Below are 51,882 nucleotides of genomic sequence, written 5' to 3'. Positions count from 1 at the left end.
GAATGCCACATTCATCGGAATCATCCAATACCCGTTATCATCCACTTTTGGTACTTGATAGATTTCAATAATTCGTTTGTCAGTGGAACGAGAATAATGCGGAAACTTAGGACGACCTGTGAAGGTTTCAGGTTTTTTCCTCCACTGTTCCAATGCTTTAAAAAAGCTCTTCACTTCTGCATATAAGGCTCTACGAATTGCTTGAACAGAATTTGATTGAATACCCCAATAGTTCATATCGGCTTGCATGGCAGTGTCCACTTCTTTTACAGTAGCCATCTTGCTATGATTCAAGTAACTTTGTTTCATCGTGTACAAGCCAACATTTCGCAACGCTTTTGAACTATGTGACATGCGCTGAAGTAAACGAAATTCTTTTGCAGTCAAGCATGCTCGCCCGATATTCTGTTTCTGCGTGAATCGTTGTATGGTTTCTCTTTTCTTTTGTTTATGTAATACTTTCACTGCTTTCTTTCTAGCCATTATTTTCACCACCTTTCTTAGGAAGTTCATTACAATTATTTATTTCACGAAACAAGAACCAACACTTTTGTAACTGTTAATCGCTTTTGACAAATCAATATTGGGAACTGCACGGAGAAAAATGTGAACATGATCTTCATCATAATTCCTTTTGGCTCAAATAACCGAATGATTATTATCCAATTTCGTTGTCTTACAATCTATTCCCCCCTTATCTAAGGGCAGATTATATCTGTAAGACAAAAAGAAACAAATATTCGCCCTCAAAAAGTTGTTATGAACGAAACAAAAGTGTTCAGTCTACCTGCTGACGGCAATTCATCTCCACCTGAATTGTTGGGGTTCACCCGTAACACAAATCAGATGGAGTCTTCTTGCCGAAAAGGATAAAAGTACATCCAAGCAAGATTATTGAGAGATTGTACGTCTCTAGATTCATGTACTGCTTGTTGAAACAGTTCCATCGCTTCCTCATATTTATTTTGTTCAAACATTTCAATTGCCTTCTCGTTAATGTTCAAGTAACTACCTCCGAAGTGAATAAATTCATCTATTCCATATCATTATTGTAAAATGTAAAAATTGTAATTTCCATAAAAAATTTTCTTTCTCCTGTCTATATTTCGATTGAAATAGAAGCTAAAACACACGATTTTGCAACAATAAGTAAACTTTTTAATCTCCCTTAAATTGGATATACACTCTGTTTTAATTTACATATTATGGTACAATTAACTAGAGTGCTAACTAAACATTTACGTACCTCACTAGCAGTCTAACAATGCCAAAATCAAAAATCACTTGAAATCGGGGGATGTTATGAAAAAGAAGTTAATTACTCTTCTATTCACTGGAATCATATTATCAGGATGTTCAACTATAGCAGAAAATTCTTTAGAAACCGGAAGCGGCAGTATGGAATTATTAACACCAACGATTACAACAAAAGATAATGAATTAGAAATTAAGACTGAAGGTATTGATGAAAATAAAATAACTTTTATTTATGTTGCCAATAAACAAGTATTGGAACAAAAAATAAAGAATGGTGAACCTTACAAACTTAACATTAAAGATATTGAGCATGCTCATAGGACAGATTACAAACCAAAAGTTCAACTTTTGCAAACGAAAAATGATGATAAGGATGGAGAAATGGTAACGTTTAAACAAGTTAGATATACAGTTAAAAACTAATTTTAAAGTTGTTTCATTATAAATATAACGAACGAAAATATACTTTTAACAAAGGGTAAATGTAAGGGGTGCTAATATGAAAAAACGATGGATTTCTTGGTGGATTGGTAACATATTTTGGATTATCCTTTTTGGAGTATGGGCCGCTATTATTTGGCTACGAGATGTTGATGGTGCTGGTGTTATTCAAACACCCGAAATTAAATCCATATCACTTATCGTTTTATTAATCGCGTTTATCATACCGATATTTATTCAAGTCGTATGGCTAATCATTAATTTGAGGATGAGTAAAAAAAATAATTATACGATTTAGTTTTTTAAATTAAAACATAAATACTTTTCATAAAAAAAGAGAGGAATCCACATCAAAATAGATTCCTCTCTTTTACATATGGGATTATGCCGTTCTTTTAAAACTGCACTATTCCCTTTTCTTTACGATGCATGTTCATCTTTCTTTTTCATTAACGCTCTTTTCTTCATCGCCTTCGTTAAATATCCGCCTTTAAATGAACGAATTTCATAAGAAGACATAAAGGCTTTCGGTGCAATTTCATTAATAATTTCTAACAGTTCTTTTTCTCTAGAACGCTTTGCAACGATATCTAAGCGATAACGTATCGAATTAATACCTTCGCCTTCAAATACTGTAACGCCAAATCCAGAGTGACGTAATTCATCTACTAATTCATTACAACGGTCTAGTAAACTAACTTGATACGTAATATAACCAATTGCTAATTTATTCTCTATATAACCGCCTAATAATAGTCCCGCACTAAAGCCAATGACATAGGCAACGATGTTCATCCAATTTGATAAATCTTGAAACACAATACCTAAACTGACAATGTAAATAGCTCCTTCTAACAATCCAACACCAGCAGCGGATCTTGTTTGATTCTTTACAAGCAAAATCGTACGGATTGTCAAAATGGGAACGTAAATAATTTGAAGCACAAAAATAAGTAACGCTTGTAACATTGGTATCCACCTCTTTCAAAAAGTCTTTTGTCATGATAACATACTTAAGCTTTAGAAATCGATGGGTTTTCAAATTTTTTTTTATTATTTTTCATACTATTGAAAAACGTAAAAAAGAAGCGTATTATATTTGTCGTTAATTTGATTACTTGTATCATATCGCTAAACTAAAAAAGGAACCCCATTAGGTCCCTTTCATCATAGCTCTATGTTTTTCGAAGCATTTTCTCTTTGCTTCTCTTCTTCTTTCATTAACTGTATATTTGCATAAGCTAAATTCGCAATCATTAAAAAGTGACCACCTAAAATGCCTGTACCAAATGCCCACATTTCCATTTCATGCTCAATTTCATACATGATGATAGCTCCTAAAATGGCAGCTGCAAATCGGTTTAGAACTCCTAATCCCGGAGCCTTTTCCTTCATTACAATACTTTTCCCAAGTTTCTCCACTCTGCGAGCTAATAACCAAAGGCAATATGCACTTACAGCTAATCCGATCCCAAACCCTGTTACTTGTTTCCCAAACGGAGTAATCGTCCACATAAGTAGTAAACCACTAAAGATTACATACAATTGTAATCGATATACACGTAAGGCTTCTTGAATCAAAATATCCGCTCCTAATCTCGCATTTTTTATACTTTAGAAGAAAAGCAGCAACTTACACAGTTGCTGCTTTCTCTTCTTCTTGCTCTTGTTCCATCTTACGAATTTCAACACGTTTAATTTGGTAAGCGTCTTTTTCTAACACTTTAAATTCATAACCTTCCGCCTCAACATGTTGTCCTTCTTCGATTTCATGATTTTGCATCATAATCCATCCACCGATTGTATCCACATCATCTTCTTCGATGTGTAATCCAAATAAATCTTTCACTTCTGAGATAAGCACTTTTCCATCAACAATGATATGTTGCTCGTTCACATGCTGAATTGGTGGTGCTTCATCTTCATCATATTCATCACGAATTTCGCCGACGATTTCCTCCAAGATATCTTCAAGCGTTACAATTCCGGCTGTTCCTCCGTACTCATCATATAAAACAGCCATCGGAATTCGCTTCTTCTGCATTTGAAGTAATAAATCGTGAATTGGAGTCGTTTCCATCACTTCAATAATCGGACGCATATACGAGCGAATAGATGATAAATCTTTTTGATCCTCGGTCATATATCGAATAAAGAAATCTTTTACGTTGACCATACCGATAATATCATCTTTATCTTCTCCAAAAATCGGATAACGTGTGTATCGCTCATTTTGGATTACTTTCATGTGTTCTTCTACTGAATCTTCCAAGTAGAAACCGACGATTTCTGTTCGCGGTACCATAATCTCTTTTGCAATACGATTATCAAATTCAAAAATGTTATTTACATACTTGTATTCAGCTTGATTAATTTCGCCACTTTCATAGCTATCTGAAAGGATAAGGCGTAATTCTTCTTCTGTATGAGCTACTTCATGTTCTGAAGCTGGCTTTAAACCGAATAAACCAGTTATCACACGAGCTGAACCGTTCAATACCCAAATAAATGGATACATTACTTTATAGAACATCATTAATGGACCTGCCAATAATAACGTTACCCTTTCAGCCTTTTGAATTGCCATTGTTTTCGGAGCTAATTCCCCTACTACAACGTGTAAATACGTCATAATCATAAAAGCAAGACCAAATGTTAATACTGATGAAATAGAAGGATTTAAGTTCCATTTCTCAAATAACGGGTGTAATAACTTTTCGATTGTCGGTTCACCTAACCAACCTAATCCCATAGCTGTAACTGTAATACCTAATTGACAAGCAGATAAATATTCATCTAAATTTGTTGTTACCTTTTTCGCTGCTAAAGCACCGCGTTTTCCTTCCGCAACAAGCTGATCGATACGGCTTGAACGTATCTTTACAATCGCAAACTCTGCTGCTACGAAAAATCCAGTAAATGCGATTAAAATCGCAACCATGACTAAATTAAATATTTCCAATGAATCCCCTTAGTTAAAAAAACTAAGGTGTCCACCTCCTGTATACTATAATGTTTTCTTATTTGTTTCTTAGAAAACATAGCCCGATACAAAAATTAAAGAGGTCGGATTACACTTTTTTCTATAATAATAGAACAAGTGTCTGTATTAAAGCTGTCGTTTGACCAGATAAAGATTTCGATATTTTTTCACGTTGTGAATCAGTCAATCCATCTAAAAGCGGCTTTAACTCCGTTAACTCTGCTTCTAATCGATGAATATGGTCTGTCACTTCATTCACTTGTTTCGAAACGTGTTCATTGATACCGAGCAGCTTCTTCTTCTCCTCGATTTTCTCTTTAATCTCACAAAGCGGCATATGCATTTCTTTGCACTTCTCAATAAATTGTAATGTCTCAAATGCTGTTTCGTCGTAATAGCGATAATTAGATTGAGATCGCTCCGCTTTTAAGATACCTAGATTCGTATAATAATCAATCGTTCGTTTCGACACGTGAGCCATGAGAGCCAACTGTCCGATTCGATACACCTTCCCAACGATCTTCCCCCCTTGTTTATATTACTACCATCATACAATACATAAACTGTACAGTCAAACGTGACGGTTTATTGTTCATAATTTATACAAACTTACAAGATCCACCCTATTATTATTCAATACAAGTAATCTACACTTATACAATAAAATTACTAAACTATTACTTAATCACTACATTGTCTGCACCTTTTAACCTTTCTTATTAAAAAACATATCCTACTAATAATGATTGCTTGTATAGGAGATGATTAACATGAGAAAGACACTCATTTCTCATTTTTATAATGAAGAATACCTACTTCCATGGTGGCTTATGCATCACACAAAAATATTCGATCACGGTATTTTAATTAATAGAGGTTCTACAGATCGTTCAGTTGAAATTTGCAAATTATTTGCTCCCCACTGGGAAGTACGAAATTCAAGATTTCTTGAGTTTGATCCAACTAATACTGATATTGAAGTGATGGAAATTGAAAGAGAAGTTTCAGGTTGGAAAATCGTTTTAAATACTACTGAATTCTTTTGTTGTAATAATACTGAAGAATTTTTTTCATCTCTTCATACACTAGGCCAAAACATGTATGCGATTAGAATGATTTTAATGATAGATAATCATAATTATAATTATTCAAAGCCTAGATATTCTATCCCCTTAGTAGAACAGCGATACCACGGTGTCTTCCCTTATAACCCAAATCTCGGATGTGCTTGGAGATTTATTCACAATCATCTAGACGGTGCATATTTACCTGGTAGACATCATTCGCGGCACGGATATATAATTTATGACTATCCTTCATTTATTTTAAAATTTTATTTTAGCCCTTGGAATGAACAATCAAAGGCAAGAAAATTACAAATTACGCCTACCCTTTCAAAAAGGGGTGTTCAAATGGGGCTTCAAACACATTACGGTCAATCTCCTGAAGTACTGGACATACGTTTTTTAGAGCTTAGTAACCTAACACAAGACCTCCGTCATAACCCTGAATATCAAGAATTATTTCCAAAATTCAAACCGTAATATTTTCTGTATTGTCATCACCTCAAACAATTTCATTCACTTAATCAAAAACAATCTCATTTGCATAAAACATGAATACTGTATAAATAATAAATTTTTATTTTAGGAGGAAAAAATGAAAGCTGTTATTCTTGCTGGTGGGTACGGTACAAGAATTGGGGAAGAAACACATTTAAAACCGAAACCTATGATTGAAATTGGAACAAAACCCATTCTATGGCACATTATGAGTTTGTATAGTCATTACGGGATTACTGAGTTTATTATTTGCTTAGGCTATAAAGGATATGCAATTAAAGAGTTCTTTCTAAATTACAACTTACACATGTCTGATTTCACAATACAGTTAAACGATAATACAATTACTAGCCATTCTCATCGTGTAGAACCATGGAAAGTTACACTAATCGATACTGGTGTAAATACCGAAACGGGTGGCCGAGTGAAAAAGATTCAAAATTATGTCGGAGACGAACCTTTCTGCCTCACTTATGGTGATGGATTAAGTAATGTAAATATAAAAGAACTTATTACATTCCATAAAAAACATGGGAAAATGGCTACTGTTACTACCGTACAACCTCCTGGTAGATTTGGTTCTCTCCTATTAGATAAACAGTCTGTAACATCTTTTCAAGAAAAACCATTAGGTGATGGTGGATGGGTTAACGGTGGATTTTTCGTTTTAAATCCTGAAGTTTTCAATTACATTAGTGGAGATAAATCTGTTTTTGAAACAGACACTTTAGTTCAGTTAGTAAACAAAAATGAATTGGCCGCATATCAACATTCTGGTTTTTGGCATCCGATGGATACATTGCGCGATAAAAATAAATTAGTCGAGCTATGGGAAAGTAATAACGCTCCGTGGAAGGTTTGGTAATATGGCTTCATCATCTTTTTGGAATAAGAAAAAAGTATTTATTACGGGACATACTGGATTTAAAGGCTCCTGGCTCACCCTTTTCTTAAGTTCTTTAGGTGCAGAAGTAGTAGGCTTTTCTTCTCATCCCCCATCCATTCCTAACATTTTTGAACAAGGTAACGTAGCAAAAGAGTGCACGACAATGAGAGGCGATATTACAGATTACCATTCTTTATTTCATGCCATGAAGCAGCATAAACCTGACATAATATTTCATTTAGCAGCTCAGCCAATCGTAACCGCTTCATACAAAAATCCTATCGATACATTCAAAACGAATGTTTTAGGTACTGTCCACGTGCTAGAAGCAGCAAAGTCCGTCGAAAGCGTACGTGCCATTATTAATGTGACAAGCGATAAATGTTATGAGAATGACGGTAGTGGCGACCGAGCGTTCGTGGAAAATGACCGACTAGGAGGTTTCGACCCTTATAGCGCTAGTAAAGCTTGTGCTGAATTAGTTGCAACATCTTATCACAAATCTTTTTTTCACACGAATACTACTTCGCTTGCTTCTGTAAGAGCAGGTAACGTTATTGGTGGTGGTGATTGGGCAGAAGATCGATTATTCCCTGATATCATTCGGGCATATTTGCACAATCATACTTTGTGTATTCGAAACAAATATGCCGTTCGTCCGTGGCAACATGTTTTAGATCCTCTACATGGCTATATCCTTTTAGCTGAGAAACTTTGGAATAATGCTAAATATGCAGAAGCATGGAATTTCGGACCGATTAATGAATCTAGCAGAACCGTAAATGATGTCATTCAATCCGTAACGAACTTATGGAATAAACGACTCACAATCCATTCTCCCTCTATAAAAACTCCTTATGAATCACAAATTTTAACACTCAACAGTACAAAAGCAGTAAACAAACTCGGCTGGACTCCTAAGTTATCAACAGATGATTCTATCGCTTGGACTGTTGATTGGTACAAAAAATATGCATCTGGTGAAAATATAGAATCTTTCACACGACAACAAATCGATGCATTCAAAAATTTATAAGGGGGCTATAAAATGGAACAGAAAAAATGCCGTTTTTGCCACTCATTACTAACCAACACTTTTTTAGATTTGGGCGTTTCCCCTCTTGCTAATTCATTTGTAGCTCCTGAAAGCTCATATAAAATGGAACCTTTTTATCCGCTGCACACATTTGTTTGTAACTCTTGTTTACTCGTACAGCTAGATGAATTTGAATCCCCACAAAATATTTTTCATAACTATTTATACTTCAGCTCTTACTCCTCAAGTTGGCTACTACACGCTAAACAATACGTAGAAATGGCGATTAAGCGTTTCAACTTAACGAAACATTCAAAAGTGATTGAAATCGCAAGTAACGATGGGTACTTATTACAATACTTTAAAAAAGAAAATATCGAGACATTGGGAATTGAACCCGCGAAAAACGTAGCAGAAATTGCTATCAAAAAAGGAATTCCTACTCATGTGAATTTTTTCAGTAATGACTTAGCAAAAAAATTGCCACAAGCTGATTTAATCGTCGCAAATAACGTATTAGCACATGTTCCAAACTTGCATGATTTTGTTGCCGGTTTAAAAACGTTATTAAAACAAGATGGCACGATAACAATTGAATTCCCGCACTTATTAAATCTCATATCCTTTAAACAGTTTGATACGATCTACCATGAGCACTTCTCCTATTTCTCACTTATAAGCCTTCAAAAAATTTTAGCTCATCATCATTTACAAATTGTCGATGTAGAAGAACTTTCAACGCACGGTGGTTCCTTACGTATTTTTGTAAACCATCTAAGTGACCAATCCACTATCCATTCCAATGTTACAAAATTACTCCAAAAAGAAGTCGATCACGGGCTAGATACATTAGATTGCTATCTTCTTTTTTCTAAACGCATCGAACAATTGAAAATAAGTATTTTACAGTTTTTTATCGAAGCGAAAGCTTTAAACAAACAAATTGTCGGTTACGGTGCTCCAGCTAAAGGAAACACCCTTTTAAATTATTGCGGGATAGGAAAAGAGTTTCTAGCTTATACAGTAGATAAAAACCCTCACAAACAAAATCTCCTTCTACCAGGAACCCGCATTCCAATAAAATCTCCTGAAGAAATTAAACGTACAAAACCTGATTACATTCTCATACTTCCTTGGAATTTGAAAGACGAAATTATGAAGGAATGCTCTTTCATTCGTGAATGGGGCGGCAAATTTTTAGTAACAATACCAGAAGTTGAGGTAATTGAGCCATGAAAAAAATCCTTGTAACAGGCGGTAGTGGATGGATTGGTAAATATGTTGTACATTCTCTTATTCAAAAGGGCTATGAAGTGCACGCCACTTACAATACAAATAAGCCTTCCCATCTTTCTTGCCATTGGCATAAAGTAAACTTACTTTGCGATGAAGAAGTAAAAAAACTCATTTACGCCATGAAACCTAGTCATCTCATTCATTTAGCTTGGGAAGCAGTGCCGCCAGCATGCTATGTATCCATTCATAATTACTATTGGCTGACATCCAGCATCTCATTGATTCAACACTTCACAACATGCGGTGGAAAGCGTGTCGTCGTCGCAGGTACTGGCGCAGAGTATGAATGGTTTAACGGCGTATTGTTTGAAGATTCACCGCTTCTTTCCTATAAAACCCCGTATTCATTATGTAAAAATGTACTACACTCCTGGCTACAATCATACGCACGACAAACAAGCCTCAGCATGTGTTGGGGCCGCATTTTTCATATGTATGGCCCTCAAGAACAAGGGAATCGACTCGTTTCTAACATTATCACTTCCTTATTAAAAAATGAGGAAGCACTATGTACACACGGAAAACAATCAAGAGATTTCCTCCATGTGGGTGACGTCGCTGACGCTCTCGTAACAGTACTAGAACGCGACGTTACAGGCACAATCAATATCGCCTCCGGTCAATCTGTACAAATTAAAGAATTAGCTTCTATCATCGCTAGGAAGATAGGAAAAGAACATTTAATAAAATTAGGTGCTATCCCTTTCTCTAAAGATGAACCTTTATTTGTCGGAGTTAATATAGACCGTTTAAAAACTGAAGTAAACTGGAAACCAACATACGATCTAAATACTGGAATCGAAGAAACAATTTTATGGTGGGAATCATTTATAAAAAAGCATAACGATACGCAACACTAAAACGTAAATCCCTCGCCCCTCTTGCTAAATCCTTATACCATTCTTCTAATTTTTCAGGCGTAATAATATGGTGCGTTCCCATTCCCCCATGCTTACTAGCTTCAGAAAGAGTCGGACCAATTTGTAATTTTCTCTTTCTCATCGCATCGTTCCATGGACTGAAACCAAACCATGCAATACACGCAAGTGGCGGATAAATCATAGATTCATGTGCAGATAAATGTCTTCCAACCGTATAACTTCCGTGTTCATGATTATGAATAAATCTACCTCTTCTCCATAACGGCCAATCTTCTGGTAAATAACCGTGAAATCGTTGTTTCATTAAAGGTATTCCAAAGTTAAGGTCCGGATAATTATAGTTAAGATCATCGACCATAATAAGCCCTTCCAGCCAATACATCCTCCCTCCCAATTCATTCAGTGATTTCCAAAACTGATTTTTATCTTGCACGCAAAGAAACTCAGTCGTATTTAAAATCATTTTCCATCCTTTTACTTCTTGTTCCACCCTCATCACTTCATGATCTGTCGCAAATGCATCAAACTCCGGATTTACAGAATCTCGCACTTCCCAATGCGGTGCGAATTTTTTACAAATTTCAACCGAACGATCTGTTGAACCTTTATTAATTAAAATACCATGATCAAACAGTTTCGTATGATGCTTAAGCCACCATGGTAATAAATACTCTTCATTATAAAAATGAGAGATAACGGTTGCAGTAATGTAAATCTCCTCCTCTTTATCTATTAATCTACTTTTTCATCCTACTCCTAATATACTTATCAGTTATGTAATTTGTTTCTTTTATTTTAAAAATATGTGTTTCTACCATATACTATGCGTTCTTACACAACCTCCATTTCTATTTTCTAAAGAATCAACTCGATACAATAAACATCCCAATAAACTGAAAATTAAGTTATAATATCATTATAAAATATGAAGGAGGAATGCACGCATGTACTACAACACTTCATTCGAAAACGATCAACCTGTAGGCCGTCTATAAACTAAGACGGGCATTCATTTAACACATACACTATGCCTCGTCTTAGGGAACTAATATTACCCTAAAAATAGACGGAGGTACTTCAAATGAAACAAACAATTTTAGGCGCTATATGCTTATCACTAGCAGCAAGTATATGGGGTGGTATGTATGTTGTTAGTAAATACGTACTCGATTTCATCCCACCACTAACACTCGGTTGGCTACGTTTTATTATCGCTTTTGTTGTTTTATATAGTATTTTGAAAATAGCTGAGAAAAAGCAAAAGAAAAAAGTAACCATTCGTAAAAAAGATTGGCTATTATTCGCTTGGATTGGATTTATCGGATATTTCATTTCGATCACTTGTCAATTTATCGGAACAAAATTATCCGACGCTCATACAGGCTCGTTAGTAACATCAGCTACACCTGCATTTATGGTTATATTTGCAGCGATTATTTTAAAAGAAAAACTAACCGCTCGTAGACTGCTATCTACTATAATAGCGACAATCGGTGTCATTATCGTAATCGGATGGGATATTGAAATTGGCTCCTATTTTATCGGAACAATCATATTAGTTGGGGCCGCTATTACGTGGGCTTTACTATCTATTTATGTGAAGATTGCTGCAGCCAAATTTTCATCTTTAGTTATTACAACATACGCTATATTCTTTTCACTCTTTTTTATTACACCTTTTATGGTATGGGAATTTCAAACAAACCCGATTGAAGATTTGAACATGTATGTAGTATTAGGCGTACTTTATTTAGGAATCGTCTCAACAGCAGGTGCCTTTTTCCTTTGGAATAAAGGATTAGAATTAATGGATGCAAGCATCGGTTCCTTATTTTTCTTCTTCCAACCTATCGTTGGATCATTGCTCGGTTGGCTACTCTTAAATGAGACATTAAATAGTAACTTTTTTATTGGTGGTATTCTTATTATATGTAGCGTTTTAATTACTACTTTTGAAAAGAAATGAAAAACAGGCAGAGATTCTTAGTCTCTGCCTGTTCGTATAATTTCACTCCATACTCTTTACGCACTCCAATGCGATGGACGGGACAACAATTTCGGCAATTTCGTATATTTATCCCCTCTCGCCGCATTAACTTGAACTTGCGTAAGAAAAATACTATTTGTAAAGTCTGCTCCCCGAATATCTGCATCTCTTAAATCTGCTCCGATGAGATCCGCCCCGCGTAAATCTGCACCATTTAAGTTCGCCGCAATTAAATAAGCACCCCTTAAATTCGCGCCTTGTAAATTTTTCTTTTTCAGGTTTGCTCCCATAAGATCTGCTCCGCGGTGAATAATCCGTTTCTTACGTGTAGCATTCATTTCCTTCCAAACTAACTCACTCGTTTCTAAAAGTAAAACATTTACTTCTGCACGATGTAATGGAACATTTATTTTCATTAACTCATCTGGACTTAAATTTGATAGACGCTCAGTCTCTTCAATTGCTTCCTTCAGATCTTTATGAATTGGCTGCGTCGCCTTTAATAGAATAGCCTCATTCAAATACCAAAGCATTTCATGAAGCTGATGCATAACTGGAAAAGCATCGTACATTTTTCTCGCATGCTTAGTATCTTTCCGCCAATCAATCCCGTTAAATGTAACCTGAGAAATTTTCTGTCCAGCGCCAAAACATTCAAATACTGTACAACCTTTATAACCTTTTCCTCTAAGATCTTTATGTATGCTACATTTATAATCTGACTGTAAATTAGAACATGGTTTACCACCATCTTTATTCACCGCAAAATCTACCGATGCTGCGAACGGCAACGCCACGCAACATAGACCGAAGCATTTTTCACAGTTTGCTTTTAAATGATCGTTATGATTAGTCAAAATGTATACCCCCTGTTGTCTTTTGACTATTTCATAATATTCTAACTGCATGAAATAATCAATTTAAAAATAAACGAGCATCTTTCATTTCAAATCACAACTTTATCATCCGATTTCCTTTCAATTGAAAAAGACAGTTTCTACCCAATGAATTATAATTAAATTATAAAAATTCAAACTAAAAGGAGAATTACTATGGCACTACAAATGAAAACAAACTGTCAAATTTGCGACCAATCGCTCGAGCAAGATTCTGAAGCTTACATTTGCGTGTATGAATGTACATTTTGCGCACCGTGTACAGAAGAAAGACATAACGTTTGTCCAAACTGCGGCGGCGAGTTAGTACGCAGACCGAAAAAGAAACAGTAAAAAGCAAAGCGATATCGCTTTGCTTTTTTTAGACAGCTGAAATTATATCAACGATTTTTCAAATATATCGAACACAACTTCAAATATATCAACGATTTTTTCAATATATCGACGTTTCGCCAAAGGATATCGACTTACCGACAAATAACGACATCTCTATACCCATTCAGCTTCAACACAACTTAAATATTTAAAAATTTAACACAAACAGGCTCTGGTACAACAACATCAGATTGTAATAGTGTTAACTTCCCTGTCGTTTCATTTCTTGAAAATAGTACAAGATTATGTGACTTTTCATTTGTAGCAACAAGGAACTTTTCAGTAGGATCTAATACAAAGTCTCTTGGCCAATTTCCTTCTGTAGATGTATGTTCAACAAATGTAAGCTCACCTGAGTTTTGATCCACACTGAAAACAGCAATACTATTATGACCACGATTACCTGCATATACAAAACTACCGTCAGAAGAAATATGAATCGCACTTCCTTGATTATTTTCATCAAATGCTTCAGGAATGGTAGAAATATACTGTAATTCTGTAAAGGCCCCTTCTGACGGATTATATGTTAACACAATAACCTCTGAACTAAGCTCAGTCATCACATACGCATACTTTCCATTTGGATGAAAAGTAATATGTCTCGGACCACTTCCTGGATTTACAGACAAGCTATTCACTTCTGTTAATGTACTATCTTTTATTTCATACGTAATTAATTTATCTATCCCTAAATCAACGCCCACTACATATTTTTCATCAGGAGTATATCCCGCGTAATGTGCATGTGGTTTTTCTTGTCTTTCTTTATTCGGACCTGAACCTTCATGTGCCATAATAGATGCGGCAGGATTTACAGTTCCATCTTCTTCATTTACTTCAAAAGACTCAATCGTTCCTTTATGGTAATTTGCTGTAACTACTGTATGATTTCCACTATCAACACTCACATGACAAGGGGAAGCCCCTTCTACTACTTGTCTATGTTCTTCCTTTAGCTCCCCAGTTTTACTATCAATCGAATAAGCAGCTACACCACCAGATTCGCCTTCCTTAACAACAGAATAGAGATATTCATTATTTCGGTTAATCGTTACATATGTAGGGTTATCCAGCTTTGCCGCAAGTGTTACATTACTAATTTTTTTGGCTTCCGTATCTAAAGTAAACTTATATATTCCTTCACTATTTTCTTTCGTGTATGTTCCAACATATCCAATAAACTCTTTGTTTCCCTTCATTTTCATAACCCTCTCTCCCTATATTTTTCGTTCATCATACTTCTTAAAATATTTTATGTTGAAAGAGTATCCTAAAAAAATTGGAGTACCTCTTTATACGTTACCATATTTCTCTGCTAAATAGCCTTTAAACCCACTTTTTTTGATACGCTGCTATACTTTCATATTCTTCTTCCAATTGACGTGACAGACGAATATAGATTGGTGTTAAATCTTTATATTTTTCTACACTTTCCATGTTTGGTTCATGATAAAAATTTGCCCCAACCATTTCAGAAACTACATGTAACGTATCTACTTCACCTAAACTATATAAACCGAGGATTGCAGCTCCTAAGCAAGAGCTTTCGAAACTTTCGGGAACATATACGTCTTGATGGAAGATATCCGCCATCATCTGTCTCCAAAGTTCCGATCTTGCAAAACCGCCTGTCGCTTGAATTTTTTTCGGTTCGCCAATTAGCTCTTTTAAAGCAAGTAGAACCGTATATAAGTTATAAATTACCCCTTCTAAAACAGCACGAATCAGATGTTCTTTCTTATGGTGCAATCCAAGTCCAAAGAAAGATCCTCGCGCATTTGCATTCCATAAAGGAGCTCTTTCCCCCGCTAAATACGGGTGAAATAATAAACCGTCAGATCCCGGATTCACTTTTGCTGCTATTTCAGTAAGCACTTCATATGGATCTTTTCCTAAACGCTTCGCAAGTTCAATCTCTGAAGTGCCTAATTGATCACGAGCCCACCTAAAAATCATACCGCCGTTATTAACTGGTCCACCGATTACCCAATGGTCTTCAGTTAGAGCGTAACAAAAGATTCTACCTTTTGGATCTGTTACAGGACGATTTGTTACAGCACGTATCGCGCCGCTTGTACCAATTGTAACAGCCACAACCCCAGGATCTATTGCATTTACACCTAAGTTTGATAGTACTCCATCACTCGCTCCTACTACAAAAGGCGTAGAAACAAGTACATTCATCTCTTTTGCAAGTTCTTCATCTAGTCCTATTAAGCTGTGCGTCGTTGGAACAAGTTTAGAAAGCTTTTCATCAGAAATCCCTGCAACACGAAGAGCTTCCTCATCCCATTTTAAAGATTTCAAATTGAACATTCCTGTTGCTGATGCTATTGAATAATCAATTACATATTCCTTATATAACTTATAAAAAACATATTCTTTGATCGAAATAAATTTATAACTTTTTGCGAACAATTCTGCCTGCTCATTCTGTAACCAAACTAATTTCGAAAGTGGTGACATCGGATGGATTGGTGTCCCAGTACGTAAATAAATTTCATGACCATTCATATCATTCTTTATTTTTTCTGCCCAGCTTGCACTTCTATTATCTGCCCATGTAATACATCTCGTTAATGGATTCCCCTTTTCATCTACAGCAATGATACTATGCATTGCCGAACTAAAAGAGACACAAAGAATATCATTCGGCTGTACACTACTTACTCGTACAGTTTCTTTAATCGTATTTATTACTGCATGAAAAATTTCTTCTGGGTCTTGTTCTGCTGTTTCTGGCGTGGGAGAATATAAAGGATATTCAATTCCATGACTTGCAATAACAGATCCATCAGTAGAAAATAGAACTGATTTTGTACTAGTTGTCCCAATATCTACACCAATCATATATTTTGAACTCACCATTTCTTCCTCCTAACAAAAAAATCGCTACAGCTATCTTTCTAAATTCATATAAAAGTATCCTTATTTTAAACAAACATATCGAGTAATAAAACGCCTCCAAAAGCGATAAATGAAAGTAATGTTTCTAATACTGTCCATGTTTTAAATGTTTCTTTCACTGTTAACCCTAGGTATTCTTTTACCATCCAGAACCCAGCATCGTTTACGTGAGAAAACATTAATGCTCCTGCACCTGTTGCAATGACGAGTAATTCTAAATTCACACCTGTCGTATTTTCAACGATTGGTGAAACGATACCCGCTGCTGTTGTTAAGGCGACTGTCGCTGATCCTGTCGCAATTCGAATTAATCCAGCTACCATAAATGCTAATACAATTGGGGATAGAGCTAAATGCTCAGACATTTGAGCAATAGCATTCCCTACGCCACTATCGATAAGAATTTGCTTAAATCCGCCGCCAGCACCAATAATCGCAACAATAGAACCGATTGGTAATAAGCTATCTTCTGTTACCTTCTTAATCGCCTTTTTATCGATACCTTGACGAAATCCAAGAAAATAGAACGCTGCAAAACATGCAATCAATAGCGCAATTATAGGACTACCGATTAATGTGACAATCTTCATCAAAGTAGTAGAAAGAGGCACATAAGGAGCTGCTGCAGCTAAAACCATTAACATAACAGGTAACAAAATAACTAAAAATGAAACTCCTATTCCTGGTAATTTCGTTGATTTTGTATTTACACGAATCAATTCTGGCTCATTTTCAGGAATTACACGTTTGTGAATCCATTTAGCGAATATAGGACCTGCAATAATCGCTGCAAAAAATGTAATAATGAGTGAATACAATAGTACCTTCCCAAGATTCGCTTTATAAATACCAATTGCAACGATTGCCCCTGGATGCGGAGGAACAAGGCCGTGTACGACAGATAGCCCAGCAATTGCTGGTAATGTTATCAATAAAATATTTTGTTTCGTTGTTTTATGAATAGAAATTACTAACGGCAATAATATTAAAATGCCTACTTCAAAAAACACCGGAATTCCAATAATAAAACCTGCAATTAACATCGCCCATGGTAAGTTTTTTATTCCAAAGGATTTAATAAAGAACTCTGCCACTTGCATTCCTGCACCTGATTCTGCCATCATTTTCCCTAAAATTGTACCTAAAACTAAAATACCTACTAAATGCCCGAGAACACTTCCGACTCCCGTTTCATAAGCACTCACTATTTTATCCATTGGCATTCCAGACATAATTGCTAAAAACAAACTTGCAATCGTTAAACTAATAAATGCATGCCATCTCCACCACGACACCCCTAAAATAACAATTACAATCGATAATAATGTAATAATTAAAAGATACATATTCATACTCAATTCCACCTAACCCTTTATGTAAACCCTTTCAAAATTACTTTATAATTAAGAGAACCTATATAGTTCTTTCTTGAGTAAAAGATACATTTACATATTGATATACACTTAAAAAGCAGATTCACATCATAATGATTTATATAAAAAGAATCTCCCTTATCAGAGATACACTTTAACCCATCTCTCTAATAAGGGGATTTCTCTTTAATAATTATAACGTTATTGTGATAAACGCTTCACGTGAGCAACTTTTCCTTCTTCAAAAGTGAATGACACTTTCTTCTCTTGCTGTTTTCACGTAGTAAGACTCCAAACTCGGGATCCAAGTTAAACGATGAAGTTACCTAGGAATCTGTCCTCTCATGAAAAGCAATTTTCGGAAAGCCTCCTTCACTTTCATATATTATAATTTAGGTGCTTTTGCCCAATCTGCAGCGAACTTTTCAATACCTTGATCTGTTAATGGATGCATAGCAAGTTGTTCAATTACTTTATAAGGGATTGTTGCAATGTGAGCACCTGCCATCGCTACACGAGTTACATGATCTGGGTGTCTGACAGAAGCTGCAATAATTTGTGTATCTAATTGATGAATATCGAATAGCTCAGCAATTTTCGCAACTAAGAGCACACCATCTTCAGAAATATCATCTAAACGTCCTAAAAATGGAGAAACGTACGTTGCACCTGCTCGGGCAGCTAAAAGTGCTTGGTTCACCGTGAAGATAAGTGTAACGTTCGTTTTAACACCTTTTTCAGTAAGGTAGCGACAAGCTTCTAATCCTGCTAGTGTCATCGGAAGTTTAATTGTAACTTTTTCATCGCCACCGTTAATTTTAATCAGTTCTTCTGCTTGGGCGATCATCTCTTCAGCTGTAACAGCATCTGGCGTTACTTCTGCCGAAACAGATTCAACTTTAGGTACTGCCTGACAAATTTCTGCAATTCGGTCTTCAAACTTAATGCCCTCTTTCGCTACTAAAGACGGATTTGTTGTAACACCAGCTAAAACTCCAAGTTTATATGCTTTTTTTATGTCCTCAAGATTTGCAGTATCAATAAAAAACTTCATGATCTATTCCCTCCATTTTTTAAACGTCAATGAGTTAAATTTTTAAGATGTTTATTTCTTTTCTACAGCATGTCCGCCAAATTCATTGCGCAGAGCTGCTACTACTTTTCCTGTAAATGTATCATTGTCTAATGAGCGATAGCGCATTAATAACGACATTGCGATGACAGGAGTTGCTGTTTGAAGATCTAATGCTGTTTCTACTGTCCATTTTCCTTCACCAGAAGAATGCATAACACCCTTAATTTCATCCAGTTTTGCATCTTTAGAAAATGCATTTTCTGTTAATTCCATTAACCATGAACGGATTACTGAACCGTTGTTCCATACTTTTGATACTTTTTCATAATCGTAGTCAAATTCACTTTTCTCTAGAATCTCAAATCCTTCACCAATAGCAGCCATCATACCGTATTCAATTCCGTTGTGAACCATTTTTAAGAAGTGACCACTACCAGCTTTTCCAGCATATAAGAATCCATTTTCTACAGCAGTATCGCGGAAGATAGGTTCAACAATGTCCCAAGCTTCTTGATCTCCTCCGATCATGTAACAAGCACCATTACGAGCGCCTTCCATTCCGCCAGAAGTTCCTGCATCCATAAAGTGAATGCCATCTTTCTTTAATTGCTCATATCGGCGAATAGACTCTTTATAATGTGAATTACCCGCTTCAATTAAAATATCTCCTTTTGAAAGCAATGGTGTAACCTCATCAATAACAGAATCAACAACAGCGTGTGGTACCATTACCCAAAGAATTCTTGGTGATTGTAATGACTGAACAAGTTCACTTAAACTAGATGTACCTGTAGCCCCATACTCTTTCATTTCTTCTACTGCGCTCGTATTTAAATCAAATGCTGCTACCTCGTGTTTATGATCCATTAAATTTTTCCCTAAATTTAATCCCATTTTACCTAAACCAATTAATCCTACTTGCATAATATAATTCCTCCTCAAATCATCTTTTATTAAAAATCCATATCACTACGATTTTGAATACCTTTCAGCACTGATAAGTTGATCTGTCCAGAAAGGTATTCACAGTCATAGCTTAAGAATTCAATACATTTTTTGTAATTTGAACAACATTTTCTGTCGTAAATCCAAATAGATTCATGACTTCAGCCCCAGTTCCTGAAGCTCCAAATGTTTCAATTGATAATATTTTTCCTTCTTGTCCTACATAACGTTCCCAACCGAGAGATACACCCATCTCAAGAGATACTCGTTTCGTTACAGAAGACGGAAGAACGGATTCTTTATATTCTTTCGATTGGTGATCGAATAGCTCCCAGCTTGGCATTGCAACGATACGAACAGAGACATTGTCTTCTTCTAGTTTCGCTTTTGCACTAGCAGCTAAGGATACTTCAGAACCTGTTGCAATTAAAATTACATCCGGATTTTCATTCGTTTGTGCTAATACGTAAGCGCCTTTAGAAAGATTCTCTATGTTCGCTTTCGTTTCATGAAACACCGGTAAATTTTGACGGCTGAGTACTAAAACGACTGGACCATCCGTTTGCTGTAAAGCATAAGCCCACGCACTTGCTGTTTCATTTGCATCTGATGGGCGGATAACTGTTAAACCAGGAATTGCCCGAAGAGCTGCCAATTGTTCAATTGGTTCATGCGTTGGACCATCTTCTCCTACAGCGATCGAATCATGTGTGAATACGTAAGTAACAGGTAACTTTTGCAATGCAGCCAGTCGAATAGACGGACGAAGGTAATCATTAAATACAAAGAATGTACTTACGAACGGTTTTACTCCTCCATGAAGAGCCAGTCCATTCGCTGCCGCGCCCATTGCATGTTCACGTACACCGAAGTATATATTTCGGCCAGCATACGATTCTACTGCATACACTGCTTCACCTTTTATATCTGTCATCGTGGAATGAGAAAGATCCGCACTTCCACCGAAAATAGAAGGAATCGATTTCACATAATGATTAATAGCTTCCCCACTTGCAACACGAGTTGAAATCGTTTTTTCAGTATCGAAGGATAAAATGTCTTTCGCTTCAATTAAAACCTCACCTGTAATCGCTTTTTCTAATTCATCTGCTAGTGCAGGGTTCGACTCTCTGTATAAGTTGAACTGCTCATTCCATTCGTTCTCTTTTTCAATACCTTTTTGTTTCAGTTCATTAAAATGAGCTGTTACTTCTTCCGGTACAAAGAAGTCTTCCTCATAATGCCAACCATACACTTGTTTTGTCGCTGTTGCCTCTTCTACTCCAAGCGGGTTGCCATGTGCTTTGTTCGTTCCAGCAACTTTTGGACTTCCGTAACCTATAATGGTTCTAATTTCTATAAGAGTAGGTTGGTCCGTATTGTCTTTCGCTAATTGAATAGCTTTTGTAATAGCATCAACATCGTTTCCATCCTCAACTCTTACATATTGCCAATGGGCAGATTCTACCCTTTTCTGAATATCTTCAGAGAAAGCAATGTTTAATTCACCATCAAGTGAAATTTCATTTGAATCATACAGCACAATTAACTTGCCAAGTTTCATATGCCCCGCCATTGACATCGCTTCATAAGCGACACCCTCCATTAAATCACCGTCTCCAACTAAAGCGTACGTATTATGATCTATAATAGAGTGACCATCCTTATTAAACTTCGCTGCTAAATGCGCTTCTGCCATTGCCATTCCGACAGCATTGGCAATTCCTTGTCCTAACGGGCCTGTAGTCGCTTCAACTCCGGAAGTATGACCAAACTCAGGATGTCCTGGTGTTTTACTATTTAACTTTCTGAAGCTTTTCAAGTCATCAATTGAAACGTCATATCCAGCTAAATGAAGTAAGCTATATAGTAGGCTCGATCCATGTCCCGCCGATAAAACGAATCGATCACGGTTAAACCATTTTGGATGATTAGGATTGTGATTTAAATGATTCGCCCATAGTGCATAAGCCATTGGTGCTGCTCCCATCGGAAGACCCGGATGACCTGAATTTGCCGCATTAATAGCATCAATTGATAACGTACGAAGTGTATTCACTGCTAATTGATTTATATTTTGTGTCATAGTAATCGTCCCCCTAAATGCTTTCATTAAAGAAAGTACTTATTTTTCCGTTTTTTGATCTAACCACCATTTAAATTCACTTTCTTGCAATAGTTCATTAGACGCATCTGGACCATATGAACCCGACTCATATTCATGAAGTGGCAATAAGTTTTCCTCAAATGCTTCAAGAATTGGTTGTACCCATTCCCATGACAATTCAACTTCTCTCCAATGTGCAAAGAATGTAGCGTCTCCACTCACAGCATCATGAATGAGTCTTTCATACGCTTCAGGTACTCCCACATCCGCTTGCTCACAAGTAAAGTTAATACGGATCGGTTCAATTTCTCCATTTTTCAATGGATTTTTACTATTTAACTGTAATGAAACATTCTCACCTGGGCTAATTTCAATTATTAATAAGTTAGGTGCTGCATTTGGATTATTATCTTGATATTGTTGTTTTAACGTATTTTTAAATTCGATTACAATACGAGTAGACTTTTCTTTCATTCGTTTTCCTGTTCGGATATAGAAAGGAACGCCTGTCCAAAATGGATTATCGATCCACAAGCGAGCAGCAACAAATGTGTCTATGTTAGAAGAAGGATTTACTCCTGGCTCCTCTTTATATGATACAACTTGTTGACCATTTATCTCTCCTGAAGAGTACTGTCCGCGAATGATATGGTTGTGAACGTCTTCTTTTTTCACTTTACGAAGCGTTTCCATTACCTTTCGCTTTTCCTCTCGAATTTCACATGCGTTAATTTTTTCCGGCAGATTCATAGCAGTCATCATTAATATTTGTAACATATGATTTTGAACCATATCACGAATGGCTCCTGCCTGATCATAATATCCTGCTCTTTCTTCAACCCCAACTGTTTCACTCGCTGTGATTTGTACATTCGCTATATGTTCTTTATTCCAAATCGATTGAAGAACAGGATTTGCAAATTCAAGTGCTTCAAGGTTTTGAATCATCGGCTTACCTAAATAATGATCAATACGGTATATCTCGTCTTCTTCAAACGTTCGACTAAGCTTATCGTTAAGCTCACGCGCAGATTTAAGATCGTGCCCAAACGGTTTCTCGATCATCAGACGTTTCCATCCATCCGTTTTATCGAGTCCGCTTTCCTTAATATTTAAAGCAATTGTCTCGAAAAATTCAGGTGCAACTGAAAGATAGAACATTCTATTACCTTGTATATGTAGTTCTTCTTCCCTTTCACGAACAACTTGTAATAATCTCTCATAGTCTTCCGGCTTACTCACATCTAATGGGCAATAACGAAAATTATCTAAAAAACTTTCGAGTTCTGGAGTACCTTCTTCTCTATGACGGGAAAACGTCTCTATTGATTCTTTTATTCTTTTTTGAAAATCTTCATGAGATACTTGACGTCTCCCAAGCCCGATAACGGATATTTGCTTTGGAAGCTTTTGATCTCTATATAAGTTATATAGTGCGGGGTAAATTTTGCGTTTCGCTAAGTCCCCTGTCGCTCCAAATAAAACAAAGGTCATTGATTCCAATTTTAGTCCCCCTCTTGTTGTATAATACTGGTCAATATATTCAAAATGAATTGTACAGAAGCTCATGTTTTTATAAAAAACAAAGAGTTATCAAATTCCAATTCTTTTTATACCTTTCGCTTTCTAATTGTCCCCAATATTAATAGTGGCAATTCAAAGCATTTTCCCCACATCCTACTTACTCAGTTAAGCTTATATAAAATAACTTAATTATTAAAAGTAATTAAGTTATTTTATGTATATCATATTAACTACATAGATTATAATCGTCAAGTAAAGTGTCTCGAATTAAAGATTTATCATTCCGTAACATCTTTTCGGGCTTGTCTATTTGTTAGGAAAGATTAGAAATATGTTCATTACATAAAATGAATAATAAAAAGGCAAAACCTAACATATTCTTGTTTGGTTTTGCCTTTTTATTATTGCTTCAAATGATTTTTAACTGCCCTTATAACCAACTCATGATCTTCTTCTGGTGGTAATCCTGAAACTGTTATCATTCCAATAACTCCTACGTCTTTTATTTGGACAGGAACGCAACCACCAAACGCAGCATATTCCGAGCTATCTAAAAGATATTTTTCATTATATGGAATTCCAGTTATTTCACTTTGTATTTGCATATAATACGAGCTATGATTGTGCAGGGAAACGACTCGTTTTTTACGCTCAATCCATTTCGTATTTTCCTCAGTTGTCCCCGTCATCTTGAAATGAAATAGTTGCACACCATTTTTTGCTATATCAACAGCAATCAATTTCCCCTCTTGCCTCGCTGTTTCAACGATAAATAAACCTATTTGCAAAGCATCTTCATTTGTAAAAGAAGAAAATTGAAGTGTTTCCTCTTCTATTAAAATTTGTTTACTTATTTCATTTAGATTTGAAGTACTCATATCTTTATCCCCCTTAATCACTTTATGCCACATTGATATTTTTGAATTTATGTGACTCTATCGTACGAACTTTCTACCGTAAAGCGTATTCTTTTCTTCTTGGTGCTATTATGAATTATATTTAACACATTAAAAATGTATGTCCTTTCGTACTAAACATTTCGTATAGAAGTTTTTTACTTCCGTGATCCGGATGGTACAAAATACATAGACAACGACAACATTACAAGCATAAAAAAACCAGTTGATCGAGCAACTGGTTCGCTAACAATTTCATATGGGATATTCATTCAACCAAATGAATGCTTGTTCATAATCATCAAAAAATTTTACAGATTCTTTTGTATTAGATTGTTGTAAATAATTCATTATCTCCCCTTCTTCATGGAGAAAAGCAATTGCCTTACTGTGATTCAAAATCGTTTCATTGAAAAACTTCTCTTTCCATGCTTTTTGAACAGAAAAATGATCTGGCGTGTATCCTTTTCTATCTACCAACAATCTGTATTTCCGCCCCTCGGAAATGAACTGCTGACAAACCTGCTCGAAACCATTAAACCATTCATAAACATCATCTGTTTTAATCTTGCCGATAAGACGGGTAACAATTTATATCTCCTGAAACCGTTGTGCTTATATTCGAATTACTCAACTTGGAATCATCTCCCTTAGTTACAATTATGCGTAAAAATCTCATAAAATCAATACGGATAAAAGTGTTACGCATTAAAGCAACCTTATGTACAAATAGCACCTATGTGAAAGATAATCTTTTGTCGTTAATTTAAAAAGGGACAGACTCTCCAAACGGAGAAGCCTGTCCCAAAATCGTTCTATTTTATTTTGCATTAGAACTAACAATCGTGAATTAGAATAATGACTTAATACTTGCTAAAACAGTAAGGACACCTACAATAATAACAAATACGTTGCTCATTTTCCCTTTGTATTTAGCTAGTACCGCTACTTTATTGATTGCATACATCGGTAATAGACATAAGATAGCAGCAACTAATGGACCGCTAAGTGAATCAATAATTCCAAGAATACTTGGATTTGCATAAGCAACATACCAGCATGTTAATACGACAAAAGTAAGGATTATTGTCTTAATTGTTTTTTCTTCTATATCTTTTCCACGTGTTTTACCAAACTTCATAATCACGTCACGCATTACCTCATATGCTCCGATATAGTGGCCAAGGAAAGACTTTGTAATAGCCACAAAAGCAATGATAGGAGCTGCAATAGTGATTACAGGCGAATTAAGCTCATTAGCAAGATATGAAAGGATTGATAAGTTCTGCTCTTTTGCCATTTTAATATCATCTGGAGTCAAACTCAATGTACTGCTCCAGACGAAGAACATAACAACCGCAAATGTCATGATATAACAAACCTTTTGTATTTGCGCACATTTAGCATCAGTGGCTTCGATCCCATACGTAGCTCTCTGTTTCACAACAAATGATGAAATCATAGGTGAATGATTAAATGAGAATACGATGATTGGTAGAATCATTAATATCGTTCCAAAATATCCTGTTCCTGTTGAAGCAGTAGAAACAGCTGAAAAACTAAGCATTGACGTATTCCACTGTGGAATTAAAGATATTGCGATAAAAAGTAGAGAAGCTATGAAAGGATACACTAGCATACTCATTACCTTTACAGTAATATCTTGACCAAAATTCAGTATAGCGATAAGACCAAGAACTAATACAAGTGATAAAATAGCCCTTGGAGGTTCTGGCATGTGCAATTGATGCACGATAAAACTACTTGCAGTATTTGTAAGCGCAACCGAATACATTAGTACGATTGTATAAATTGAACCGAAATATACGATGTTAAAAATGATACTCGCTTTATTTCCGAAATACTCTCTAATTGTACCTGTGATCCCCTCATCAGCAGAATTAGAAGCGTATATCATTTTAGCAAGTGCCCTATGTGAGTAGTACATAACTGGATATGCAAGTAATGTAATTAGTAGTAAAGATAATAAACCACCTGAACCTGCATTAATCGGTAAAAAGAGCACCCCTGCTCCAATTGCAGTTCCAAATAGACTCAATGCCCATGTAGTATCCTGCTTATGCCACTTTTTCGGATCTGCATATTGCTCATTTTTTAGTGCGGTATTTTCAGCTTGAACTTCTATTTTCTTTGCAGTATTCCCGTTCATATAATAACTCCCCCTTGTATCTATTCCTGCATCTCCCTTTTTAGCTAACGAATATTTTCCTTTTTTGGAAAATGAATTCCTTACAAGTTGCCCCACATTGCATGTCCTTCATCATAATAAATCCAAATTGAAACATTCGCTAGTTAGCGTCCTAATATAATTGTTAGCGTTCACAAAAAAGTTTACTCGTAATATCCGCTCTTTATATAAAGACCCTTAAGAGAACAATATAGAATAGACTTCATAAATACGTTGCAACATTTCTAATAACAGTGTATTACTTTAATGGTTTCTCTTTTTTACTTTTAACAGTAAATTTAGCTAAACCGGCCTCTCTTAATTTGCGAGTCATTTCTTTCTCAATTCTATACATCACTTTAATAACTTCGGCAGCATTTATGGTATTGATTACACAAGCCACTGAAGCACTTTACATACATTTCGCCTCTAATCACACACCTTTCTTACTAATAATCGCATTTTTTATATTTTCTCCAGAGATAATAAAATTTCTCTCGACGCCCTCATTATAACGTGTATATTTATAAAATTAATATTTTTATATTTTCAGAAATATTTAATGGGTATAATTTTATATGGATAATAATTTACAGTTAGCACGCAACCCTTGTTCCTATCACTTAAAATTGAATTAATTAGCATAAAATACACTAATATATTACTTATTCAAGTTACTCATCATAAAAATATTTATATCATTATTTGTCAAAAAATTTTATTTCAAACTAGAAAAGATATTCTAATAAACAATTAATGTGGTTAAAAACAAATATCGTTTTGAATGTATAAACCATTTTTCAGGATATAGATTATCGCTATTGCATTCATATACATTTTTAGGAAGATACGTTTTTTACTTTATGGCAATAAGAGACCACTAACATTTTACAAAAACCTACGCTAAACGAAAAAAAATAAAATAAGCTACCCATATCGGGCAGCTTATTTACATAATAATCATTATCAGGAGTGTGCAAACACCTCAATACAATGTCATCTTAATTCTAGTTTTTTTAACTCTTCTTCAGGAATATCTCTATGTCAAAGTTTACGTTTATATTGTTTTCCTTTTTTACAATTGCCTGAACAGAAATACAGGGTAATATAAAACTAAGAAAACACATAATGCTAACCATTGTTAGTCTTATTTCCATAACATCAATCCTCTCTTTTATTAAGATGCAACAAAAGAGAGGATTTTATTGATTATTGCACAACCTAACAAATTAAAACCCCTCATTAACTAACTCTTTGATCGAGTTTAATTTTGAAGAAAGCTCGATAAACCATTCTTCGTCTCCTGTTAATAATGCAAGGTCTATAAGATAAAGGATTTGCTCCTTATTTATTACCTTTGATTCAGGGAGTTTGTTAACATGTTTACTAAAGAGTAAAATCGCTTCGTTTATTGTGTACTTGTCGTCATGTTTCACTATACTAACTGTAACTACATCTTCCGCTTCATCAAGTGATACAATGTAACCAACTATGAATTCACCCTCATTTGATACTCCTCGAACCCAATCTCCTACTTTTAAAACATGATTATTATTTGACATCATACTTTTTCACCTTCTTAAAATTATTTTTAATGACGATAAACAAGAAATAAAAAACAAAATTAAACTGTAATATTTTCTATTACATTTAATTTTTAAAAACTTACGACTATATAACATTTAAGCCGTTTAACGTTCTTGATTGATAAGATCAACAATTTCTTGCATTGTATAGTTCTTTAAGTATTCACCTAGATGTTCTTCCGCACCTAAAAAAATAGTGAAGAGAACTTTTTGCATATTCAAACCTACAATACACTGATCATTTGATTCCGGACACTTAGGTTGCAACGCACCTTCAGAGGTTATTTGATAAATATGCCAGAGGTTAACTTCACTTAAATCCCGAGCGAAAATAAAACCTCCACCAGTCCCCTCTTTTGATTGAATAAACTTATGTTTTTTTAACAAACTTAGCACTTTACGAATGCGTACTGGGTGAACACCTGCACTTTCTGAAATAGTATTACTTGTTGACATTCGGTCTGGCTGTAGAGCTAAATAAGTTAAACTGTGAATGGCCAAGGTAAAGTCGCTGCTCATGGTTTTCCTCCTACGATAAAGAATAATGTTTCTGGCATGTTAACTTACTGTAGCCATAAATATTACAGATACGTTAGTCGAACATTAAAATATATAAAATTCATTCTAATCATGAAGAAATAAATTCTTTTATATTCTATCCGAACTCACCTATATCCCATAACTCCATTTAGCTTTTTAAATTAAAAATACATTTAAAGACTCCATTGTTTCTTCACTTGCTCTTCTGCCAACTGTTTGATTTTTGTCCATATCGTATCTTTATTCACAATAACATTTGTTTGATAATTTCTATCGTTATAATTAACTGTAACGCATACTTCTATCATTTTTTGCTTCCTCCTTTCAAAAAATTTTTTTATATTTAATCGCTGACAAATCTTGGGTTTAGTTATAGTCTCTAACCTATAACTTCAATTTTTAAATAATCCAAATTAAAAGCCCCACTGTTTTTTGACTTGTTCTTCTGCCAACTGTTTGATTTTTGTCCATATCGTATCTTTATTCACAATAACATTTGTTTGATAATTTCTATCGTTATAATTGACTGTAACACATACTTCTATCATCTCCGGTTTCCTCCTTTCAAAAAACTTTTCTTGAAAAATATTACTTATTAATTAGCCAACTTTTGCAGTTCAATATTTAAGAACGTTCGAACGCTACGTGGTAAAAATTTACGAATTTCTTCTTCATTAAAACCAATCTGTAATCTTTTCTCGTCCAGCATAATTGGGCGACGCAACATTAGCGGATGCTCAATTATTAATTTATAAAATTCATTCAGCGAAAGCTCATCTATATTTATATTTAAGTCTTGAAAAGTTTTGGATCTAGTTGAAATAATTTCAGTAGCACCCTCTTCAGTTAAACGAAGAATGGATTTAAGTTCATCCACTGTCATAGAATTGGATACGATATTTTTTTCAGTATAATCAATTTGATTCTCCTCCAGCCATGCTTTCGCTTTTCGGCATGAACCACAGCTTGCTGTTGTATATAAAACCACCATATTTCACTCACTCCTTTAATGTTCTTTATGAAACGTACATTTTAAATATCGGTTATTGAAATGTATTAAAAAAAATTACAGTTTAGAATCAAATACACGTAATATTATTTATTCGGCAATGTTTCGTTTATTTCTACTATTCGTTTCTTTTCATGCTTCTTTTATAAAATGATTGAAATTACATTTACAGATGATGACAACTCACTTCTTAAATCTATACTGTAATTTTAAACCTTACAGTTCTATTAATCAAATGTTAAGTCTTGGATTAATTAATCATTTTTTTGTGTGGATGGTTCCCATAGTATTATGCTAACCAATTTCCAATGCACTTCAAAGTGCATTTTATTCATTTCTTACTTACATGTGTTATTATGGACGATATTTAACATAATAACAAGTACGCACTTTAAAGTGTTATAGGTACTAAAAAGTAACGTATAAACTTTCTAGTGTAGTTCTGCTTACTTCTCTCTTACATCGGTTATTATGAACGATATTTAGCACAATAAATAGTAAGCACTTTAAAGTGTTATAGGCACTAAAAAGAAATAATTTTAGCATTACAACGTATTTAGGTCCAAAACTGTAATCTAAATTCATCAAAGGAGTTTTTTTATGAAAACATATAATATTCCTGTAGAAGCGACTTTAGAAGTTATTGGCGGAAAATGGAAAGTTGTTATCCTTTGCCATTTAAAGAAAGGAACAAAAAGAACGAGCGAATTAAAACGTTTAATGCCTGGTATTACACAAAAAATGTTAACACAGCAATTACGTGAACTAGAAGAAGACGATGTAATCCAAAGAAAAGTGTATGACCAAGTGCCACCAAAAGTAGAGTACTCTTTAACGGATTACGGTTCTTCTTTAGGAGCCATACTCGATTCCCTCTGCACTTGGGGAGAAGTTCATCTTGAAAAAAACGGGAATACGTCCATGCTTATTACAGCTGATGAATAGTAACTGTTCCTACTATATTGAAAACAAAAAATAGGTCGAGGCAATACTTGCCCCAACCTATTTTTTATGCCTCTCTATAACTTTTTGCGGTAATGACTGTTTCGAATTCAAAGGTTTCCGGCAGGTGATCAGCATAAGAGTACTCAAAAGTGCGCCCGTCCGTTAAATAGGCTACTTGTTCAACTCTCATTAAGAAATCTTGAATTGTTAAGTTCATAAATTGCTTTTCCCTATCATCTGGGCGAACCCCTTTGACCCTAACAACGGATGTTCCTACTTCAAGTCCAAGTTTATTTTGAATGTGCGAGTAGATCGATTCCTCTAAAACCGAAGCTTCAACACCTGGGATGACCGAAATAGGCATCCATGTATGCTCCATAATCGTTGGAATACTGTGAATGATGCGGAGACGGATGATTTTATATACAAAATCCCCCACTGAAATGCCCAATTTTTCAGCAATGATTTCATCGGCACCGACAATCGTAAACTCGATAATTTCACTTTCTACCTCACTGCCATAAACGGCTTTCGTACCTGTTAAAGTTTGAATCATTCGTGCCTTTTCCTGCTGACGCCAATCTTGAACGACTGTTCCACTTCCGCGGCGGCGGATGATGTATCCGTCTCTCACTAACAGATCCAGCGCTTTTTTAATAGTAAGAGCTGAAACACCAAATTCTTCAGCAAGGACGGGGCTACTTGGAATTTTTTCATTAATTTTATATTCGCCGTCTAAAATTTGCTGTTTAATTTTTTGGTAAATGCCGAGGTATTTTACTTGTGTTGATCCGCTTGCCATTTCCATACCTCCTTTATGCTGTATCCCCTCTTCTATTCATTCAAGTTTAAAGCCTCAAGTTTGTAAACTGAAGGTGATGGAGCAACAAATCCGTTTTCCAAGATTTCAATATTCGTTACCGCTTCTTCGTCTTTCACAAGTTTTGGTGCACCATTTACAATTGTGTCATACGCTGCATCATAGAAACGACCGTAATCACCAAGCGGCGTTTTAATTTGTTTTTCAATCCAGTCACCATTTGCATTACGATATTTAGCAACTCCATAGTACATCGGTGAATCTTCACCAAATCCTGCACTCTCAGGCATAATACCCGCTTTCAAATCATTTTCCTGCTGATCTTCACCGTATTTAATAAACGATCCATTTGTTCCATGAACGATAAAGCGTGGATAATCTTTCGCTACAACATGGTTCGTTTTCAGATTAATTTTCAACTGATTTCCGTAATGTAGACCAACATCGAAATAATTATCAACCGCACCTTCCACTTCATTATTACGAATATCGTATGTAACAGTATCTGGACGGCCAAATAATGAAATCATACGGTCCATCGTATGAATACCTAAACTGTAGAATGAACCTTCTTCTTTTGGAGCTTCATGAGAGATGGAGCCAGGACGGAAGTAATCAATGTGTGATTCAACCTCAACAATATCACCAAGGAATCCTTGTTCCACAACTTGCTTAACAGCTAAGAAATCACCATCAAAACGACGGTTTTGATAAGGCATAACTACTACACCTTTCTCTCGTCCTAAAGCTAATAATTCTTTCGCATGTTCTACTGTATCGCAAAATGGTTTTTCAACGATAACCGATTTCCCAGCAAGTATAACTTTTTTCGCTAATTCGTAATGCGTATGTGCTGGCGTACAGATTGTCACTACTTGGATTTCTTTGTCATTCAACAATTCGTCCAAATCAGTAGTGAAATAAACACCTTTACTCTTATATGGAGCCGCTAATTCTTCACTAATTTGGCGGCCAAAAATCGTTTTTACTTTTATATTTTTACGTGTATTTACATACGGTAAATGATAGCGTTTAGCTGATTTTCCAAATCCAATAAAGCCCATTGTTAATGTCATATTCTTCAACTTCCTTGCTTATAAAATTTTGTTTCTATTTTTATTATATATTTTTATTATTAAAAGTATATAGTTTTGATTTTAAATATATATAATAAATAAAAAAAGTCGGGATACAAATCATTTCGATTTTCATCCCGACTTTTTTACTTTAAGTTATGAACCTATAAATTTAAACATTGCTTAAGAGCTATTAGATCACACTCTTATTGATACATATAAGAACGTGTCATCGGAATTGTATCGTTAATACCTTTTGTAAATACAAATTGATGTAAATCAATATTACCTGTAAAGAACGAAGCTGCACATGCATTTAAATATAAACGCCACATACGAATGAATCGCTCATCTTTCGTTTTGCGAACTTCCTCCAGTACGTTTTCAAAATTTTGAGCCCAATGTTGTAATGTTTTCCCGTAATGTCTACGTAAGCTTTCCACATCAACAATGAAAAATTGTTCATTTGTCATGTTCGTGATTAATTCATTAACAGCAGGAACATATCCACCTGGGAATATATATTTTTCAATCCAACCATTCGTAGCACCACCATTAGCCGGAGAAGTAATACAATGAAGAAGAGAAATCCCACCATCGTTTAGCAGTTCATTCACTGTCTCAAATTATTGCGTAATGTTGTCTTTTCCTACATGTTCAATCATACCTACACTAACAATTTTATCAAATTTAAGATTCTTAATATCACGGTAATCAAGTAAGGATACTTCAACTAAATCTGTAAGTCCCTCTTGTTTAATTCGCTCGGAAGTTTTTGCATATTGTTCCTCACTTAACGTTACTCCCATCGCTTTTACACCGTACTGCTTAGCGGCAGCTGTAATGAGCTCACCCCAACCACAACCAATGTCTAATAACGTATCACCTTTTTGAAGGTTCAACTTTTTCAAAATATGATTCACTTTATTATGCTGAGCTGTCGTTAAAGAATCTTGCTCATTTTGGAAATACGCACAAGAATACGTCATCGTTTCATCAAGCCACAATTTATAGAAATCGTTCCCAATATCATAATGATGAGCAATATCATCTTTATTTTTTTGTTTTGAGAAATTCCATTTACTTTTGGAATATTGCAACTTACTATCACCTAAAAAGCTATCCTGCCTTTTATAAATAGATTGAATTGCTTTTTCAAGGTTACCCTTTATTTCAAGGTCCCCATTCATATATGCTTCACCGAATGCAATAGAAGGACCCTTTGCAAGCTCTTTTTTTGAAAGCGGCTTATGGAATGTTACATGAAATTGAGGTTCCCCTTCTCCATATTGGATTGTTTCTCCATTCCAAAGTGTAATTTGAACTGGATCTGAAAAAAGATTTTTAAGTATTTTTTTATAAAAAAGTTCTTCAACCATATAAACATCTCCTACTAAAAAAATTGAACAAAAAACTATTCTAGTTAATAAGTCTTTTTGAACATAGCTTAAAACCGTTATGGCTTCTTGCTACGAGTGTCATTATAAAACGGTTATATTATGAAGCATAGTACGTACTTTAAAGTGATGAAGGCACTTTTAAGTACCTATGATGAATGATAAATTAAACATTCACCCTACTAAAACAGCTGCTGATATGGTATAGACCCTTACTTTTCACCATAGTAACTTTCTAACGTTTTATACTGAAAAAACACCACCTCTTCATGGGGTGGTGTTTTCAATATTACATATATAGATTTCACTTAACTTTACCATTTTTTCTATCTATGCATCGTTCTCCCCATACTGTTAATTGGTTTAATACATTTTGTAAAGACCAACCATAATCAGTTAAGGAGTATTCTACCCGAGGTGGAATTTCTGTATAGATTTTACGTGTAATCACACCATCTTCTTCTAACTCACGTAATTGCTGAGTCAACATTCTAACAGAAATTTCAGGAATCAAACGTTGCAACTCACTCGTTCTCTTTGTCCCTTTCGTTAAGTGACATAAAATAACGACCTTCCACTTTCCCCCGATAATTTCTAAAGTTGCTTCTATCGGTATATTATATTGTTTCACCCGTGCTCCTCTCCTTTTTTCTAAATTTCTTCTCTATTGTTGCGTAAAAACAAATAATTTTCTATACGGCACATTTTAGTTCCTACAGCACAAAAAAGTACCTATATTACCAAAAAGTAATTATGCTGCTTAAAAAATCTCCCTATATATACATGACAAAACAACAAGAAAAAAACGAACATATTTTTGTTCGTTTTTTCCTTGTTTATTCAGCTGCTGTTATGAGCATAGATGTGTTCCTATTCTTGTCGAGATGATTTTCTCCCCAGTGACAAAGAGAATCGAGTATAGAATCTAAAGAATGACCGTAATCAGTTAAAGAATACTCTACTTTTGGCGGCACTTGATTATACACTTTTCTCTCGATTACACCATCTTCTTCTAATTCACGTAATTGTTGTGTTAACATCTTTTGTGTAATACCAGACATTAATTGTTTTAATTCGCACGTTCTCTTTTTGTCTTTCTTCAAATGACAAAGGATAACTACTTTCCACTTCCCACCGATAACCTCTAAAGTCGCCTCTACAGGAATATTGTATGTTTTCATATAAAAATCTCCTTTAATAATGTTATAAGGCAAGTAAGCTAAAGATTTAAATATTACTTTTAAGTATCTATAGCACCTTAAAGTACGTACTTTTTATTGTGTTAAACATGTTTCATAATAGCATACGTAAACAGTAACTGAGTAGTACGGCACTAAAAAGTACCTGTATTACTTTTTAGTATCTATATCACTTTAAAGTACGTACTTTTCATTATGTAAAATACATTTCATAATAGCATTTGTAAGAGTTGAGTGAGTCATGCAGTATTAGAAATTACATTTTAGTACCGTACTTTAAAGTGCGTACTTTTTTAGCTGTTTCAATACTTTTATCATGCATTTTGTCAGACGATGAAATGACATGTTTTCATTTTCACATCCATTCACAATGATTTATTAATTTTTAAATACATTTTAGGAGGATATCTATAATGAGTAAATTACTAAAAGAAAAAATTGGTTTTGGTACAGCACCACTAGGAAATATGTACCGTAATATCCCAGAAGAAGAGGCAATCGCTACAGTGGATGCTGCTTGGGAGAATGGCGTTCGTTACTTTGATACAGCTCCACTTTATGGATCTGGTTTAGCAGAAATTCGTCTTGGTGAAGCACTATCAAAAAGAAATCGTGATGATTACTTTTTAAGTACAAAAGTAGGTCGAACGATTTCAGATGAACTAGAAGATCCATCTGCACGTGATTTAGGTGAAAAAGGCGGACTGTTCGAATTTGGTCGTAAAAATAAAATGATCAATGACTACAGCGCAGATGCAACACTTCGCTCTATCGAGCAAAGTTTGAAACGTTTAAAAACAGATCGACTAGACTTTGTTTTCATTCATGATTTAGCACAAGACTTTTATGGTGATGAGTGGATTTCACAATTTGAAATTGCTCGAACAGGAGCATTCCGTGCGCTAACACGCTTACGTGAAGAAGGCGTCATTAAAGGCTGGGGACTTGGAGTAAACAAAGTAGAATCGATTGAACTTATGCTTGATTTAGAAGAAGCGAAGCCAAATATCTCCTTACTAGCTGGTCGTTATTCATTACTAGACCACGAGCGTGCATTGCAACGAGTAATGCCAGCAGCTGTAAAGCATAATATGGATATTGTCGTTGGTGGCCCATATAGCTCAGGTATTCTTGCTGGAGGTGCTCACTTTGAATACCAAAAAGCATCACCAGAAATTATTGCAAAAGTTGAGAAAATCAAAGCTCTTGCAGATCGTCACGAAATCAGCATCAAGGCTGCTGCATTACAATTTTCATTAGCAAATCCAGCAGTTGCTGCCGTTGTTCCTGGTGCAAGTAAACCGGAACGTATTGCAGAAGACCAAACTGCATTAAGCACAGTAATTCCAGCAGCATTCTGGGAAGAAATGCGCGAACAAAAACTAGTAGCACCTAATGCACCACTACCAATCAACGTAAAATAATTTGAAACCTTAATCAGTAGGGTCATCCCCCACTGATTATTTGCTCGCAAATATCGAGATAAAAAGGAGCGTAATGAACATGGCACATACTACTACATCTATGGAAATTTTCGGTTCACCTGAACAAGTATGGCAATTAATCGGAGGTTTCAACTCCCTTCCAGACTGGTTACCTTATATACCTAGCAGTAAATTAACTGAAGGCGGTCGTGTACGTCATCTAGCTAATCCAGATGGTGATACGATTATAGAGCGCTTAGAAGTATTCAATGATAAGGAACGCTACTACACGTATTCAATCATGAATGCACCATTCCCAGTCACTAATTATCTATCTACAATCAAAGTTAAAGAAGGTACCGAAAGTAACACATCGTTAGTAGAATGGTCTGGTACTTTCACTCCTGTAGAGGTTAGTGATGAAGAGGCAATTAATCTGTTTCATAGCATCTACAGCGATGGACTGAAGGCATTGCAACAAGCATTTTTAGATTGATCTACTAAAAACAATGAAAAGCAGAGCGATATCGCTTTGCTTTTCATTGTTTTTAGGTATATGAAATTATATCGACGATTTTTCAATTATATCGATCACAATTTGAAATATATCAACGATTTTTTCAATATATTGACGTTTCGACAAAGGATATCGACTTACCGACAAATAACGACGTTTCAGCACTATAAAAACAGCAAAGCATCCAGTGCTTTGCCGCTTATCAAATTACTTTTTACGTATGAAACAACTTTCCTTCTACCGCCTTAATATATCTTTCAGCAGAACGTTCAACTGCCTCATTTGCATTTTCTTTTACTACTCGATGAAAAGCGTTGTATAAACGATTAAACTGTAACGGCTTCACTCGATTCACCATTTCTTCCACTTTTTTCGCTGGTAATGGAATCAAGTTTGGATAGCTGTACATGAAGCTTACCCATCGTTCATCCGCTACAACTTGAATAATATCACCTGTTAACAAAATTCCTTTTCCATCATTACCTTCTTCCCAATGTAATACAGATCCTCCTTTGAAATGGCCTCCTAAACGATGGATGACCAATCCATCAGCTAATTGTAAAGACTCACCAGACCAATAAATAATACGACTACTCGGGCGCATTACCCATTCTTTATCATCTTCGTGTATATAAATTGGTACATCGAACGTCTCCGCCCATTCTACTTGTGTTGAATAATAATGAGGATGAGACAATGCAATCGCATCTAATCCGCCAAGCTCTTTTATCTTCTCAATTGTCGTTTCATCTAAATAAGTAATACAGTCCCATAGTAAACGATATGATTCTGTTTTCACTACAAATGCCGTTTGCCCGATTGCAAACTCTGGTTTTGTCGTAATACTATAAAGCCCATTTTCTTCTTCAATTATTTCATTTTTGTATGTATCATCTGTTTGCAAGTTTTCTAAAGTCGTCCAAGACTGCCCTTTCGGATTAACATATTGCCTCTCTTCATCACAAATATGACAACTCACCGGTTCTTCTACACTCGCTGCATACTGCACACCACACGTTGTACAAACGAAATTTTTCATCATAATTCCCCCTATCCCTATTTCTTTATTAAGCTGATTTTTGTTGGTAATGATCTGCTTTTTTATTTTCAATTAACAAACTTATAAAAGTAAGGAAATAGACAACTGTAACCGATAATGGAATTACAGTAAATCCTTTTTCTGCAAAAAGAATCCCGCAAACTGACGTTACAAATACAGTCCCTACTGACAATAAACCATAACTTTTACTTTCATAAATCCATACGTACGGGATAAAATGAACACCTATTAACATTGCTACTACAAAAGGTAACCATTCTGGAAATTGAAAATAGGCAAGTAATACAAGCGGAATATTCAATACATTTATCCCACCAATTAATCCTGCCAAAACCCCTAACGGATTTCCTTTCGCAAACATATCAATTTTCAATATAGCACCTATCATTAAGCCAAAAGGAAATACACAACCCATACCGATTAAATATACCCATACCACTTGTTTTTCAGAAAGAACAAAACCCGTTATACTCATAACTATCCAAAATAAAACGCCAGCTAATATAATTGGCAAGCCCCTCTTCGTTTTTATTGCTAAATCCTTTTTCGCTTCTGAAACATTCATCTCACCATCTCCCCCAAAATATTTGTATTATAAAGTCACCTCAACCTCGTCCATCCAATACCGCCAAGCTACTAAATAATCTTCTAAATCTTTCGGGTGGTGCCTTAAACACGTATCTATACGCAAATATAAGCAAATAACTATTTCTTCATATAACTCACTGTCTTTTTTATGAAATACACATTGTTTCATCACATAATCAATCGTTTCTTTCGTTAAATCTTCCGGAGTTGAACAGAACGCATAAATTAAATCGTATATAGGATCTCCTAACACTGGTAAAGGATCAATTACACCGTGCAGCTTATTTCCTTGAAATATACAATTATGGAATCCAAGATCACCATGCAATAAAAATGGCTGATTTATTTCAGCGTCCCTCTTTGCTAATTTAAGAACAATTCTATACTCTTCTTTACTTATGTAACGTCTTACATTTTCATAAGCTTCCATCACATTTTTCGTTAAAAATTCATTCCAAGATTGAACCGGACTTTCTTTCCATCCCCAACCATCTATATCTGAAACTATTTCATACTTATTAATAACTTCATTTACAAGAGTACTAAGCGTAATTCGTTTATGTCCCTGTTTGCACGAAGTACTACCTTCAAGGAAAGAATACACAATATATGTATGTAAAGGTTCCTTATACAAAAGATTTGAAAATATAGCGTTTCCCTCATAAAAAGAAAGAAAATTAGCTTCTTCACGTATTACTTCCGCTTTATTCAGCTTTACAACGTATTTTCCATCCAACAAATATACAGTACTTGTCGTTCCTCCATTCAACACTTTTATGCTATTTGGATAACGTGAAATAACTTCCTCCTTAACTAGTTGTGTAGCGATTACTGAAATGTCCATTCCCTCACCCTTTAATTCCGAAGATTCCTTCAATTCAAAAGACAACTTTACTATTATTTGACAAACGAATAGGAAACCCCTTCCAAAATCATAATATAACAAAAATTCATTCACTTTTACATTTCAAAAATAAGGAAATACTAACAACAACGTTACATACATATAGGAGGACACTATGAAACCTGAATTTTTAAAAGCTGTACATGATGCCATCGGAAATGTCGAACACATTCATATAGAGGAAAGTGGTGCCGACAGCTTACTTATCCATCATGATGATGCACAGCAGTTAAAACAAGTCGCTGAAACGTTAGAAAACAACAATTTCCGCTCTGCTTTAAGAACAACTGGAGATGCTTCGTATATTGAAGTATTGAACAGATAATGAAAGTCCGGACGTATTCCGGGCTTTCTTTTTATATTGAAACTTCAAACTCTTTCACATACACCGCTGTTCCCGCAATATCAATTTGTAAATTCTCATTTTCTACATCTTTCGTTACATATACCGTTACACGACCATCTTTATTCATTTCCTGTCCTTGTTCAACGATTAACTCCATTTCATGATTAAAATCTTTCTCCAAATACGTCGCATAATACGCTCCCATTACACCTGAAGCTGTTCCTGTCACTGGATCTTCAATCGTTCCAGCATAAGCTGATGAGAAATGACGCCCATGCATTTGCACCTGTTCATCATAAGTTTCTAAACAAACTGGATGAATAGAAGCATTAGGTATTTCTTTTAATACGGATGGGAATGCATCATTATGAGGTCTCATTCTCTCACATGCATCTAGATTTTTAATCGGTACAATTACAGTCCAGTTCCCCGTACTTCCATATACAATTGGTAAACTTACATCTAAATCATTTTCTTCTAAACCAATACTATGAGCTAATGCTTCTGTTGAACCTGCAAAATCTTTAAACTGAGGTGCTGCCTGCCCCATTTTAATAAAGGTTTCTTCATTTTCATTTACAACTATTTGTATCGGTAAAATCCCGGCCTTCGTTTCAATCGTAAGGTTTGCTTTCTCTTCTAATAAACCTCTTTCACGCAAGGCATATATAGTCCCAACTGTCCCGTGTCCACATAAATCCATTTCATAACCAGGTGTAAAATAACGCATTCTTATATCTGCTACTTCTGAAGAAAGAACGAAAGATGTTTCGTTAAATCCAACTTTTTCAGCAGTACGCTGCATCTCCCCTTCTGTTAATCCATCCGCCTCTAATACAACACCTGCTGGATTCCCCATATTTGGTTTATTCGTAAATGCATCGTAATGAAATACCTTTATAGTCTTCATTTTCTTTTCTCCTAATCTTCTTTAAAAATTTTATAATAAAGCTCTATCTCCGTTTTCAACGAACAATTATTCCTCCAAAATATCCTCTGCATCTTTTCATTTGAAGTATGTGTACTTCCGATATAATAAGTAGCCCCCATTTTCTTTAACATATGCAACGATTGAAGATGCATATGGGAAGCAATTCCTTTCTCGCGATAATAAGGCATTACCCCAAAATAAAATAATCGTCCTTCACTTTCTGTTCCAGTTTCTATATGCGGTATGGACATACCAATCGGCTCATTTTTATCATAAAAAACAATACATGACTTTTCCCAGCCCTTACCTAACTCTGTTTGCACTGAATAAAAATGCTCATCGATAGTTAAAATTGAAGTTTGATTCCCTGAACCCGACATACATTGTTCCCAAATATATTTAAATTCTTTTTCCGATAACGTTCCTTCTGCTATTGATCGATATGTATATTGTCTTTCAGGCTCTTCTACATTGTTCAATTCTCTACATACTTCTATCTTTGCGGCATACAAAGAAAAACCGGCATCAAGTAACACTCTCACACTTGAGTTATAACTACTAAACCTTTTGTTTAATACAATACTTGCTCTTTTTAACTCCAAATTAAAACAAACCTCTTCAAATCTACTTATCTTTTCTTTATATATTTGTACGTTATACAAAACATCTTCTTCTATTTCTTCAATCGTTACTGCATTTGGTAAGCCATTTAATACTTTTTTAGAAGGGCCAAATAGATTCTGAATGATTGCAAGAGCGTATATCACCACTTCAATTCCCCCACACCAGGCTCAATAAACTTCCCTGAAATATCCTCATTTGAATCTATTACCCAATCATATATATTTTTTGCTCCTTCAGCCGGAGTCATATTCGCATCAAAGGCACCAATATCAGTTTTTAATTTTCCTGGGTGAATGGCAGTTACACGAATTCCTTTATTCTCAAACTCTTGTTGTAAGCAGAGTGTTAACATATTTTGTGCAGCTTTAGCAATTCGATATGAATATGAGAACTGGCCTTGCGGAAACTCTTTGTTCGCCATTTTATGTAATGATCCTAATCGAGAGGACACATTTATTATTCTCGGATGATCCGATTTAGCTAACGCCACATATGTACCTTTTACAGCCCGAATTACACCTAAGCAATGAATATTAAATAAGTCCGTTAACTCTTCTGAATTTGTATGTAAAATCTCAGTCTCCTTCCCAGTAATGCCAGCGTTATTTATAACTAGATCAACATACTCTGTATATTCCTCAAGCTGCTTCTTAATTTGCTCCGTACTCTCATCAGCCGATAAGTCTGCCAATATAGGAAAACATCTACCACTAAACATTTGCTTCAATTGCGTTACCGCAACCTCAGTTCTAACTAATGGATAAACGATATGCCCATTTTCATGAAATACTTTTACTAACTGTAACCCTAACCCGCGGCTGCCACCTGTAATAAACACTCTCATATATTCATCTCCTTATTTTTATAATAAATAAGAAAATCCATCCACTTACCATTCTCCAAAGAAAACGCCTCTCTCTTGCATTCAAATGAAAAGCCTGCTCTTTCTGCAAGACGCACTGATGGCTCATTATCAACACGTATATGTAATTCGATTCTATGAAAATGAAGACTATTAAAAAATAACGATATCGCAGCTTTCACACTTTCAATACCGTATCCATTTTTCCAATATTGATTATGTATGGCATACCCCATCATCGCCCACTGATAGTCCATACGTAAAATTTTTATAAGCTCTAGCTTTCCAATATTAGCTCCGTCTTCTTTACGAAAAATGCCTAATACATACATCTCATCTCGATGTGCTGCTTCATCAAAACCTCTTATCCATTCCGTGAACCATTCTTTTGTTGATGATGCCATAACTTGATAACCATCGTCATATTTATACTGAGATGGTAGCCTCTTATTAAATCCATATAACCAACTTTCATAATCATCTTTTTGAAATGGACGGATAATGAGTCTCTCTGTCTCTACTTGTAATAGCGGTAGCTTCATTTACATCTCATCCCTCGATTATTAATTGAATATTCTTTATCATCTTACACAAAATACAAAATCTAGTAAATTATTATGTTTTTGATAGACAAAAACCCAGTCATGCTTTATACATAACTGGGTTCTTCATTGTTTAATAACATTTTTATTTCACAAGAACTACATCCCTTAATTCTCTCTTCAACACTTTCCCTAAAGCGTTTTTCGGTAACTCTTCTACGAATACCACTTCTGGTATTTTATAACTTGCTAATTTCTCCTTACAATACTGAATAATACTTTCTTCTGTTAATGTTCTTTCGCTATCTTTCACAATGTAAGCTCTTGGAACCTCTCCCCAAAAGTCATCTGGAACTCCAACTACTGCAACTTCTAAAACACCATGTATTTCATGAATAACATCTTCTACTTGATCTGGATATACGTTGTCACCACCGCGTATAATAACGTCTTTATATCTTCCCATAATATGCAAGAATCCATCGTCATCTAACATGCCAGCATCGCCCATGTTAAACCAATTATCCTTTACTACCTTCTTTGTCGCCTTTTCATTATTCCAATATCCTTTAAACATGTATGGACTTCTTACGTGAATCTCCCCAACTTCATTAGTTGTTAGTTCATGTCCTGTTTCTGGATGAACAATTTTCACCTCTACATTTTTCAAGGTTTTCCCTACAGAAGACATCTTTTCTTTTCCCATCATTGGATGCCATGAAGTTACAACCCAACCTTCTGTACTACCATAGCCTTGCACCATATAGATTCCTTTTTCCATATATTTTTGGATAAGCGTTTCTGGCACTTTTGTTCCACCGCTTTGTGCTACTTTAAAGGTTGAAATGTTACGTTCTTTTTTATTTAGTTCATCAAGCATGTAGCTATAAACAGCCGGGAATGCAAGCATCGTAGTAATTTTCTCTTCTTCAATCTTATCCCAAATAAGAGTAGGATTCGAATCAGCTAAGAAAATCATCGTAACACCATGATAAATACAATTTAAAATAGAAAGCACGCCACTCATATGAAACAATGGATGCACGGATAAAAAGCGTTCACCTGCTGGAATTTCCCTTTGCCCCGCAATCTCAGCAAAATAATGATGTAAGTTTTTATGTCCGATTACGCATGCTTTTGCCTGTCCAGTTGTTCCGGAAGTAAATAAGTAAATTGCATCATCCTCTTCATGCACTTCTACGTTCGGTTCTGTAATTGGCTGTTCTTGCAATTCTAATTCAAATGAACCAAAGCCTTCTTTTGTCGTTTTAATTACATAAGAAATTTCTTTAACGGCATCAATTTTTAATAAAACTTCACTAAATTCTTCATCAATAACTAATACTTTTAATTTCGCTTCTTTTACAATCGTTTCTAGTTCATAAACAGTAAGCTGATGATTTAGCGGAATAAATACCGCTCCAATTTTTAAGCTTGCCATCATAATACTTGGAAATGGGTGATTATTTTTGCAAAGGATTCCTATACGATCGCCTCTTTGCACACCGTTTTGTAACAAATACTGTGCAAGCTGATTTACTCGTTCATTATACTGCTGAAACGAATACCTTTTCTCTCCCCCTACAAGCGCTTCCAAATTTGGTGATTGCATTGCTCTTTTTTGTAATAATTGTCGCATCGTTCTCAAGTAAAACTCCCCTTTATATATGTTAGGTTTTTTATTTTACCAGATTAACTATTAATTTACTAAAGATTACACTTAGTGAATATAAAACAAACAAAAAAACAGCCATCTACTTAACAAGTAAATGGCTGTTTCTCCTTATATATTAGAATACTTCTTGTTCATCACATATTGCACATACTCAGGCGCACTTTTATCAATCTCTTCATCACTTAGTTTATATTCCGCACCATATAAATAAAATGAAGGTATAAATTCCATACCTGTATATAGGCATGTAGCTTGGAATGGTTTCGTCAAGTCATCCATTGTGATTCCGCTATTGTTATAGTCTTTTTCTAATCCACCTATAGAAATAGCTACACCAAACTCTTTTCCCTTCACTTTATCCCCTTTTGATCCGTACGCAAATCCATATGTTAATACATCATCAAACCATTTTTTTAATAATGGTGGTGAGCTGTACCAGTAAAGCGGAAATTGAAATATATATCTGTCGTGTTCTACTAACAGTCTTTGTTCCTTTTCAATATTAAATTCCCAATTTGGTGCCGCTTTATATAATTCATGCACCGTAATTTCATCCGAATGTTTCTCAAGTTCTTCTATCCATCTTTTATTAATTTGTGATTTTTCAATATCAGGGTGTGCTACAATTACAAGTGTTCTCATCATTTTCCATCCCCTTTATAAATTAATCAATCCTTTACGTATTAGTATGAATGAGTTACATATAATTGAAAAGTACGTACTTTCAGGTACTATAGGAACCTTGAGGTACCTTTGGAGGTGTTATATGAATCAAAATGATGACTGCCCAATTGCAACGACACTCGATGTAATCGGCGGAAAATGGAAAGTTTATATTTTATGTGTTTTGATGGATGGAAAAATGCGAACAAATGAAATTAAACGAGAAATTCCAAACCTTACACAAAAAGTTCTTACACAACAACTTCGGCAACTTGAAGCTGATGGGATTATCCATCGTACCGTATATCAAGAAGTACCACCAAAGGTTGAGTACACACTAAGTGAGCACGGAAAATCTTTAATGAAAATTATGGATGAACTATTTGAATGGGGAAAAGGTCATCAAATCAAAAGATTACATGACTAACAAAATATTACCGTCTTTATTAAATCTTCTACATTCATATTAGTATTTTAATATTTCTACTGAAATTTTAAAATAGAGATACTCCAACAGCTCGTAATTTAGAATCCCAAATCTTTCAGAAGTAAAAATCAATAACATTCATCTATAGATACTCTTTATAACAAAAGTATCCTATACTTTTCACCTGATATTTAATTCAGACACTTTTATTGATCATCGCTAATCTTTTAAAATATCCCCCTATGGATGTATCCTTTTGCGAATTATAGCAACAACAAATAAAAATTACCGGTATAATAATCTGAAGGGGAATGTGCACAAATATCGGGACTTTCTTCAATCCTAGTTCTACATGCTCCATATAATTAGCCGTAATCATAAGCGATAAAGGGACTCCACTCGTGTGCGAATTCAAGAAAACCTAAACCACCTATCCCCTAAAGAATTTAGGGAATAGATGGTTTAGGTTTTTTGATATGTGTCCTGTTTTCGGGATTCACTTCATATAAAGTAACATCTTTAATAATGATTATTTTAATACCACTCTTTGTCTTAACTGTCACCCTAGTAACTGGGCGATGGAGTTTCTTTTTTTGGGAGCTTACTGCCTAGTTTTATAAGTCGGATAACAACTTCCATCGCTTTTTTAAAATTACTACAGTAGACAAAACACTTTGCAAAGAGTGTCTGTACAAGGCGTTTTTTTACATATATTTACCAAATAGCGTTTTTATTAAAAAACTTCTCACATTTAAATTGGACAAGCATATTTTATTATATAGGGAATCCCTACTCATAGAAAACTACCTTTCTAATCTAAGAGCACGCATATATGTGTGCTCTTAGACTGTTTACAATGAAATAAAGAATTTATTAATTCACTATTGGAAAAGCACCCATAATAATATCTTTATACTTATCTAATGTTTTTCGATTTTTTATAAAACTATATTATTTTGGAGTTGGTTAATACGTTGCAAAAAACTGACCGTGTAATCATTATGGTCCCTCCATTTTCACAAGTGTTTGTTACATTTTACTCATCATCAGGAGAACTTCTTTCATCAAAAGTCTTATCTAATACCTCTCCCTACCCTGTATCAATGTATGCACTTAATGAAATTGAAAGCGACTTATTTGAAATCGAGTTAAAACCACTACTACGTCATTAAAACTACGAATAGTGGAAAGGCCTTTACAACTCCCACAAGGAACTGCTGCAGACACGCTATATCGCATTAACTACACACTTACTATGTAAATTCTTCTAAGGAACTCCATTTTAGTTTCCAAGGAAACTAAAATGGAGTATAATTATATACGTACAATAGATAGCATTTACAAATCTATTTACATTTTTTTTCATTAGCTCTTAATCACTTAAATAAATGGAGGGCATGATATGGAAAATTATTATGATGTAGCGGTAGTTGGTGGTGGTCCAGTTGGACTTATGACAGCATGTGAATTAGCTATTCAAGGTATAAACGTTGTCGTTTTGGAGAGAAGAGTGGATCGCATACGAAATTCTAGAGCACTAACACTACACCCCCGCTCACTGGAATTGATGGCCATGAGAGGCATTGAAAATCGATTTTTATCTAGAGGAAAGAAATTAGATACAAGTCATTTTGCTGCCTTAGATACAAGATTAAACTTTAAAAATTTAGATACTGATTTTCCGTATACACTGTTTATTCCCCAATCTATTACAGAAGAAATATTAGAAGAACGTGCATTGGAATTAGGTGTAGACATTAAACGTGGGCATACTCTGAAAGACTTAAAACAGTATGAAACATTCGTACAACTAGAAATAGAACAAAGAGAAACAATATATAAAATAGAAGTTCCATATGTAATAGGAGCTGACGGAGCAAGAAGTGTAGTTCGTGAATTATCAAATATACCGTTTAATGGAACAAACACAACAACTACTGCTATATTAGGTGATATTATTTTAGAAGATATACCAGATACTCCATTTTTATCTACTTCTAATATAAATGGGATATTAATGATGGTGCCTATTGCACCTGATGTAATTCGTTTTGCAATTGTTGATCCTAAGAATCAGGCAATACCCGTTCATGTTGCTGTTACAGAAAAAGAGTTTATAGATAGTATTTATAGGATTACAGGTGAACATATTCAAATTAAGAGCACATTATGGCTTTCTCGTTTTGGCAATGCAACCAAACTAGCAAATACTTATCAACATAAGCGTGTATTTTTAGCAGGTGATGCAGCACATATTCATTTCCCTGCTGGAGGACAAGGCTTGAATGTAGGTCTACAAGATGCTTTTAATATAGGATGGAAATTAGGACTCGCAATAAAACACAAAAAATATGAAAGTCTATTAAAAAGTTATCATATTGAACGACATGCTGTGGGAAAACAATTTTTCAAAGAAGTACAAGCGCAAGAACAATTAATGATAAACTTTTCAAACGCAGGAATGGAATTAAGAGAGTTATTTTCGCACTTACTTACATACCCCGAGATAAATAACGATTTATCTGAAAGAGTAAGTGGTTTAGGGGTTAGGTATTCGTCGATGCACGATATAGAAAGGCATCCATTGATAGGAAAAAGATGTACAAATCTCACTATTTCTTCTCAAAATAAGAAAAGTTATAAACTCTTTGAATTAATGCAGGATGGTAAATTTATTTTATTAATACACCCTTCTTATATAGATAAGATAAATAAAATGAATATTGATTCGCACATAAAGGTGATAGTAGGAGAAATACAAGATTCCAAGTTGCAAAATATAGATACCGTTTTGATTCGACCGGATGGTCACATAGCCACCATTGAATATACCAAGATAGATAACTGCGAATAGTCCGGAAAAATAATTATCCATTGTATTAGTGATACAAAATAAATTCATTTTTATAAAACGAAAAGAATCCTATTTATTTAAGATTCTTTTCGTTTTGCCCATCTCACTATTTATAAAAACATGTCTACAAGGTAAGAAACACTAAATTTACAGTTAACTATAAAATTTCGTTCCGAAGGACTACAAAAAAACCCCACCTATATACTCCCATGTTCAACAATATTTGTCTCTATTTCATATAAAGTAATATAAGCATCCAAAAAGATAAAACACCAAGTATAGCAAGCACTATTCGAGTAGATAGTACCCTTACTTCAAAATTGGTTTTCTTGGATGGTTCAGGATATGCAATTACATAAATCCCTTTTAGTAGTGCGAGCCATGCAATAAGTGTAATGAGTCCCTGCCAATTAAGTGTCCAAACATTATGCAGGATAACAGTACCTAATCCTAGGAAAATTGATAGAAAGCCATACATAATTCCAAATCCCCTGTCTTCTACCACTAATTTTTTCAGTTCACGTAGTACAGATGGTCGCACAAAAAGTATTCCTGTGATGATAACCGTTACCCATCCCCCAAAAAAACCTAAAAAAAGGCTTACCTCCATTATTATTCCACTCCTTTCAATTACATTTATATTTCAGTTATTTTCCCTTTAGTATTAGATCTATAGATGAAAAAACTAAAAATGTAACTTTGGAGTAAAGTCGTACTCTTTATAAAATATTTCATGTGTACATAAATGAACCTTCATCTTACTAATTTTTAATAAAATAATATTAAATTTAACAAGGTGAAGATCATACAATATTATTAAATAAAATAATCTAATTAAGAAGTATAACAAATTAATAATCAGGCTAAATACAACTTATGTTAGTAAGAAAATCACATACACTTACACAAATTACTTTTGTATAACATCTTAAAAATTGTAGTCACAGAATTGCTTTAGCATTCTCTTCTTAATGTCTAGACAGTCAGCATTTAAACTAAACATGCTAATATTGATTTTGTGCGATTGTCAGTTACCTCATAATAAATTTCTAATCCTTTCCGAGTACCTGTAACCATTTTAGCAGCTTTTAGTTTAGATAAATGTTGACTAATTGTACTTTGAGGCATTTCCAAATCCCCATACATTGTTGTTACATTAGTAGGACCTTTTGAAAGCATTATTTTCACTAAGGATAAACGAACAGGATGCGCCAATACCTTTAGTACTTCAGCGATTTCTTCAAACATTTCTTTTTGTTCTTTCATCTTATTTCTCCCCTTTTATATACATATTTATGTTATCCATATATATAATTCGAAGGTATATACGATTTTATGTCCGTCATTTAAAAAAAATATAAAAAAACTTTTTCCCGAAACTAAAGGAGTAACTTAACATAATGGCTCACTATCAGTACCCCTATAGATACAGACGTATCTACTCTACACTCAGCTCACTAAAATCAATAAAAAAGAGAGCAGATAACCTGCTCTCTTAAGATGCCTCCTTATGTTCCGTGGAATGTTTTACACTTCCCATTCTCTTTAACTTATTCCACCCTACCGCTACTCCTCGAATCGATGAGAATATAGATTTAACGACAACATAAGTCATAAATTGACGATAAATAAAGCGTTGTAAAATTAACCATACTAATGGTTTCGGATTCTCTTCCTCTAATTTAAATGCAAACAGAGATGCGAGAAGATCCATTAAAAAGAATACAAAATAAAATCCTAAAACTTTTAGTGGATTATTACTAAATAGTCCCACAATCATTAATATATCTGCAAAAGGAGCAATGAATTGCAGAACATATTGGAATAACCACATATTTGGCAATGCGATAAATCCTAATGTTTTATGCTTTGAATTACATAACGCTTTTCGATGTTTCCAAAGACATTGAAGTGTACCATATGACCAACGATATCGCTGTTTAATGAGACTTTTCACATCTTCAGGTGACTCCGTAAAAGCGTAAGCCTTTTCTTCATATACAATTCTATGTCCTTGACGTAAAAATGTAATAGTAAGATCTGTATCTTCTGCTAACGTATCTTCGCTTAAATATCCAGATTCAACTACATTCTTCTTACGCCACGCCCCAATAGCTCCTGGAACTACTGTAATACAATTTAACTCATCAAAAGCTCTACGTTCTAAATTAAACCCTGTAATATACTCAACATGTTGCCAAGTAGTTAACAAGTTTCGTCTATTCCCCACTTTGACATTACCTGAAACTGCTGCTACATTCTGATCTTCAAAGTGTCTAACCATTAGAGAAATGGCGTCTTGCGCAATAATAGTATCCGCATCTAAAGTGACAATGATCTCTCCTCGCGATTGTTGAAATCCTAGGTTTATTGCCGATGATTTCCCGCCGTTTTCTTTCTGAATGAAACGAACTTTAGGGTGTTTATAAAATGTTTCTTGTATTACTTTTGACGTACCATCTGTCGATCCGTCATCCACAACAATAACTTCAAATTCTCTATAATTACTATCCAAAATTGAGCGAATCGTCTTAGCTATCACCTTTTCTTCATTATATGCTGCTATGACAACACTAACAAAAGGTTGATAGGACGAATTAATATAGCGAGATAGCGTTTTTCTTTTCTGCTTCCATGCAAAATAAATTAAGAATAAGAATCGAAAAATACCTAATCCAATAGCAACATAAAAAATAGTTGTTAATATATGTTTAAAATATCCCGCCCCTGAAAAGACAGCTTTATTGTAAAGTAAATATTGCTTACCCTCAGAAGAAACAGGAGGCATAATTTCATCTCGTTCTTTATTCATTAAATCTGAAATTGTTACAAAACTATATCCATGCTTTTTAAGGTCTTTGATAATGATTGGCAGCGCCTCTACTGTATGGGTACGATTCCCTCCCGCATCATGGAGAAGAATAATATTTCCCTCTCCCTTATAAACGGGATTAAGAGCACGCTTTACTAATTCATTTGTTGATGGTGTTGCCCAGTCTTCAGGATCAACTTTTTCCGCTACCATTGTATAGTTCATATTTTGCGCACGTAAAATAGGCAATATTTCATTTGACGAATCTGGGTTAGCATCGGCTTCATATGGTGGTCTAAATAAAACCGTAGAATGTCCAGTTACTTCCTGAATTAAACGTTGCGTCGTATTAAGTTCTACTTTTGTTCGTAGTAAAGACGTATCAGCTATGTTAGGATGCTTGAAAGTATGATTACCAATTTCATGCCCCTCATCGTATATTCTTTTTACAATACTAGGATTT

52 protein-coding genes and 6 pseudogenes (1 of these 58 cut by a window edge) are annotated in these 51,882 nt (G+C 34.8%); 16 read left to right on the top strand and 42 right to left on the bottom strand.

Annotated elements, in window-relative coordinates:
- From ACYVEC_RS06945 to ACYVEC_RS06935, 3 pseudogenes are all read right to left on the bottom strand, one after another.
- Positions 1 to 483: pseudogene (locus ACYVEC_RS06945) on the bottom strand (hypothetical protein); the annotation flags it as partial.
- A 42-nt stretch (positions 484 to 525) separates the two neighbouring features.
- Positions 526 to 630 (bottom strand): annotated as a pseudogene (locus ACYVEC_RS06940) (transposase); the annotation flags it as partial.
- 221 nt (positions 631 to 851) lie between these two features.
- Positions 852 to 1,004 (bottom strand): annotated as a pseudogene (locus ACYVEC_RS06935) (tetratricopeptide repeat protein); the annotation flags it as partial.
- A gap of 298 nt (positions 1,005 to 1,302) precedes the next feature.
- Between ACYVEC_RS06935 and ACYVEC_RS06930 the strand changes: the two are divergent.
- Both ACYVEC_RS06930 and ACYVEC_RS06925 read left to right on the top strand, forming a co-directional pair.
- Positions 1,303 to 1,680, top strand: coding sequence for a hypothetical protein (locus tag ACYVEC_RS06930; protein WP_063221879.1), 378 nt, complete (start codon positions 1,303 to 1,305; stop codon positions 1,678 to 1,680).
- A gap of 76 nt (positions 1,681 to 1,756) precedes the next feature.
- Positions 1,757 to 1,996, top strand: coding sequence for a DUF3923 family protein (locus tag ACYVEC_RS06925; RefSeq protein WP_063221880.1), 240 nt, complete (start codon positions 1,757 to 1,759; stop codon positions 1,994 to 1,996).
- Between the two features lie 122 nt (positions 1,997 to 2,118).
- On the opposite strand, the gene ACYVEC_RS06920 is transcribed toward ACYVEC_RS06925, so the two are convergent.
- The 4 genes from ACYVEC_RS06920 to ACYVEC_RS06905 all read right to left on the bottom strand — a co-directional run bounded on the left by ACYVEC_RS06920 (position 2,119) and on the right by ACYVEC_RS06905 (position 5,189).
- Entirely contained in the window at positions 2,119 to 2,667 is a 549-nt protein-coding gene (locus ACYVEC_RS06920; protein ID WP_000938438.1) for a DUF2179 domain-containing protein, read from the bottom strand.
- A gap of 198 nt (positions 2,668 to 2,865) precedes the next feature.
- Positions 2,866 to 3,279, bottom strand: a complete 414-nt coding sequence (locus ACYVEC_RS06915; protein ID WP_063221881.1) for an ATP synthase subunit I — start codon at positions 3,277 to 3,279, stop codon at positions 2,866 to 2,868.
- A gap of 52 nt (positions 3,280 to 3,331) precedes the next feature.
- Positions 3,332 to 4,660 carry a hemolysin family protein gene (locus tag ACYVEC_RS06910; RefSeq protein ID WP_000402258.1) on the bottom strand — a complete coding sequence of 443 codons (1,329 nt, stop codon included), beginning with the start codon at positions 4,658 to 4,660 and terminating at the stop codon, positions 3,332 to 3,334.
- Between the two features lie 121 nt (positions 4,661 to 4,781).
- A complete protein-coding gene (locus ACYVEC_RS06905; RefSeq protein WP_000285638.1) occupies positions 4,782 to 5,189 on the bottom strand; it encodes a MerR family transcriptional regulator in 408 nt (135 codons plus the stop codon).
- 262 nt (positions 5,190 to 5,451) lie between these two features.
- Between ACYVEC_RS06905 and ACYVEC_RS06900 the strand changes: the two genes are divergently transcribed.
- The 5 genes from ACYVEC_RS06900 to ACYVEC_RS06880 all read left to right on the top strand — a co-directional run bounded on the left by ACYVEC_RS06900 (position 5,452) and on the right by ACYVEC_RS06880 (position 10,321).
- Positions 5,452 to 6,225, top strand: coding sequence for a glycosyltransferase family 2 protein (locus ACYVEC_RS06900; RefSeq protein WP_063221882.1), 774 nt, complete (start codon positions 5,452 to 5,454; stop codon positions 6,223 to 6,225).
- Positions 6,226 to 6,340: 115 nt separating this feature from the next.
- Positions 6,341 to 7,108 carry a glucose-1-phosphate cytidylyltransferase gene (gene rfbF, locus ACYVEC_RS06895; protein ID WP_460505990.1) on the top strand — a complete coding sequence of 256 codons (768 nt, stop codon included), beginning with the start codon at positions 6,341 to 6,343 and terminating at the stop codon, positions 7,106 to 7,108.
- A gap of 1 nt (position 7,109) precedes the next feature.
- Positions 7,110 to 8,165 carry a CDP-glucose 4,6-dehydratase gene (gene rfbG, locus ACYVEC_RS06890; protein WP_063221884.1) on the top strand — a complete coding sequence of 352 codons (1,056 nt, stop codon included), beginning with the start codon at positions 7,110 to 7,112 and terminating at the stop codon, positions 8,163 to 8,165.
- Between the two features lie 12 nt (positions 8,166 to 8,177).
- Complete coding sequence (locus ACYVEC_RS06885; protein ID WP_063221885.1) at positions 8,178 to 9,401, top strand: class I SAM-dependent methyltransferase; 1,224 nt, start codon at positions 8,178 to 8,180, stop codon at positions 9,399 to 9,401.
- Complete coding sequence (locus ACYVEC_RS06880) at positions 9,398 to 10,321, top strand: NAD-dependent epimerase/dehydratase family protein (protein WP_063221886.1); 924 nt, start codon at positions 9,398 to 9,400, stop codon at positions 10,319 to 10,321. The genes ACYVEC_RS06885 and ACYVEC_RS06880 overlap by 4 nt, the downstream gene beginning before the upstream one ends.
- On the opposite strand, the gene ACYVEC_RS06875 is transcribed toward ACYVEC_RS06880, so the two are convergent.
- On the bottom strand, positions 10,290 to 11,075 hold the full coding sequence (locus tag ACYVEC_RS06875; protein WP_080468351.1) for a glycosyltransferase family 2 protein: 786 nt from the start codon (positions 11,073 to 11,075) through the stop codon (positions 10,290 to 10,292). The two genes, ACYVEC_RS06880 and ACYVEC_RS06875, sit on opposite strands and share 32 nt — an antisense overlap.
- A 348-nt stretch (positions 11,076 to 11,423) precedes the next feature.
- On the opposite strand from ACYVEC_RS06875, the gene ACYVEC_RS06870 reads away from it, so the two are divergent.
- A complete protein-coding gene (locus ACYVEC_RS06870) occupies positions 11,424 to 12,308 on the top strand; it encodes a DMT family transporter (RefSeq protein WP_460505987.1) in 885 nt (294 codons plus the stop codon).
- A gap of 56 nt (positions 12,309 to 12,364) precedes the next feature.
- Here ACYVEC_RS06870 and ACYVEC_RS06865 read toward each other — a convergent pair whose 3' ends face one another.
- Complete coding sequence (locus tag ACYVEC_RS06865; RefSeq protein WP_063221889.1) at positions 12,365 to 13,186, bottom strand: pentapeptide repeat-containing protein; 822 nt, start codon at positions 13,184 to 13,186, stop codon at positions 12,365 to 12,367.
- Positions 13,187 to 13,381: 195 nt separating this feature from the next.
- Here ACYVEC_RS06865 and ACYVEC_RS06860 point away from each other — a divergent pair, with 195 nt between their 5' ends.
- Positions 13,382 to 13,558, top strand: a complete 177-nt coding sequence (locus ACYVEC_RS06860) for a DUF1272 domain-containing protein (protein WP_001207874.1) — start codon at positions 13,382 to 13,384, stop codon at positions 13,556 to 13,558.
- Between the two features lie 182 nt (positions 13,559 to 13,740).
- Here ACYVEC_RS06860 and ACYVEC_RS06855 read toward each other — a convergent pair whose 3' ends face one another.
- The 16 genes and pseudogenes from ACYVEC_RS06855 to spxA form a co-directional block, all read right to left on the bottom strand.
- Positions 13,741 to 14,808, bottom strand: a complete 1,068-nt coding sequence (locus ACYVEC_RS06855) for a lactonase family protein (RefSeq protein ID WP_460505984.1) — start codon at positions 14,806 to 14,808, stop codon at positions 13,741 to 13,743.
- Between the two features lie 121 nt (positions 14,809 to 14,929).
- Positions 14,930 to 16,471 carry a gluconokinase gene (gntK, locus tag ACYVEC_RS06850; protein WP_063221890.1) on the bottom strand — a complete coding sequence of 514 codons (1,542 nt, stop codon included), beginning with the start codon at positions 16,469 to 16,471 and terminating at the stop codon, positions 14,930 to 14,932.
- 65 nt (positions 16,472 to 16,536) lie between these two features.
- Positions 16,537 to 17,862, bottom strand: coding sequence for a gluconate permease GntP (gntP, locus tag ACYVEC_RS06845; protein WP_460505982.1), 1,326 nt, complete (start codon positions 17,860 to 17,862; stop codon positions 16,537 to 16,539).
- Positions 17,863 to 18,268: 406 nt separating this feature from the next.
- The gene (gene fsa, locus ACYVEC_RS06840) at positions 18,269 to 18,937 is read right to left on the bottom strand and encodes a fructose-6-phosphate aldolase (RefSeq protein WP_000667675.1); all 669 of its coding nucleotides are present in this window, start codon (positions 18,935 to 18,937) and stop codon (positions 18,269 to 18,271) included.
- 51 nt (positions 18,938 to 18,988) lie between these two features.
- Positions 18,989 to 19,882: a phosphogluconate dehydrogenase (NAD(+)-dependent, decarboxylating) gene (gene gnd / locus ACYVEC_RS06835; protein ID WP_001195919.1), complete on the bottom strand. Its 894-nt coding sequence runs from the start codon at positions 19,880 to 19,882 to the stop codon at positions 18,989 to 18,991.
- Positions 19,883 to 19,994: 112 nt separating this feature from the next.
- The gene (gene tkt / locus ACYVEC_RS06830) at positions 19,995 to 21,989 is read right to left on the bottom strand and encodes a transketolase (RefSeq protein WP_063221893.1); all 1,995 of its coding nucleotides are present in this window, start codon (positions 21,987 to 21,989) and stop codon (positions 19,995 to 19,997) included.
- A 39-nt stretch (positions 21,990 to 22,028) separates the two neighbouring features.
- Positions 22,029 to 23,513 (bottom strand): glucose-6-phosphate dehydrogenase, encoded by a 1,485-nt coding sequence (gene zwf / locus ACYVEC_RS06825; protein WP_063221894.1) that lies wholly within the window; start codon positions 23,511 to 23,513, stop codon positions 22,029 to 22,031.
- Positions 23,514 to 23,935: 422 nt separating this feature from the next.
- Entirely contained in the window at positions 23,936 to 24,445 is a 510-nt protein-coding gene (locus ACYVEC_RS06820) for a heme-degrading domain-containing protein (protein ID WP_142332853.1), read from the bottom strand.
- 240 nt (positions 24,446 to 24,685) lie between these two features.
- Positions 24,686 to 25,139, bottom strand: a pseudogene (locus ACYVEC_RS06815) (STAS/SEC14 domain-containing protein).
- Positions 25,140 to 25,280: 141 nt separating this feature from the next.
- Positions 25,281 to 26,600, bottom strand: a complete 1,320-nt coding sequence (locus ACYVEC_RS06810) for an aromatic amino acid transport family protein (protein WP_001014166.1) — start codon at positions 26,598 to 26,600, stop codon at positions 25,281 to 25,283.
- Positions 26,601 to 27,652: 1,052 nt separating this feature from the next.
- Positions 27,653 to 27,775: pseudogene (locus tag ACYVEC_RS06805) on the bottom strand (DUF3888 domain-containing protein); the annotation flags it as partial.
- A gap of 72 nt (positions 27,776 to 27,847) precedes the next feature.
- Positions 27,848 to 28,183, bottom strand: a complete 336-nt coding sequence (locus ACYVEC_RS06800) for an IDEAL domain-containing protein (RefSeq protein ID WP_460505978.1) — start codon at positions 28,181 to 28,183, stop codon at positions 27,848 to 27,850.
- Positions 28,184 to 28,309: 126 nt separating this feature from the next.
- On the bottom strand, positions 28,310 to 28,723 hold the full coding sequence (gene saiR, locus ACYVEC_RS06795) for an Rrf2-family transcriptional regulator SaiR (RefSeq protein WP_063221898.1): 414 nt from the start codon (positions 28,721 to 28,723) through the stop codon (positions 28,310 to 28,312).
- 194 nt (positions 28,724 to 28,917) lie between these two features.
- Positions 28,918 to 29,052, bottom strand: a complete 135-nt coding sequence (locus ACYVEC_RS06790; RefSeq protein WP_000573529.1) for a BA3454 family stress response protein — start codon at positions 29,050 to 29,052, stop codon at positions 28,918 to 28,920.
- Positions 29,053 to 29,157: 105 nt separating this feature from the next.
- Positions 29,158 to 29,292, bottom strand: coding sequence for a BA3454 family stress response protein (locus ACYVEC_RS06785; protein WP_063221899.1), 135 nt, complete (start codon positions 29,290 to 29,292; stop codon positions 29,158 to 29,160).
- Between the two features lie 47 nt (positions 29,293 to 29,339).
- On the bottom strand, positions 29,340 to 29,735 hold the full coding sequence (gene spxA, locus ACYVEC_RS06780) for a transcriptional regulator SpxA (RefSeq protein ID WP_000261181.1): 396 nt from the start codon (positions 29,733 to 29,735) through the stop codon (positions 29,340 to 29,342).
- Between the two features lie 618 nt (positions 29,736 to 30,353).
- Between spxA and ACYVEC_RS06775 the strand changes: the two genes are divergently transcribed.
- Positions 30,354 to 30,698, top strand: a complete 345-nt coding sequence (locus tag ACYVEC_RS06775) for a winged helix-turn-helix transcriptional regulator (protein ID WP_000860825.1) — start codon at positions 30,354 to 30,356, stop codon at positions 30,696 to 30,698.
- Between the two features lie 64 nt (positions 30,699 to 30,762).
- On the opposite strand, the gene ACYVEC_RS06770 is transcribed toward ACYVEC_RS06775, so the two are convergent.
- From ACYVEC_RS06770 to ACYVEC_RS06750, 5 genes and pseudogenes are all read right to left on the bottom strand, one after another.
- On the bottom strand, positions 30,763 to 31,500 hold the full coding sequence (locus ACYVEC_RS06770; RefSeq protein ID WP_063221901.1) for a GntR family transcriptional regulator: 738 nt from the start codon (positions 31,498 to 31,500) through the stop codon (positions 30,763 to 30,765).
- 32 nt (positions 31,501 to 31,532) lie between these two features.
- A complete protein-coding gene (locus ACYVEC_RS06765; RefSeq protein ID WP_336448366.1) occupies positions 31,533 to 32,594 on the bottom strand; it encodes an oxidoreductase in 1,062 nt (353 codons plus the stop codon).
- Between the two features lie 206 nt (positions 32,595 to 32,800).
- Positions 32,801 to 33,973: pseudogene (locus ACYVEC_RS06760) on the bottom strand (cyclopropane-fatty-acyl-phospholipid synthase).
- A 322-nt stretch (positions 33,974 to 34,295) separates the two neighbouring features.
- Positions 34,296 to 34,622, bottom strand: coding sequence for a winged helix-turn-helix transcriptional regulator (locus tag ACYVEC_RS06755; RefSeq protein ID WP_283881903.1), 327 nt, complete (start codon positions 34,620 to 34,622; stop codon positions 34,296 to 34,298).
- Between the two features lie 205 nt (positions 34,623 to 34,827).
- Positions 34,828 to 35,172 (bottom strand): winged helix-turn-helix transcriptional regulator, encoded by a 345-nt coding sequence (locus ACYVEC_RS06750; RefSeq protein ID WP_336448368.1) that lies wholly within the window; start codon positions 35,170 to 35,172, stop codon positions 34,828 to 34,830.
- A gap of 431 nt (positions 35,173 to 35,603) precedes the next feature.
- Here ACYVEC_RS06750 and ACYVEC_RS06745 point away from each other — a divergent pair, with 431 nt between their 5' ends.
- Both ACYVEC_RS06745 and ACYVEC_RS06740 read left to right on the top strand, forming a co-directional pair.
- Positions 35,604 to 36,614, top strand: coding sequence for an aldo/keto reductase (locus tag ACYVEC_RS06745; protein WP_460505973.1), 1,011 nt, complete (start codon positions 35,604 to 35,606; stop codon positions 36,612 to 36,614).
- 79 nt (positions 36,615 to 36,693) lie between these two features.
- A complete protein-coding gene (locus tag ACYVEC_RS06740; RefSeq protein WP_063221905.1) occupies positions 36,694 to 37,110 on the top strand; it encodes an SRPBCC family protein in 417 nt (138 codons plus the stop codon).
- Positions 37,111 to 37,345: 235 nt separating this feature from the next.
- On the opposite strand, the gene ACYVEC_RS06735 is transcribed toward ACYVEC_RS06740, so the two are convergent.
- The 3 genes from ACYVEC_RS06735 to ACYVEC_RS06725 are packed head-to-tail and all read right to left on the bottom strand — an operon-like array spanning position 37,346 to position 39,623.
- Positions 37,346 to 38,173, bottom strand: a complete 828-nt coding sequence (locus ACYVEC_RS06735; RefSeq protein WP_098556089.1) for an MBL fold metallo-hydrolase — start codon at positions 38,171 to 38,173, stop codon at positions 37,346 to 37,348.
- A 25-nt stretch (positions 38,174 to 38,198) separates the two neighbouring features.
- Positions 38,199 to 38,756, bottom strand: coding sequence for a DUF7010 family protein (locus ACYVEC_RS06730; protein WP_098556091.1), 558 nt, complete (start codon positions 38,754 to 38,756; stop codon positions 38,199 to 38,201).
- A gap of 27 nt (positions 38,757 to 38,783) precedes the next feature.
- A complete protein-coding gene (locus ACYVEC_RS06725) occupies positions 38,784 to 39,623 on the bottom strand; it encodes an aminoglycoside phosphotransferase family protein (RefSeq protein WP_098556093.1) in 840 nt (279 codons plus the stop codon).
- Positions 39,624 to 39,798: 175 nt separating this feature from the next.
- Between ACYVEC_RS06725 and ACYVEC_RS06720 the strand changes: the two genes are divergently transcribed.
- Positions 39,799 to 40,008: a hypothetical protein gene (locus ACYVEC_RS06720; protein ID WP_000801648.1), complete on the top strand. Its 210-nt coding sequence runs from the start codon at positions 39,799 to 39,801 to the stop codon at positions 40,006 to 40,008.
- A gap of 31 nt (positions 40,009 to 40,039) precedes the next feature.
- On the opposite strand, the gene ACYVEC_RS06715 is transcribed toward ACYVEC_RS06720, so the two are convergent.
- The 6 genes from ACYVEC_RS06715 to ACYVEC_RS06690 all read right to left on the bottom strand — a co-directional run bounded on the left by ACYVEC_RS06715 (position 40,040) and on the right by ACYVEC_RS06690 (position 45,305).
- Complete coding sequence (locus ACYVEC_RS06715) at positions 40,040 to 40,939, bottom strand: PhzF family phenazine biosynthesis protein (protein ID WP_098556095.1); 900 nt, start codon at positions 40,937 to 40,939, stop codon at positions 40,040 to 40,042.
- 11 nt (positions 40,940 to 40,950) lie between these two features.
- Positions 40,951 to 41,727 carry a GNAT family N-acetyltransferase gene (locus ACYVEC_RS06710; RefSeq protein ID WP_063221981.1) on the bottom strand — a complete coding sequence of 259 codons (777 nt, stop codon included), beginning with the start codon at positions 41,725 to 41,727 and terminating at the stop codon, positions 40,951 to 40,953.
- Complete coding sequence (locus tag ACYVEC_RS06705; RefSeq protein ID WP_063221909.1) at positions 41,724 to 42,428, bottom strand: SDR family NAD(P)-dependent oxidoreductase; 705 nt, start codon at positions 42,426 to 42,428, stop codon at positions 41,724 to 41,726. Before ACYVEC_RS06705 ends, ACYVEC_RS06710 begins: the two co-directional genes overlap by 4 nt.
- Entirely contained in the window at positions 42,425 to 42,988 is a 564-nt protein-coding gene (locus ACYVEC_RS06700) for a GNAT family N-acetyltransferase (RefSeq protein ID WP_063221910.1), read from the bottom strand. The genes ACYVEC_RS06705 and ACYVEC_RS06700 overlap by 4 nt, the downstream gene beginning before the upstream one ends.
- 145 nt (positions 42,989 to 43,133) lie before the next feature.
- A complete protein-coding gene (locus tag ACYVEC_RS06695) occupies positions 43,134 to 44,636 on the bottom strand; it encodes a class I adenylate-forming enzyme family protein (protein WP_063221911.1) in 1,503 nt (500 codons plus the stop codon).
- 135 nt (positions 44,637 to 44,771) lie between these two features.
- Positions 44,772 to 45,305 carry an NAD(P)H-dependent oxidoreductase gene (locus ACYVEC_RS06690; RefSeq protein WP_063221982.1) on the bottom strand — a complete coding sequence of 178 codons (534 nt, stop codon included), beginning with the start codon at positions 45,303 to 45,305 and terminating at the stop codon, positions 44,772 to 44,774.
- Between the two features lie 124 nt (positions 45,306 to 45,429).
- Here ACYVEC_RS06690 and ACYVEC_RS06685 point away from each other — a divergent pair, with 124 nt between their 5' ends.
- The 3 genes from ACYVEC_RS06685 (at position 45,430) to ACYVEC_RS06675 (ending at position 48,607) form a co-directional block, all read left to right on the top strand.
- A complete protein-coding gene (locus ACYVEC_RS06685) occupies positions 45,430 to 45,753 on the top strand; it encodes a winged helix-turn-helix transcriptional regulator (protein WP_063221912.1) in 324 nt (107 codons plus the stop codon).
- Between the two features lie 974 nt (positions 45,754 to 46,727).
- Complete coding sequence (locus ACYVEC_RS06680; protein ID WP_080468356.1) at positions 46,728 to 46,925, top strand: hypothetical protein; 198 nt, start codon at positions 46,728 to 46,730, stop codon at positions 46,923 to 46,925.
- 230 nt (positions 46,926 to 47,155) lie between these two features.
- Entirely contained in the window at positions 47,156 to 48,607 is a 1,452-nt protein-coding gene (locus tag ACYVEC_RS06675) for an FAD-dependent oxidoreductase (protein ID WP_063221913.1), read from the top strand.
- A gap of 229 nt (positions 48,608 to 48,836) precedes the next feature.
- On the opposite strand, the gene ACYVEC_RS06670 is transcribed toward ACYVEC_RS06675, so the two are convergent.
- The 3 genes from ACYVEC_RS06670 to ACYVEC_RS06660 all read right to left on the bottom strand — a co-directional run.
- Positions 48,837 to 49,217, bottom strand: coding sequence for a hypothetical protein (locus tag ACYVEC_RS06670; protein ID WP_460505967.1), 381 nt, complete (start codon positions 49,215 to 49,217; stop codon positions 48,837 to 48,839).
- Between the two features lie 380 nt (positions 49,218 to 49,597).
- Positions 49,598 to 49,873, bottom strand: a complete 276-nt coding sequence (locus tag ACYVEC_RS06665) for an ArsR/SmtB family transcription factor (protein WP_063221914.1) — start codon at positions 49,871 to 49,873, stop codon at positions 49,598 to 49,600.
- Positions 49,874 to 50,102: 229 nt separating this feature from the next.
- Positions 50,103 to 51,882, bottom strand: partial view of a glycosyltransferase gene (locus ACYVEC_RS06660; RefSeq protein WP_063221915.1) — the 3' portion only. 1,568 nt of this gene lie beyond the right edge of the window; the window shows 1,780 of its 3,348 coding nt (coding positions 1,569-3,348); its start codon lies beyond the right edge, outside the window; its stop codon occupies positions 50,103 to 50,105.

This window comes from Bacillus sp. MN7755 (assembly GCF_054771475.1).
This window is presented reverse-complemented; position numbering and strand designations above follow the sequence as displayed.

Coding starts and splice junctions, on each gene's coding strand:
- ACYVEC_RS06885 (WP_063221885.1), top strand. CDS start 8,178: ATGGAACAGAAAAAATGCCGTTTTTGCCACTCATTACTAACCAACACT.
- ACYVEC_RS06685 (WP_063221912.1), top strand. CDS start 45,430: ATGAATCAAAATGATGACTGCCCAATTGCAACGACACTCGATGTAATC.
- ACYVEC_RS06785 (WP_063221899.1), bottom strand. CDS start 29,292: ATGATAGAAGTATGTGTTACAGTCAATTATAACGATAGAAATTATCAA.
- rfbF (WP_460505990.1), top strand. CDS start 6,341: ATGAAAGCTGTTATTCTTGCTGGTGGGTACGGTACAAGAATTGGGGAA.
- ACYVEC_RS06820 (WP_142332853.1), bottom strand. CDS start 24,445: ATGTGGCATAAAGTGATTAAGGGGGATAAAGATATGAGTACTTCAAAT.
- ACYVEC_RS06860 (WP_001207874.1), top strand. CDS start 13,382: ATGGCACTACAAATGAAAACAAACTGTCAAATTTGCGACCAATCGCTC.
- ACYVEC_RS06900 (WP_063221882.1), top strand. CDS start 5,452: ATGAGAAAGACACTCATTTCTCATTTTTATAATGAAGAATACCTACTT.
- ACYVEC_RS06745 (WP_460505973.1), top strand. CDS start 35,604: ATGAGTAAATTACTAAAAGAAAAAATTGGTTTTGGTACAGCACCACTA.
- ACYVEC_RS06770 (WP_063221901.1), bottom strand. CDS start 31,500: ATGGCAAGCGGATCAACACAAGTAAAATACCTCGGCATTTACCAAAAA.
- ACYVEC_RS06665 (WP_063221914.1), bottom strand. CDS start 49,873: ATGAAAGAACAAAAAGAAATGTTTGAAGAAATCGCTGAAGTACTAAAG.
- ACYVEC_RS06740 (WP_063221905.1), top strand. CDS start 36,694: ATGGCACATACTACTACATCTATGGAAATTTTCGGTTCACCTGAACAA.
- ACYVEC_RS06920 (WP_000938438.1), bottom strand. CDS start 2,667: ATGTTACAAGCGTTACTTATTTTTGTGCTTCAAATTATTTACGTTCCC.
- ACYVEC_RS06670 (WP_460505967.1), bottom strand. CDS start 49,217: ATGGAGGTAAGCCTTTTTTTAGGTTTTTTTGGGGGATGGGTAACGGTT.
- ACYVEC_RS06700 (WP_063221910.1), bottom strand. CDS start 42,988: ATGAAGCTACCGCTATTACAAGTAGAGACAGAGAGACTCATTATCCGT.
- tkt (WP_063221893.1), bottom strand. CDS start 21,989: ATGACACAAAATATAAATCAATTAGCAGTGAATACACTTCGTACGTTA.
- saiR (WP_063221898.1), bottom strand. CDS start 28,723: ATGAGCAGCGACTTTACCTTGGCCATTCACAGTTTAACTTATTTAGCT.
- ACYVEC_RS06750 (WP_336448368.1), bottom strand. CDS start 35,172: ATGAAAACATACAATATTCCTGTAGAGGCGACTTTAGAGGTTATCGGT.
- ACYVEC_RS06675 (WP_063221913.1), top strand. CDS start 47,156: ATGGAAAATTATTATGATGTAGCGGTAGTTGGTGGTGGTCCAGTTGGA.
- ACYVEC_RS06705 (WP_063221909.1), bottom strand. CDS start 42,428: ATGAGAGTGTTTATTACAGGTGGCAGCCGCGGGTTAGGGTTACAGTTA.
- ACYVEC_RS06800 (WP_460505978.1), bottom strand. CDS start 28,183: ATGATGTCAAATAATAATCATGTTTTAAAAGTAGGAGATTGGGTTCGA.
- ACYVEC_RS06725 (WP_098556093.1), bottom strand. CDS start 39,623: ATGGACATTTCAGTAATCGCTACACAACTAGTTAAGGAGGAAGTTATT.
- ACYVEC_RS06765 (WP_336448366.1), bottom strand. CDS start 32,594: ATGACATTAACAATGGGCTTTATTGGATTTGGAAAATCAGCTAAACGC.
- ACYVEC_RS06855 (WP_460505984.1), bottom strand. CDS start 14,808: ATGAAAATGAAGGGAAACAAAGAGTTTATTGGATATGTTGGAACATAC.
- ACYVEC_RS06925 (WP_063221880.1), top strand. CDS start 1,757: ATGAAAAAACGATGGATTTCTTGGTGGATTGGTAACATATTTTGGATT.
- gnd (WP_001195919.1), bottom strand. CDS start 19,882: ATGCAAGTAGGATTAATTGGTTTAGGTAAAATGGGATTAAATTTAGGG.
- gntP (WP_460505982.1), bottom strand. CDS start 17,862: ATGAATATGTATCTTTTAATTATTACATTATTATCGATTGTAATTGTT.
- ACYVEC_RS06735 (WP_098556089.1), bottom strand. CDS start 38,173: ATGATGAAAAATTTCGTTTGTACAACGTGTGGTGTGCAGTATGCAGCG.
- fsa (WP_000667675.1), bottom strand. CDS start 18,937: ATGAAGTTTTTTATTGATACTGCAAATCTTGAGGACATAAAAAAAGCA.
- ACYVEC_RS06690 (WP_063221982.1), bottom strand. CDS start 45,305: ATGAGAACACTTGTAATTGTAGCACACCCTGATATTGAAAAATCACAA.
- rfbG (WP_063221884.1), top strand. CDS start 7,110: ATGGCTTCATCATCTTTTTGGAATAAGAAAAAAGTATTTATTACGGGA.
- ACYVEC_RS06730 (WP_098556091.1), bottom strand. CDS start 38,756: ATGAATGTTTCAGAAGCGAAAAAGGATTTAGCAATAAAAACGAAGAGG.
- ACYVEC_RS06715 (WP_098556095.1), bottom strand. CDS start 40,939: ATGAAGACTATAAAGGTATTTCATTACGATGCATTTACGAATAAACCA.
- ACYVEC_RS06720 (WP_000801648.1), top strand. CDS start 39,799: ATGAAACCTGAATTTTTAAAAGCTGTACATGATGCCATCGGAAATGTC.
- ACYVEC_RS06810 (WP_001014166.1), bottom strand. CDS start 26,600: ATGAACGGGAATACTGCAAAGAAAATAGAAGTTCAAGCTGAAAATACC.
- ACYVEC_RS06790 (WP_000573529.1), bottom strand. CDS start 29,052: ATGATAGAAGTATGCGTTACAGTTAATTATAACGATAGAAATTATCAA.
- ACYVEC_RS06930 (WP_063221879.1), top strand. CDS start 1,303: ATGAAAAAGAAGTTAATTACTCTTCTATTCACTGGAATCATATTATCA.
- ACYVEC_RS06775 (WP_000860825.1), top strand. CDS start 30,354: ATGAAAACATATAATATTCCTGTAGAAGCGACTTTAGAAGTTATTGGC.
- ACYVEC_RS06880 (WP_063221886.1), top strand. CDS start 9,398: ATGAAAAAAATCCTTGTAACAGGCGGTAGTGGATGGATTGGTAAATAT.
- spxA (WP_000261181.1), bottom strand. CDS start 29,735: ATGGTGGTTTTATATACAACAGCAAGCTGTGGTTCATGCCGAAAAGCG.
- ACYVEC_RS06870 (WP_460505987.1), top strand. CDS start 11,424: ATGAAACAAACAATTTTAGGCGCTATATGCTTATCACTAGCAGCAAGT.
- gntK (WP_063221890.1), bottom strand. CDS start 16,471: ATGGTGAGTTCAAAATATATGATTGGTGTAGATATTGGGACAACTAGT.